Source organism: Terasakiella pusilla DSM 6293 (genome assembly GCF_000688235.1).
In the GTDB taxonomy this organism is placed as follows: domain Bacteria; phylum Pseudomonadota; class Alphaproteobacteria; order Rhodospirillales; family Terasakiellaceae; genus Terasakiella; species Terasakiella pusilla.
The window spans coordinates 1-45,627 of the sequence record NZ_JHYO01000031.1; the positions used below are offsets into that span (position 1 = coordinate 1).

Annotated in this window: 45 protein-coding genes; 29 read left to right on the forward strand and 16 right to left on the reverse strand. The window is 49.1% G+C overall.

The window, feature by feature from the left end:
* Nucleotides 1–190 precede the first annotated feature (190 nt).
* The 3 genes from Q397_RS0116795 to Q397_RS0116805 form a co-directional block, all read right to left on the reverse strand.
* Nucleotides 191–1,942: an SGNH/GDSL hydrolase family protein gene (locus Q397_RS0116795; protein ID WP_028880400.1), complete on the reverse strand. Its 1,752-nt coding sequence runs from the start codon at nucleotides 1,940–1,942 to the stop codon at nucleotides 191–193.
* 166 nt (nucleotides 1,943–2,108) lie between these two features.
* Nucleotides 2,109–3,464 carry an NADP-specific glutamate dehydrogenase gene (gene gdhA / locus Q397_RS0116800; protein WP_028880401.1) on the reverse strand — a complete coding sequence of 452 codons (1,356 nt, stop codon included), beginning with the start codon at nucleotides 3,462–3,464 and terminating at the stop codon, nucleotides 2,109–2,111.
* A gap of 297 nt (nucleotides 3,465–3,761) precedes the next feature.
* Nucleotides 3,762–4,667, reverse strand: coding sequence for a LysR family transcriptional regulator (locus Q397_RS0116805; RefSeq protein WP_028880402.1), 906 nt, complete (start codon nucleotides 4,665–4,667; stop codon nucleotides 3,762–3,764).
* Nucleotides 4,668–4,978: 311 nt separating this feature from the next.
* Between Q397_RS0116805 and Q397_RS0116810 the strand changes: the two genes are divergently transcribed.
* The 4 genes from Q397_RS0116810 to argE are packed head-to-tail and all read left to right on the forward strand — an operon-like array spanning nucleotide 4,979 to nucleotide 9,246.
* Nucleotides 4,979–5,971: a Bug family tripartite tricarboxylate transporter substrate binding protein gene (locus tag Q397_RS0116810; RefSeq protein ID WP_038014509.1), complete on the forward strand. Its 993-nt coding sequence runs from the start codon at nucleotides 4,979–4,981 to the stop codon at nucleotides 5,969–5,971.
* A gap of 21 nt (nucleotides 5,972–5,992) precedes the next feature.
* Nucleotides 5,993–6,496, forward strand: a complete 504-nt coding sequence (locus tag Q397_RS0116815; RefSeq protein WP_028880404.1) for a tripartite tricarboxylate transporter TctB family protein — start codon at nucleotides 5,993–5,995, stop codon at nucleotides 6,494–6,496.
* Between the two features lie 42 nt (nucleotides 6,497–6,538).
* Nucleotides 6,539–8,032, forward strand: coding sequence for a tripartite tricarboxylate transporter permease (locus tag Q397_RS0116820; RefSeq protein WP_028880405.1), 1,494 nt, complete (start codon nucleotides 6,539–6,541; stop codon nucleotides 8,030–8,032).
* Between the two features lie 14 nt (nucleotides 8,033–8,046).
* Nucleotides 8,047–9,246 carry an acetylornithine deacetylase gene (argE, locus tag Q397_RS0116825; RefSeq protein ID WP_051610236.1) on the forward strand — a complete coding sequence of 400 codons (1,200 nt, stop codon included), beginning with the start codon at nucleotides 8,047–8,049 and terminating at the stop codon, nucleotides 9,244–9,246.
* Nucleotides 9,247–9,319: 73 nt separating this feature from the next.
* Here the strand turns inward: argE and Q397_RS0116830 are convergent, their stop codons facing one another.
* Both Q397_RS0116830 and Q397_RS0116835 read right to left on the reverse strand, forming a co-directional pair.
* Entirely contained in the window at nucleotides 9,320–9,796 is a 477-nt protein-coding gene (locus Q397_RS0116830) for a GNAT family N-acetyltransferase (RefSeq protein ID WP_028880407.1), read from the reverse strand.
* 292 nt (nucleotides 9,797–10,088) lie between these two features.
* On the reverse strand, nucleotides 10,089–10,505 hold the full coding sequence (locus Q397_RS0116835; protein ID WP_028880408.1) for a MarR family winged helix-turn-helix transcriptional regulator: 417 nt from the start codon (nucleotides 10,503–10,505) through the stop codon (nucleotides 10,089–10,091).
* A 166-nt stretch (nucleotides 10,506–10,671) separates the two neighbouring features.
* Between Q397_RS0116835 and Q397_RS0116840 the strand changes: the two genes are divergently transcribed.
* The gene (locus Q397_RS0116840) at nucleotides 10,672–12,591 is read left to right on the forward strand and encodes an FAD-dependent monooxygenase (RefSeq protein ID WP_028880409.1); all 1,920 of its coding nucleotides are present in this window, start codon (nucleotides 10,672–10,674) and stop codon (nucleotides 12,589–12,591) included.
* An 80-nt stretch (nucleotides 12,592–12,671) separates the two neighbouring features.
* Here Q397_RS0116840 and Q397_RS0116845 read toward each other — a convergent pair whose 3' ends face one another.
* Nucleotides 12,672–13,493 (reverse strand): universal stress protein, encoded by an 822-nt coding sequence (locus Q397_RS0116845; protein WP_028880410.1) that lies wholly within the window; start codon nucleotides 13,491–13,493, stop codon nucleotides 12,672–12,674.
* 287 nt (nucleotides 13,494–13,780) lie between these two features.
* Between Q397_RS0116845 and Q397_RS0116855 the strand changes: the two genes are divergently transcribed.
* The 10 genes from Q397_RS0116855 to Q397_RS0116900 all read left to right on the forward strand — a co-directional run bounded on the left by Q397_RS0116855 (nucleotide 13,781) and on the right by Q397_RS0116900 (nucleotide 24,486).
* Entirely contained in the window at nucleotides 13,781–14,815 is a 1,035-nt protein-coding gene (locus Q397_RS0116855) for a TRAP transporter substrate-binding protein (protein ID WP_028880412.1), read from the forward strand.
* Nucleotides 14,816–14,899: 84 nt separating this feature from the next.
* Entirely contained in the window at nucleotides 14,900–15,484 is a 585-nt protein-coding gene (locus tag Q397_RS0116860) for a TRAP transporter small permease (RefSeq protein ID WP_028880413.1), read from the forward strand.
* Between the two features lie 2 nt (nucleotides 15,485–15,486).
* Nucleotides 15,487–16,800 carry a TRAP transporter large permease gene (locus Q397_RS0116865; RefSeq protein WP_205618854.1) on the forward strand — a complete coding sequence of 438 codons (1,314 nt, stop codon included), beginning with the start codon at nucleotides 15,487–15,489 and terminating at the stop codon, nucleotides 16,798–16,800.
* A 14-nt stretch (nucleotides 16,801–16,814) separates the two neighbouring features.
* Nucleotides 16,815–17,582, forward strand: a complete 768-nt coding sequence (locus tag Q397_RS0116870; protein ID WP_028880415.1) for an SDR family NAD(P)-dependent oxidoreductase — start codon at nucleotides 16,815–16,817, stop codon at nucleotides 17,580–17,582.
* Nucleotides 17,583–17,593: 11 nt separating this feature from the next.
* A complete protein-coding gene (locus Q397_RS0116875; RefSeq protein WP_028880416.1) occupies nucleotides 17,594–18,364 on the forward strand; it encodes a crotonase/enoyl-CoA hydratase family protein in 771 nt (256 codons plus the stop codon).
* A gap of 5 nt (nucleotides 18,365–18,369) precedes the next feature.
* On the forward strand, nucleotides 18,370–18,888 hold the full coding sequence (locus Q397_RS23130; RefSeq protein WP_051610237.1) for a MarR family winged helix-turn-helix transcriptional regulator: 519 nt from the start codon (nucleotides 18,370–18,372) through the stop codon (nucleotides 18,886–18,888).
* Nucleotides 18,857–20,674 (forward strand): feruloyl-CoA synthase, encoded by a 1,818-nt coding sequence (locus tag Q397_RS0116885; RefSeq protein ID WP_028880417.1) that lies wholly within the window; start codon nucleotides 18,857–18,859, stop codon nucleotides 20,672–20,674. The genes Q397_RS23130 and Q397_RS0116885 overlap by 32 nt, the downstream gene beginning before the upstream one ends.
* Nucleotides 20,675–20,684: 10 nt before the next feature.
* On the forward strand, nucleotides 20,685–21,560 hold the full coding sequence (locus tag Q397_RS0116890; protein WP_028880418.1) for an amidohydrolase family protein: 876 nt from the start codon (nucleotides 20,685–20,687) through the stop codon (nucleotides 21,558–21,560).
* A complete protein-coding gene (locus Q397_RS23135) occupies nucleotides 21,557–23,158 on the forward strand; it encodes an acyl-CoA dehydrogenase family protein (protein WP_051610239.1) in 1,602 nt (533 codons plus the stop codon). Before Q397_RS0116890 ends, Q397_RS23135 begins: the two co-directional genes overlap by 4 nt.
* Nucleotides 23,159–23,295: 137 nt before the next feature.
* On the forward strand, nucleotides 23,296–24,486 hold the full coding sequence (locus Q397_RS0116900; protein WP_028880419.1) for an MFS transporter: 1,191 nt from the start codon (nucleotides 23,296–23,298) through the stop codon (nucleotides 24,484–24,486).
* Between the two features lie 24 nt (nucleotides 24,487–24,510).
* Here Q397_RS0116900 and Q397_RS0116905 read toward each other — a convergent pair whose 3' ends face one another.
* From Q397_RS0116905 to Q397_RS0116940, 8 genes are all read right to left on the reverse strand, one after another.
* On the reverse strand, nucleotides 24,511–25,566 hold the full coding sequence (locus Q397_RS0116905; RefSeq protein ID WP_156950761.1) for an AbrB family transcriptional regulator: 1,056 nt from the start codon (nucleotides 25,564–25,566) through the stop codon (nucleotides 24,511–24,513).
* A gap of 5 nt (nucleotides 25,567–25,571) precedes the next feature.
* A complete protein-coding gene (locus tag Q397_RS0116910) occupies nucleotides 25,572–26,000 on the reverse strand; it encodes a GlcG/HbpS family heme-binding protein (protein ID WP_028880421.1) in 429 nt (142 codons plus the stop codon).
* 76 nt (nucleotides 26,001–26,076) lie between these two features.
* Nucleotides 26,077–26,919: a class III extradiol dioxygenase family protein gene (locus Q397_RS0116915; RefSeq protein WP_028880422.1), complete on the reverse strand. Its 843-nt coding sequence runs from the start codon at nucleotides 26,917–26,919 to the stop codon at nucleotides 26,077–26,079.
* A 2-nt stretch (nucleotides 26,920–26,921) separates the two neighbouring features.
* Nucleotides 26,922–27,269, reverse strand: coding sequence for a protocatechuate 4,5-dioxygenase subunit alpha (locus tag Q397_RS0116920; protein ID WP_028880423.1), 348 nt, complete (start codon nucleotides 27,267–27,269; stop codon nucleotides 26,922–26,924).
* Between the two features lie 70 nt (nucleotides 27,270–27,339).
* A complete protein-coding gene (locus tag Q397_RS0116925; protein WP_028880424.1) occupies nucleotides 27,340–28,209 on the reverse strand; it encodes an amidohydrolase family protein in 870 nt (289 codons plus the stop codon).
* Between the two features lie 11 nt (nucleotides 28,210–28,220).
* On the reverse strand, nucleotides 28,221–29,279 hold the full coding sequence (locus tag Q397_RS0116930; RefSeq protein WP_028880425.1) for a 4-oxalomesaconate tautomerase: 1,059 nt from the start codon (nucleotides 29,277–29,279) through the stop codon (nucleotides 28,221–28,223).
* Nucleotides 29,272–29,943 (reverse strand): 4-carboxy-4-hydroxy-2-oxoadipate aldolase/oxaloacetate decarboxylase, encoded by a 672-nt coding sequence (ligK, locus tag Q397_RS0116935; protein ID WP_028880426.1) that lies wholly within the window; start codon nucleotides 29,941–29,943, stop codon nucleotides 29,272–29,274. The genes Q397_RS0116930 and ligK overlap by 8 nt, the downstream gene beginning before the upstream one ends.
* 1 nt (nucleotide 29,944) lies before the next feature.
* Entirely contained in the window at nucleotides 29,945–30,685 is a 741-nt protein-coding gene (locus Q397_RS0116940; protein ID WP_028880427.1) for a PIG-L deacetylase family protein, read from the reverse strand.
* Nucleotides 30,686–30,852: 167 nt separating this feature from the next.
* Here Q397_RS0116940 and Q397_RS0116945 point away from each other — a divergent pair, with 167 nt between their 5' ends.
* The 10 genes from Q397_RS0116945 (at nucleotide 30,853) to Q397_RS0116990 (ending at nucleotide 39,669) form a co-directional block, all read left to right on the forward strand.
* Entirely contained in the window at nucleotides 30,853–32,073 is a 1,221-nt protein-coding gene (locus Q397_RS0116945) for a LysR family transcriptional regulator (protein ID WP_028880428.1), read from the forward strand.
* Nucleotides 32,074–32,210: 137 nt separating this feature from the next.
* Nucleotides 32,211–33,110: an NAD(P)-dependent oxidoreductase gene (locus Q397_RS0116950; protein ID WP_028880429.1), complete on the forward strand. Its 900-nt coding sequence runs from the start codon at nucleotides 32,211–32,213 to the stop codon at nucleotides 33,108–33,110.
* A gap of 2 nt (nucleotides 33,111–33,112) precedes the next feature.
* Nucleotides 33,113–33,502, forward strand: coding sequence for a protocatechuate 4,5-dioxygenase subunit alpha (gene ligA, locus Q397_RS0116955; protein WP_038014513.1), 390 nt, complete (start codon nucleotides 33,113–33,115; stop codon nucleotides 33,500–33,502).
* On the forward strand, nucleotides 33,502–34,344 hold the full coding sequence (locus tag Q397_RS0116960; protein ID WP_028880430.1) for a class III extradiol dioxygenase subunit beta: 843 nt from the start codon (nucleotides 33,502–33,504) through the stop codon (nucleotides 34,342–34,344). Before ligA ends, Q397_RS0116960 begins: the two co-directional genes overlap by 1 nt.
* A complete protein-coding gene (locus Q397_RS0116965) occupies nucleotides 34,341–35,294 on the forward strand; it encodes a Gfo/Idh/MocA family oxidoreductase (RefSeq protein WP_028880431.1) in 954 nt (317 codons plus the stop codon). Before Q397_RS0116960 ends, Q397_RS0116965 begins: the two co-directional genes overlap by 4 nt.
* A 31-nt stretch (nucleotides 35,295–35,325) precedes the next feature.
* The gene (locus Q397_RS0116970) at nucleotides 35,326–36,318 is read left to right on the forward strand and encodes an aldo/keto reductase (RefSeq protein ID WP_028880432.1); all 993 of its coding nucleotides are present in this window, start codon (nucleotides 35,326–35,328) and stop codon (nucleotides 36,316–36,318) included.
* Between the two features lie 74 nt (nucleotides 36,319–36,392).
* A complete protein-coding gene (locus tag Q397_RS0116975) occupies nucleotides 36,393–37,418 on the forward strand; it encodes a TRAP transporter substrate-binding protein (protein ID WP_028880433.1) in 1,026 nt (341 codons plus the stop codon).
* 26 nt (nucleotides 37,419–37,444) lie between these two features.
* Nucleotides 37,445–37,948 carry a TRAP transporter small permease gene (locus tag Q397_RS23140; RefSeq protein ID WP_038014517.1) on the forward strand — a complete coding sequence of 168 codons (504 nt, stop codon included), beginning with the start codon at nucleotides 37,445–37,447 and terminating at the stop codon, nucleotides 37,946–37,948.
* 2 nt (nucleotides 37,949–37,950) lie between these two features.
* Nucleotides 37,951–39,237, forward strand: a complete 1,287-nt coding sequence (locus tag Q397_RS0116985) for a TRAP transporter large permease (protein ID WP_028880434.1) — start codon at nucleotides 37,951–37,953, stop codon at nucleotides 39,235–39,237.
* 12 nt (nucleotides 39,238–39,249) lie between these two features.
* Nucleotides 39,250–39,669, forward strand: coding sequence for a bacteriohemerythrin (locus Q397_RS0116990; RefSeq protein WP_028880435.1), 420 nt, complete (start codon nucleotides 39,250–39,252; stop codon nucleotides 39,667–39,669).
* Here Q397_RS0116990 and Q397_RS0116995 read toward each other — a convergent pair.
* Entirely contained in the window at nucleotides 39,666–40,556 is an 891-nt protein-coding gene (locus tag Q397_RS0116995; RefSeq protein WP_051610241.1) for a helix-turn-helix domain-containing protein, read from the reverse strand. The genes Q397_RS0116990 and Q397_RS0116995 overlap by 4 nt on opposite strands.
* Nucleotides 40,557–40,709: 153 nt before the next feature.
* Between Q397_RS0116995 and Q397_RS0117000 the strand changes: the two genes are divergently transcribed.
* The 4 genes from Q397_RS0117000 to Q397_RS25070 all read left to right on the forward strand — a co-directional run bounded on the left by Q397_RS0117000 (nucleotide 40,710) and on the right by Q397_RS25070 (nucleotide 43,781).
* The gene (locus Q397_RS0117000; RefSeq protein WP_028880437.1) at nucleotides 40,710–41,885 is read left to right on the forward strand and encodes a cytochrome P450; all 1,176 of its coding nucleotides are present in this window, start codon (nucleotides 40,710–40,712) and stop codon (nucleotides 41,883–41,885) included.
* Nucleotides 41,886–41,922: 37 nt separating this feature from the next.
* The gene (locus tag Q397_RS0117005; protein ID WP_028880438.1) at nucleotides 41,923–42,246 is read left to right on the forward strand and encodes a 2Fe-2S iron-sulfur cluster-binding protein; all 324 of its coding nucleotides are present in this window, start codon (nucleotides 41,923–41,925) and stop codon (nucleotides 42,244–42,246) included.
* Nucleotides 42,246–43,466 (forward strand): NAD(P)/FAD-dependent oxidoreductase, encoded by a 1,221-nt coding sequence (locus tag Q397_RS0117010; protein ID WP_038014519.1) that lies wholly within the window; start codon nucleotides 42,246–42,248, stop codon nucleotides 43,464–43,466. Before Q397_RS0117005 ends, Q397_RS0117010 begins: the two co-directional genes overlap by 1 nt.
* Nucleotides 43,467–43,631: 165 nt before the next feature.
* On the forward strand, nucleotides 43,632–43,781 hold the full coding sequence (locus Q397_RS25070; RefSeq protein ID WP_156950762.1) for a hypothetical protein: 150 nt from the start codon (nucleotides 43,632–43,634) through the stop codon (nucleotides 43,779–43,781).
* 904 nt (nucleotides 43,782–44,685) lie between these two features.
* Here Q397_RS25070 and Q397_RS0117020 read toward each other — a convergent pair.
* Complete coding sequence (locus Q397_RS0117020; RefSeq protein WP_038014522.1) at nucleotides 44,686–45,282, reverse strand: tyrosine-type recombinase/integrase; 597 nt, start codon at nucleotides 45,280–45,282, stop codon at nucleotides 44,686–44,688.
* Nucleotides 45,283–45,627 lie beyond the last annotated feature (345 nt).

Here is a 45,627-nt window from a genome sequence, read left to right on the forward strand (position 1 = left end):
TTTCAGTTTTCCCATGTCTTTTCTCCTTATCCATGGATTTGAATAAGCCAGAAAAACTAACATTTCGTGTGGATCACTTTTTGGGGGCTACGCCAAGCGCGCGAATGATGCGCTGGTTGCTTATTGCGAAAGGATTGGCCAACGCATAGAGGTGAGCACCAATGATCACTTCTTTGTTTTACGTTGAGCTTTATTTGTCCTTTAGGGACCGCAGCATTTCGGGATGTTCGTCAACGAGGAAGGTTGAGACTGCCCTTGCGCCCCAGTTATGGCCTATCGCATTCCAATGCCCATCAAAGAGGAAACGTGGCTTTTGAGATGTCCCCCAAGTCTGGAAGATCGGGAAAAGGTCTAAAAAGGTCAGATCCAACGCCTGATTAATATGTTTGAGTCGTTCAATGCGTCTTTTCGGGTCGAGTTGGCGATGGTTCCAGTTGGAAATAGAAGTGCGTGTCCAATCGTCAATGGCGACAACGAGTAAATGGGCCTTGTCTTTTTGGGCCAACAGTTTGAATTGGCGCAAAGATTCTTTTGTGGAAGCGAGAGCATCTTCAAAGACGGGGGGCAGCTTTTCAGCAAAAAACATATTGTGCATATTGAGGTCGTTGGTGGGGTTCCAGTTCCCAAAGCTGTCAGCCAGATCGGGGTAAGCCTTGATCATTGCCAGCTGGTTAGCGCGCATTCTCTGTTTAAGCGTAAGTTCGGATGGAATGTCATAGACTTTATGATGCCAGTCAGGGTCTTGATTCAGGCGGCTGAATGTTCCGTCTGCGGTTGGTTCAAAAAATAAAATCGGGGGATGCTTGGGGTCCCAATTATAGTTGAGTGACGTCAAGCGTGTGGAGTTATTGGCAAAATCGTTGCCAACGGTCAGCAAAATGATCAGATCCGGTTCCAGACGCGGCGCAAATTTTTCGTAGAAAGCAAGTTGGTTGCTTTGCCCTGTCCCGTTGGATCCCAGCGCAACAATATCCATATCAAAGTCGGGCATTGCCTGTTGGAGATGGTCTTTCAGGCGAATGTGAAATTTCTCGTCGATTTCGATTTGTTGGCCTTCGACAAAAGAGTCGCCAACTACCAGAATGCGAAACCGCCCTTGTGGTTTGGGTATTACCGGTTCATGGTCCAGCATACCAAGGGAGTTGGAATGTTGCACCGTCCAATAATCTGTGTGATTGGTCGCGTAATAGGTCTGGTTGGGCAGGTAGGTAAAGCCAGTCTCCGGGTCATAAATTCGGGGGATATTTTTTTCTGTAAACGGGATGAGATGGCGTAAATAAGCTTCGCCGCCAGCCATACAGACAAGCAAGGTTAGAAGACTCATAGATGAACTGATCAGGACCGTTTGACGGATTTCCTTGTTTTTAAACAGGATAACCAGCAACAAAAGGCCGCTGACCCATAGAGCCGTGGTTATCATATTGGACACAAGGCTGTGGTGTGCCGATTGGATGATGAGGCTATAGCGATAGCCGCTGGCTCGCGGTGTAAGTCCATTTTGGGTGTTGAAGTAGAGCTGTCCATTTTCAAGGGCAAAGCTCTCTTGATCGGCAATGGCTACATCCTGTGCGCTGGAAAGTTGGCGCGCAGGGGGCAGGCATTGCCAGTTCAATAAATGCCAGTTACTGAGGACTTTAGATAAGCGGTGTTGTAGCCAATAGGAGATGCGCCAGCCCTCAAGCGCTGCAAGAATGTCGCGTGGAATGACTGTTGCGTTTTTTTCCACTTTGCAAAAGCGCATGTCACGATCAAGGTCTTTAAGGGGGAGTTGATTGGTGATCTCGACGTTAAAGGTCGGTTCGTTCTCAACTTTTCTCAACTGGATTTTGACTTCTTTGGTCATAAGGCCGAAATCGTGATCCCCTATATGGGTCAGGAGATACCCAATCAATGACAGGAGAAAAATAGGAAAGAGACTGTTTTTCAAGAGACGCAGTGCCATTTGGGAACAGATCCTTTGCGCGACCTAAGATTGCTATGGTGAATGTATTTCAAGTTTTATGCCCTATAATCTTATCAACAGGCAAGACATCAGTGCCTGAATAAAAGAGAACCCCGCAACTGTGAAGGTGCGAGGTTCTCGTTTTTCGAAAATGCGGGGGAGTGCGTTAAATGACGCCCTGCATGTCCATAGCTTCTGCGACTCTGACGAAGCCGGCGATATTGGCCCCTAGAACGTAGTCACCGGGCGCGCCATATTCGTCGGCAGTGGTGGCGCAGGTATCATGAATGTCGCGCATGATTTTGGCCAGACGCTCTTCAGTTTGCTCAAAGCTCCAGCTATCGCGGCTGGCGTTTTGTTGCATTTCCAGTGCGGAGGTGGCGACTCCACCGGCATTGGCGGCTTTACCGGGCGCAAACTTAACGCCAGCTTCCTGAAAGGCTTTGATCGCTTCCGGGGTGGACGGCATGTTTGCCCCTTCTCCCACCGCGATAACGCCGTTACGGATCAGGGTGGCGGCCCCTTTACCGGAAAGCTCGTTTTGTGTGGCTGATGGCATGGCAACATCGCACGGAACGTCCCAAATCTCCCCTTTGCTGGTGGGGATGAAGTGGGCGCCTTCCCCGCGGCGTTTGACATATTCGCCGATCCGTTCGCGGCGAACCTCTTTAATCTCTTTCAAGAGGTCAAGGTCGATCCCATTCTCGTCAACCACATAGCCGGAGCTGTCAGAGCAAGCGATGACCTTACCGCCGAACGCCTGAACTTTTTCAATGGTATAAATCGCAACGTTGCCGGAGCCGGAAACGACAACTTTTTTGCCATCAAAATCAGTACCCATGGTTTGCAGCATGGCGCGCACAAAGTAAGTGTTGCCATATCCTGTGGCTTCCGTGCGGGCACGCGAGCCACCAAAGGCGAGGGCTTTACCCGTTAAGACACCGGCTTCAAAACGGTTGTTGAGGCGTTTATATTGACCGAACATATAGCCGATTTCACGTCCGCTGACGCCAATGTCTCCCGCAGGGACGTCAGTTTGTTCGCCGAGGTGACGGTGCAGTTCCGTCATCAGGGATTGGCAGAAGCGCATAATCTCGCCATCCGAGCGACCTTTCGGGTCGAAGTCAGATCCGCCTTTGCCGCCGCCAATGGGGAGGCCAGTTAGGGCATTTTTAAAAGTTTGTTCAAACCCAAGGAACTTGATGATCCCGACATTTACGGACGGATGGAAGCGCATCCCCCCTTTATAGGGGCCTAAGGCAGAATTGAATTGAACGCGAAAGCCCCGGTTAATCTGAACCTGTCCTTTGTCGTCAACCCATGGAATACGGAAAATGATTTGACGCTCTGGTTCGCAAATGCGTTCGATCAGCGCTTTTTCCAGATAATGGGGATGTTTGGCAACCACCCGTCCGAGGCTTTCGAGCACTTCATGGACAGCTTGGAGAAATTCATCTTCACCGGCATTGCGGCGGTGAACTTCAGCCAGAATTGGACGTAGCTTTTCGTCAATTGAATTCATACATTTTATCTTTCTTGGAGTATTTGTGTTTGCAATGTAGGCAACTTCTCAGAACAGAAGAGCTTCTCTCTTTCCATTTTAGGCGCCTTTCATTGAGCCTTCAGTGGTGAGGGCTGAGGCGGATTTTAGAGCTTGTGAAGAGGCGCAAACAAGGTTTTTCTCGCGTAAAGGGATATGTTTTTGTCGGGAAACCGCAGGTTTATAACATATTGAAAACCTTTGGTTTTGCAAGGTGACTCGGTCTTCGCGTTTCAGGGAAGTGTGGGCCTTTTAAATCTTATAGTTGTGGTTGTGTGTCTATAAGAATCCCATCTTGCCTTTCTGAGTGGCAAGTTCGGTTTGGATGTGATGAATGAACTGATTTTCGATTTGGGTCAGGGGGCGTTTGGTGTGAAAAAGAGTCACATCCCATTCAATTTTCGGGGTGAGGGGCAGGGCAATGGCTTTTTGTGGATCGATCATAAACTGTGCGAAAGGATCAAGGACGGCAATGCCGACGTTTTGTTCGACGAGTTTTGTGACCACGCGCACGGTGCGTGCCTCTGCGGAAGTTTTGCGCGACCAGCCCGCGACCTGAAAAATATAGTCAATGCGTGTGCGTAGCGGACTGCCGAGCGCAAGATCGATGAAGCTTTCATCGTGCAGGAGGTCAATATCAATGGTTTCAAAGCCTGCCAACTTGTGTTCACGGGGGAGCACGCAAATGGCCTGACAGGTGGCAAGCTTGGTCATTTCCAGCATGGGGTGTTTAAGGTTGAGGGTAATGCCGATCCCCAGATCACTATTGCCGGAACTGACCGTTTCCAAAACCCCTTCAAGGCCCAAGTCGTTGATGGTGATCAGCACGTTGGGGTGGCTGCGTTTAAAAGCGGCGACGGCATTTAAGAGGTAGGTATCGGCATGACTGGGCTGGGCGGTAATGCGAATGGCACCGGTTTGCTGGTTGGCAATGGCGCGTGCTTGGGTTTTTAGCTCGTTAAGACTGATCAGGGAGCGCGCGATGGTGGCTTGAAACTGTTCCGCCTCCCGCGTGGGAGTGAGCTGGTTGCCGGTGCGTTGAAAAAGGGCAAAGCCCACAGACTGTTCAAATTTGGACAATAAACGGCTGACCATGGGCTGACTGATGTTCATGGCTTCGGCCGCGCGGGTCACAGAACCATATGTCATGAAGGCGTCAAAACTTTCAATTTCTCGTATTTTCATTGTTTGTCCTTTAAGCGCTATTCGTATTTCGCATGCTTCTGGAAATGCGTTTTCCACATAGAAGCCATGCAGAAATCTAATTGCTTACTCAAAAAAATGAGTATTTCTAGCCCGATGCCGCGAGTGAGTAAAAAGATGTCGGTCAGTTAAAATGTTCATACCTTGGGTGGAAGTGGTGAAATTTAGTATGTTAAAAAGTTATACTGAAAAGCATTTGCTTGCAAGTTCGTTAAGCCTTACGTAACCATATTGTCATTCAAAGTTCATTAGATTCTTGATGAGAGACAAATCATCACAAGGAGGAGACACAGGTGAAGTTTTTAAAAGTCTGGAAACCTGGTAAGTTTGTTTTGTCAGCCCTGTCTGCACTGCTCGTATCTGTGAGTGTGCAAGCTGCGGATTACCCGACAAAAGCAATTACACTGGTTGCACCTTATGGCGCTGGTGGCGCTTCTGATTTGGCAGCGCGTGCGTTGGCAAACAGTGCAGGCAACCACACAGATGGTCAGCCGATCGTTGTTGTAAACAAAACCGGTAACGGTGGCATGAACGGTGCGCGTTTCGTATCACGTGCAAAAGCAGATGGTTACACATTGTTGCTGTCACGCGTCGGTATGGCCTTGTACCCGGCTGTCAACACAGAAAGCCCAGTTGGCTGGGATGACTACACATTCCTGGGTATGCTGGAAGCAACACCGATGATCTTGGCTGTGAACGCCGAGTCTGACATCAAATCCATGGATGATCTGGTTGCGAAAATCAAAGAAACAAACGGCAAGATGACTTATGCGTCTTCCGGCCCGACTGCGATTGACGGTTTCACCGTTCAGGCTTTGCTGTCTGATCTGGGTCTGAACCCGCAAGCCGCAGCCACTTTGGTTCCTTACAAAGGCGGTAGCGCATTGGCAGCAGCCCTGTTGGGTGGTCACGTTGACTTCCTCGCGATTGCTGCGGGCTCTTTGATGCCGCATATCCAAGCGGGTAAAATGCGTGCTCTGATGGTTTATGCGCCTAAGCGTATGGAAGCCCTGCCGGACGTCCCGACAGCCAAAGAACTGAACTACGCGCAAGCGGGTAAAGTTGGCGGCTGGAGTGGTCTGTATGGCCCGAAAAATCTGCCGGCTGAGGTTGTTGCAAAATGGAAATCCATTTTGGATCAAGTTGCAACGGACGAGTCTTGGTTGGACCTGACGAAAAAACGCGGTTCTATCTCCATCATCAATGATGAAGATCCGGTTGAGTTCGTTAAAGGCCAGTTTGAGCTTTACAACGGCATGGCCAAAACATTTGGCTACGTTAAGTAAGTGAATTGAGGAGGATGGGACATGCGTATTAATCGTGATTTAAGTTCCGGGATTTTGGCTCTTAGCTTTTTTGCTTTGGTGTTCTTTGTTCTGATACCGCTTTATGTGCCGGTTCCATCCTTCATTCCGGGCTTTGCCCCGCCCCCGGATATGTGGCCTAAAACCACAGCCGTTCTGGGGATGGCGATGGGCGTGCTCGCTTTAGCGCTCGCGATTGCTAAATCTAAAAAGCCTGCGCTGGAACAGGCACCTGATGCGGATGTGGAAGACCTTGTAGTGACCAAGCCGCACATGCTGCGCTTGGCAGTCCTTGTGGTTTCTTTCCTCGCGTTTATTTACGGGATGCCGTTTATCGGGTTTGTACCTGCTAGTATTTTATTGCTCGGCGTGTTGTTCGCCATGACGGGGACCTATCGCCACAAATGGTTGATGGTTGCCTTGTCGGTGATTTTCCCGTTGGCCCTTTATTTTATTTTTTCGCAATTTATCCATACGCTTTTCCCGATGGGTAGCCTTTTTTCTTAAGCGATTGATCGTTAATTTTATTTCGGATTGTTAGAGCCTGTTATGTGGAACGAATTAGCATATGCTTTTGATTTGGTCGCGACTTGGCAAAATGCCTTGGCGATCGGGGCCGGTATTTGGGCTGGTGTGATTATCGGTGCCATTCCGGGGATGACCGGGACAATGGCGGTGACGCTGGCGCTGCCGTTTACGTTTTACCTGTCACCGGTCACAAGTCTTTTATTGTTGGTCGCCCTTTATAAAGGCTCCACCTATGGTGGCTCGATTTCTGCCATTTTGATCAAAACACCGGGAACGGCCTCGGCTGCCTGTACCGTGTTGGATGGCTACCCGTTGGCTAAAAACGGCAAAGGCGGCAAGGCCTTGAACATGGCATTGGCTTCAAGCTGTATCGGGGATTTTATCTCCAACATGTCTTTGTTCTTCCTTGCAATTCCACTCGCAGCCTTTGCTTTGCAGATCGGCCCGCCTGAATATTTCATGCTCATGACCTTCTCTCTGGTGATTGTGGCGAGTATTTCCGGCCCGTCTTTGGTGCTGGGTGTTGTCTCTGCCTGTCTTGGCTTGCTGTTGGCGACTGTGGGCGAAGATATCTATGGCTCCTACCGTTTTGCCATGAGCGAGAATATGGAAGGTGGTCTGGGCGTGGTGCCTGTCCTTATCGGTCTGTTTGCCTTGCCGGAACTGATTAAGATGATTGTCTTTCGCCAGCCGGAAAACACTCAGGCCATGAAGCTGGGGGACAATCGGTTGTCCTTTGAGGAATTCAGAGGTTCCATCAAATCCATCGTCCGCGGCAGCTTTATCGGTGTCTTCATGGGGGCAATCCCTGGTGTTGGTCCGTCCACAGCGGCCTTCTTTTCCTACAGTGAAGCGCGTCGTACGTCTAAAAATGGCGATAACTTTGGGAAAGGGGAACTGGAAGGCATCGCGGCTTCAGAATCCGCAAACAACGGCTGTTGTGGCGCAACCATGATCCCGCTCTTGGCCCTTGGTGTGCCGGGTGATGTGATTACCGGCGTGATGCTGGGCGCGTTTATGATCCACGGTTTGACGCCGGGACCATTGCTCTTCCAAAATAATATCGGCGATGTCTATGCGTTGTTTATGGGCATGTTGTTCAGCTCCGCGCTGTTGTTTGTCGCAGGTCGTTTGACCGCTGGCGGCTTTGCCAAGATTTCAAAAATTCCGCGGGAAGTGTTGCTTCCCTGCGTGTTGGCGCTGTGTCTCTTTGGTATTTTCTCCATCGCGACCAACCCGTTTGACATTACCGTCCTGTTGATTATGGGGCTGGTCGGGTTTGTCATGATGGTCCTGGGGATCCCTGCAGCACCATTCCTCATCGCCTTTATTATCGGGCCGATGTTTGAAGATAATATGCGTCGTTCCCTTGCAATTTCCCGTGGGGAGTTATCCATCTTCTTTGACTCATGGATTTCCCTCGGCTTCCTTGCAATGACGATCTTTTTCACAATTTTAACAATTCGCCGCGAGTTACTGAAACGTAAAGCGCGCAAGCGAATTCAAACAAACTGAGCAGTAGATCAGACATGAAAACTCAAGAAGAAAACTTTTCAGAACTCTATAAAACGATAGAGTTGTTGGAAAAACTCGTCTCTTTCGACACCACAAGCTTTAAGTCCAACATGGCGCTTATTGAATATGTTCAAGGCTATTTGGCTGATTTGGGCGTAGAAAGTAAGCTGTTCTTTGATGACAGCAAGCAAAAGGCAAACCTATGGGCGACAATTGGCCCAGCCGACCGTCCGGGGATCGTCCTGTCTGGTCACACCGATGTGGTGCCTGCCCTTGAAGAAACATGGAAGAGTGAGCCGTTTGATCTGGTGGAGCGTGATCACAAGCTCTACGGTCGCGGCGCAACCGACATGAAGGGCTTTATCGCCTGCGCCTTGGCCTTGGCGCCAGAACTGAAAAAGCGTAACCTGCCGATCCCGTTCCACATTTGTCTATCTTATGATGAAGAAGTGGGCTGTTTAGGCGTCGGTCGTATGGTGGAAGGGATTGCAAACTCCGGTGCTGTACCGATGTTCGCTCTCATTGGCGAGCCGACACAGATGTTTGTGGTCAATGGTCAGAAGGGAAAGCATTCCATGCGGGCGAAAGTCTATGGGACAGCGGGCCATTCGTCCTATGCGCCGCACCACGTGAATGCGATTGAATATGCGGGTCGGATCATTCAGATGATCTCCCAGTATGCCGATAAAATTGCTGAAGAAGGCCCGTTTGACCATAGCTTCACTGTACCGCACAGCACAATGCTGGTCACAACCATCAATGGCGGTGCAGCCACCAACGTGACACCGGAATATTGCGAGTTTACTTTCGAAATTCGTCATATCCCCGAACATGATGGTCAGGCCGTTTTGGATGACCTGATGAAGAATGTGGAAGCCGAGTTGTTGCCGCAGATGAAAGCGATTTCAGAAGATGCGGGCATCAAGTGGGAGAAAGTCTTCTCTTATCCGGGCATGGGGGATTGTCTTGATGATGAAGCGTTCGACCTGATCCGTGATGTTTTGCCGGAAGTTAGCGGCAAGGTCTCTTACGGGTCTGAAGGCGGTATCTTCGAGAAAGTCGGCGGAATCCCGGCGATCATTTGTGGCCCGGGCAACATTGAACAAGCTCACCAGCCGAACGAATATGTTGAGATCGACCAGCTGGATAAATGTCTGGCTTTCTTGCGCAACGTTGTTGACGCTGTCGAGAAAAAGCACGCAAACGAAGACTAAGACTTTTTAGTCCTAACACAAAAAGCCCTGTACCTTTTGCAGGGCTTTTTTCTTGAGCTTATGACGGGGCAGGTTAAAGAGCGCGTTCCATATAGGTCGCATCATCGCCATAGCTGTCGGACACGTCATGAGGGACTTCGATGAAGCCGTGTCTTTCCCAAAAAGCTTTGGAGCTTTGGATGGACACAAGACTGATCTTGTCAAAGCTACCCTGTTGCGCCTTCTTCAAAAGGTGCTCAACCATTCTTGTGCCGACGCCTTTGCCCTTCGCAGCCGTGGAGACGGCTAGATCATGAAGAAACAGGATCGGCCCCGCATAGTCCTTTGGCAGAAGTTCTGACAGGCTGGGCGTGGTGTCGCTATTCCAGGCGTGGGAGAGCAGGTAAGACAGTAAAAGACCATCCTCACGATAGTAAAAGCACAGGTCAGGGGACTTGATCCATTTGTCCTGCAAAACCTCTAAAGGTTCCGGTTCGATCTGGTGATAGACGTCGTTTTGTAAAACGTTGATGTCGGCCCAAGTCTCTTGGGTAATTGGCAGGATTGGCATGGTCGTTTTGGTCGTGTTAGTTGGGGGGAAATAAAACAGCCGTGACACAAGGGATACGGCTTAGGCTGATACTGGTTGTCTGAGAGTGGGTGGTAGGCCAGGAGGGGCTTTCGAGGGGAAGACTGTATTCATCCGGTAACGATTTAGGATGGATTCTCCCCTTGGCAATATCGATGTTGATATCAGTTTGGTCATTCTTTAGGTCACGTAATTAGCGTCAAATATCAGGAATGGTCAGCATTGGCAAGGCTCTGGCATAATAGACAGGCGTATTGGATGGCGCTTCTCTGGGTTAAGAGATTGCTTTTTGTAGAAGCTTTAAAAGATCTTTTTGTTCAGTTTCATCTAGGTTTTGTAGAATGTCATGCTGTAGATCCGCCACGATTGGTGCTACTTTTTTATAGCTTTTCAACCCGTCCTGACTGAGACGGACCTCGCGGGCGCGGCGATCCTTTTTGCTGACTTCGCGTTGTATAAACCCTTTTTGTTCGAGCCGATCAATCACCCCGCCGATGGTTGCCCGGTCATAAGCAATGATGCTGGCGACCTGGGCTTGTTCAATGTTGGGATGATTATGTAACACCTCAAGTGTTGCGAATTGCACGGGGGTTAAATCAAAACCGACGTCATGGAGACGCTGCTGAAAAATTTGTGTCGAAATTTGATGTAGCCGTCTGATCAGATGGCCCGGCATATTGTTTAATGACATCCGATATCCCACATTTTTGTCAAACAATTATTCATAAACAATAGCTTAGTTGAAATGGTAAGTACACTTATTTTTTTGTTGACGGAAAATAATATGTATAGATATGATAAGTATACATATTAAAAATCCAAATCAGGATTGAGGCTTTGCAACAGGAGAATAATTTATGCAATATTATGTGGATGGTTTTCGCGGCGGGAACCCGGATCAGAAAAATGCTGCCCCGACACGCCGAGATTTTAGCCCCCATACCCCCTTACCCGAAGAAGTGGATGTCTTAATCGTCGGCACGGGGCCTGCCGGATTGTGTCTGGCTGCGCAACTGTCGCAATTCCCCGATATCAGCACTATGATTGTGGAAGCTCAGCCGACCAATATTGAAAAAGGTAAAGCAGACGGCATCAATACACGCACGATGGAAATGTTTCAGGCGTTTGGCTTTGCCGATACGATTAAGCGCGAAAGCTATTGGGTGAACCAAACAAGCTTCTGGATGCCGAATCCTGAAAACCCGAAGGAGATTAAACGCATTGGGCGGGTGCAGGATGTGGCGGATGACTCGTCCGAAATGCCCCATATTCTGATCAATCAGGCACGTATCCATGAACTCTTTATCAATGTGATGAAAAACGCGCCGACCCGTATGCAGCCGGACTATAACTGGTCGGTTTGTGATCTGAAGATCGATACAACAACGGAAGATCATCCCGTCACGGTTACGTTGAAAGATACCGGTGTAAACTGGGGAGAAACAAAGAGTGTCCGGGCAAATTATGTGGTTGGTTGTGATGGGGCGCGTTCTTATGTGCGCGAAGCAATCGGCGGTAAGCTGGAAGGGGATGCGGCCCATCAAGCTTGGGGGGTGATGGATATTCTCGCGAATACGGATTTTCCAGATGTACGGCAAAAATGTCTCATCACATCTGCCCACGAAGGGAACGTTTTGATTTTGCCGCGGGAAGGGGGCTATCTTTTCCGCATGTATGTGGAATTAGATAAACTGAAAGAAGATGAACGTGTCTCAAACCGCAAATTCACCCAAGAAGATATGATCGCGGCGGCGAACCGAATCATGCAACCTTATAGTATTGATGTGAAAGAGGTTGTGTGGTGGTCTATCTATGAAATTGGTCACCGTATGACAGACCGTTTTGATGATGTGCCAGCAGGCGAAACTGAAAGCCGCATGCCACGTGTCTTTACCGCAGGGGACGCTTGCCACACTCATAGCCCGAAAGCAGGGCAAGGTATGAATGTTTCTATGCAGGATACGTTTAACCTGGGTTGGAAATTGGCCCATGTGCTGCAAGGGCGATCCCCTGCAAGTTTGCTCCATAGCTATTCTGCAGAACGTTGGGCAGAGGCCAAGCGTCTTGTGGACACCGATCATGAGTGGGCGCGTATTATGTCGGCTCCGCCGGGTGAGTCTGAACTGGATCAAGGTGATGAACCCCGCTTCGTGCGCCAGTTTAAGGAAAACCTCGAATTCACGGGGGGGCTGGCGGTTAAATACGGCCCTTCTGTTTTAACAGGTCCTGATACCTATCAAGGCTTGGCAACAGGTCAAGAAGTGGGGCGCCGTTTCCATTCAGCCCCAGTTGTGCGTTTGGCAGATGCAAAGCAACTACAGCTTGGCCACGTGGCGCAAGCGGATGGCCGCTGGCGTATTTATGCCTTTGCGGGGAAAAATGATAGTTCCGATAAAGGGTCCGCGATTCACAAGTTGGCGGACTGGCTTGAAAAAGATGCGAATTCTCCCATCGTCAAATATACCAAAGAGGGGGAGAATATTGATGGGTTGATCGATTTTCGGGCCGTTTTCCAGCAAACCTTTGACTTGCTGGCCTATGAAGATATGCCCTCACTTCTGCGTCCCAAAACCGGCAAGCTTGGTTTGATGGATCATGAAAAAGTCTTCTGTGTAGATCATAAAGGCGTTGGTGATATCTATGATATGCGCGGGATTGATCGTGAGCAGGGCTGTATGATCGTGGTGCGTCCGGATCAGTATATTGCCCATATCCTGCCTTTGGACGGGTATGACGATTTGGCAGCTTTTTTTGATGGCTTTTTAGTTAAAACATAAAGAAGACGATAGGTGACAGAAAAAAGAGGCTTTGGTGTGTACCGAGGCCTCTCTTTTTGTACGTGATGATGTTTGAAAAATTAGTGGGACAAAAATAACGGGACCGGACAATGTTGCATGACATCATGGGTCACACCGCCAAACAGATCTTGTGAAAACTTGCTATGCTCATAAGCGCCCATGACCAACAACTTTGCCCCAACTTCATCCAGTGTTGTCAGGATTGTCTGTCCGATGGATCGTTCGGGTGATTTGATGAGCAGGTTGGTTTCAACACCATGACGATCCAAAGATTTTAACAATTGGTCTATCCCCGGCGTGGCTTTTTTACCAACGCACAGAATGGTGACTTTGGGTTTTGTTTCCAGGTAATGCATCGCATCCCCCAGGGCGCGTGCAGCGGCACGTTTCCCGTCCCAGGCGATCAGGGCGTGATCTGCAAGGCCTGTGGCTTCATACCCATTGGGAACGATCAAAACGGGGCGACCACCTTCCAGGGCAACACGGTCAGGGTGGGCTGAAATATGAGACTCACCGGGTTCGCTGGAATGGGGGCTCATGACGACGAGATCGAAAGCACGCGCGAAAGAAGAGAGGTTGCTGACTTCATGTTGGTCAAGGTCCATAAATTCACCCCGCTCACTTAAATCATTTTCAGCCATCATTCGTTCGAATTCGACCTTTACTTCGCCAAGATGTTTTTTATCAAGCTCTTGCAATTCTTCTAAAATGCTGGGGGGGAGACGTCCGCCAAAACGACCTTCTGCCAAGGATTGACCTTGATGGCTGATAACACCTGTTAACCAGGCACCGTGTAATTTAGCGATTTTAATGGCATGTTTTAACGCGCTTTGTTTACCAGCCAGACCGGGATAAACCGAAAGAATGTTTTTAACGCTCATGTGTCGTTTCCTCTGTTTTTCAAAGTGTTTTGCCCTGTCATTTGGGACGGAACCGACGCGGGTATTGTTTGCGGCATTTCATTCAAAAAGTTATTTTCTGTTTTCGAATGTGAAAAAAAATAAATTTGCGCCCCTTCCGATCCCTTGTTTCCGCCAAAAACTGGAAAAAGTCAATAAAATAGTTATGAATTATAATAGTTATTGATTATAACAATTATAGGTGATATCAAAATGCCAGAGCGATTCTAAATCGCCGAATTTAAAACAGGATTTTCTGGGAGAAAGACATGAAGACCACACGAAGAAATCTATTGGGCATGTTTGCAGCCGCAGCAGTGTCTGTTGCAACCTTTGCACACGCATCTGCAGCAGAAGTGACTTTACGTTTTCATCACTTCTTGCCACCGCAAGCCAATATGCCTAAGACGGTGTTTTCTGAATGGAAGTCCAGAATCGAAAAAGATTCGGGGGGGCGTTTAAAAATTCAGGAATTTCCAGCCATGCAATTGGGGGGTAAGCCGCCGGAATTGATCGACCAAGCTGTGGATGGGGTTGCTGATATTATTTGGACGCTATCTGGTTATACGCCCGGTCGTTTCCCCATTGCAGAAGTTTTTGAGCTGCCTTTCCTTTTAAAAGATGCTGAATCTGCCTCACGTGCCTACTGGCAGTTTGCTCAGGAGAATATGCAAGAGGAGTTGAAGGATATTCATCCGCTGGCTTTGTGGGTTCATGGCCCCGGTGTGATCCATTCCAACAAGCCGGTCAACACGATTGAAGACCTGAAAGGTCTGAAGTTGCGCGCCCCGACCCGCATCACAAATGCGATGTTTAAATCTTTGGGGGCAACGCCTGTGGGGATGCCTGTCCCAGCCGTTCCTGAAGCTTTGTCTAAAGGTGTTGTGGACGGTACGGTTCTGCCGTGGGAGTTGACGGGTGCTTTTAAAATCCCGGAATTGGTGAAGAACCATACGATGTTTGATGGTGAATTTATTTACACATCTACATTCATCATGGGCATGAATAAAGACGCCTACAACAACTTGCCAGCCGACTTGAAAGCGGTCCTTGATAAAAACTCAGGTTTGGAACTTAGTGGCTGGTTTGGCAAGATGATCCAGTCTTTTGACGAGCCGACGTACAACAAGACCAAAGAAGCGGGCAACACGATTATTAACGTAACCGGTGCCGATTTGGATGAGTGGAAAGCGAAAGCACAGCCCACCATTGACCAGTGGGTTGCGGATATGAACGCCAAAGGTAAAGACGGCGCGACTTTACTGAAACGTGCAAAAGAAATTCTGGCTGAAAATACCAAGTAATACAGACCCTTTAAAGAGGTGAAGAAACACCTCTTTAAAGGAAGTTCCCTCTTGGTCGCGGGTCATATTTTCAGGAGCTAACGTGTGACTGTTTTTGTTGAAAAAATCGCAAAATGGACGGCCGTTTTAGGCGGGCTGGTTCTGGTTGGTTTGATTGTTCTGGCTGTCATCAGCATTGTCGGTCGGTCCATCAATACGGTGGCTTTTCTGCCCGAGGTGGTCGAGTTTGCGCCCTTCCTTGGTGGAGTGGTGGAAGGGATTGGCATTCGCGGTGTAACCGGTGATTTTGAGATGATCGAAGTCGGTGTGGCCTTTGCTATTTTTTCTTTCTTGCCTTACTGCCAATTGCGGGGTGGACATGCCAGTGTGGATATCTTCACTTCATTTTTACCGCGTAAAGCAAATCATTTCCTCATCGCATTTTGGGACATCGTCCTGGCTGGCGTGATTATGCTCATCTGTTGGCGTTTGTACGAAGGAATGATGGGGAAAATGAGTGCGCACGAAACCAGTATGTTGCTGCAAATACCCGTCTGGTGGGCCTATTGCTTAAGCTTTTTGGCGAGCCTCGTATCCGTTTTTGTTGGGGTTTATATCATGATTGTACGTTTTTTGGAAATTCTTACAGGTCATAAATATATGCCTGAATCCGAAGGAGCAAGCCATTGAGTATGCTGGAATTGGGATATTTATCCTTTCCGATCCTGCTGGTGCTGATTTTCCTGCGTGCACCCATTGGATTGGCGATGCTTCTGTGCGGGATCGGTGGTTTGTATTTTGCCATGGGCGGTAATTCAGCCATGTTTATGTCCAAGCTGAAGACAGAAACCTATTCCACTTTTTCAAGTTATTCGCTGACCATCATTCCGATGTTTTTACTGATGGGACAGTTTGCGACGTTGTCCGGCATGTCGTCGAGTTTGTTTAAGGCGGCAGAAAGCTGGCTTGGGCATCGAAAAGGCGGTGTTGCCATGGCAGCGGTGGGGGCGTGTGCCGGTTTCGGTTCCATTTGCGGGTCCTCCCTTGCGACGGCGGCAACCATGAGCCGGGTCGCTTTGCCGGAACTGCGTAAATATGGGTATTCCGGCGGGTTTTCAACGGCGACATTGGCGGCAGGGGGCACACTCGGCATTTTGATCCCGCCGTCTGTTATCCTGGTGATTTATGCCATTTTAAGTGAGCAAAATATTGCCAAACTGTTTTTGGCCGCATTTGTTCCCGGTGTGTTAGCCGCCCTTGGGTACATCATCACGATTTCGATTTATGTGCGACGCAATCCCAATTCTGCCGGCACACGCGAAGCGGTTCCTTACAAAGAACGGTTTCAAGCCTTATTCGATGTTTGGCCTGTCCTTTTGGTCTTTGGCTCGGTTGTGGGCGGAATTTATTTTGGTTGGTTTACGCCAACTGAAGGGGCCGCTGTCGGGGCAGCAGGCACAGGATTTGTGGCCTTTATCTCGGGGAATCTGACATGGCAGGTCTTTAAGGAAAGTATCATCACTACGGCCATGAGTACGGCTATGATCTTCTTTATCGTGTTGGGGGCGGGGTTTTACAACAGTTTTCTGGCCCTTTCACAGGTGCCGCAAGAATTATCGCAGCTCGTCCTCTCACAGGGCTTTAGCCCATGGACTGTGTTGACGATTATCCTGGTTTTTTATCTGGTGTTTGGCTGTTTGATGGACAGTCTATCCATGATCCTGCTGACGGTGCCGATCTTCTTTCCGATGATTGTGGGCATGGACTTTGGAATGTCAGTCGAACATGTGGCCATCTGGTTTGGCATCTTGGTGCTGATCGTGGTCGAAGTCGGCCTCATCACTCCGCCGGTTGGAATGAACCTTTTTATTATTAATGCAATGGAACGGACCACGCCCATTAGCGAAACCTATAAAGCGGTTTTGTATTTTGTCGGCTCTGACATCGTACGTGTCATCATTTTGGTGCTGTTCCCTGCGATTACCCTGTTTTTGCTTCCGGGCTAAGGAGAAGAAAGAAAATGGAAATTAACAATCAAATCGCGCTCGTGACTGGTGCGGGCTCCGGCCTTGGGGCCGCAACAGCCAGAATGCTGGCAGCTCAAGGCGCCAAGGTCGCGGTTCTTGACTATAATTTGCCTGCGGCCAAAGCTGTTGCTGAGGAAATTGGCGGCGTGAGTGTGGGGGCCGATGTTTCGCGCGCAGATGAAGTTGAAACAGCCTTTCAAACAGCAACAGAAGCTTTAGGCGGTACGCCGCGTATTGTCGTGAATTGTGCCGGGATTGGCCTTGCGGCACGTATCGTGGGGCGTGAAGGTAAGTTGTCTTTTGACATGTTTGATAAAACCATCAAGGTCAACCTTTACGGAACCTTTAATGTCATGAGTTATGCCGCGCGTGCGATGTATGATTTGCCGAGGTTGAATGACAGTGGGGAGACGGGTGTCATTATAAATACCGCCTCTGTCGCGATCGAAGATGGGCAAATCGGTCAGGCTGCGTATGCTGCGTCCAAAGGGGCAATATCCTCACTGATCTTACCTGCGGCCCGCGAATTTGCCCGTGCCGGTATCCGGGTGATGGCGATTGCGCCGGGCTTGTTTGAAACAGCGATGACAGAAGGCTTACCTGCCGAGGTTCGTGACGAAATTACTGGGAATATTCCATTCCCTAGCCGATTGGGTAGCCCGTCGGAATATGCACAGCTTGCCTGTGACATTGTCAAAAATAGTTATCTAAACGGAACAACCATCCGTTTGGATGCGGCTGTTCGTCTGCCGCAACGATAAGGAATAAAACGATGTCTGAACAAAAATATCTGAATATTGAACTGGACGGTGATATTGCGATCCTGTCCATGAACCGACCGGGCAAACGCAATGCCATGTGCGATCAGTTGTTAAACGAGATTGATGCTTTCTTTTCTGCGCCACCTGAGCAGGTCAAAGTTGTCATTCTGACGGGTACAGAAGGGCATTATTGTTCCGGTCTGGATTTGTCAGAACATGTCGCGCGCGATGCTGAAGGCACAATGAGACATTCGCGTGGCTGGCATGGCGTCATGAACAAGATCAAGTTTGGCGGCTTGCCTGTGGTCTCTGCCATGATGGGGGCTGTCATTGGTGGCGGGCTGGAACTTGCAGCCAGCACCCATGTCCGTATTGCAGAACCGTCTACGATCTTCCAGCTGCCGGAAGGCATGCGCGGTATCTTTGTGGGTGGGGGGGCATCGGTCAATGTGGGACGTATTTTAGGTGCGGATCGCATGACGGAAATGATGTTAACAGGTCGCAAATTTAACGCAGCCGAAGGCCTGTCTTTGGGGCTGACGCATTATGCAGTGGCAGAAGGCGAAGCGATGACTTTGGCCCGTAAATTGGCCAGAAAAGTTGCGGACAATGCGCCCTTGTCCAACTATATCATGATACAGGCACTTGCTCGTGTTGAAGATATGTCTAAAGCTGATGGCCTCTTTACCGAAAGCTTGTGTGCAGCCCTGACCCAAACCAGTCCGCATGCCATTGAAGGTTTGGCCGCCTTTTTGGAAAAGCGAGACCCCAATTTTAAGTGATTGATATGAAACAATTGAAAAAAACGACCAAACAGGATCATCAGACAAAGGTCAAGGTTACAGATAAAACACTGCGTGAGTTTATGGGATACAATATGAAGCGGACGTTTAACGTGTTTCATTCGGATCTTGCGAAAGTGTTGGAGCCTTTTGATCTGCGTATGGTGACCTATTCGGCCCTTGTTTTGATTGTGGATAATCCGGGGATGCGCCAGTCCCAGCTTGCCGACGCGCTTGCCATCGAACGCCCCAATCTAGTGGTGATCGTGGATGAGCTGGAGCGGCGTGAGTTGATCTTGCGCGAACCCTCAAAAACAGACAGACGTGCATATTCCCTAAGCGCCACGCTAAAAGGCAAACGTCTTTGTGAAAAAGCATCCCAAGCCAATAGGGAAAGCGAAGCACGTTTACTGAGCTGCCTGGACGAAGAAACCAAAAAAACTGTGCAGGCAGCACTTCATTTAATCAGAATATCCTCAGGGAGGGGAGAAGATGAAACGGACAAAAAGGTTCAAGTCACATGATGTTGTCTTTGAAAAGCGCAGCGATGGGGCGATTTTATTAACCGCACGTGAAGAGTTGGGACCTGTCGTTGAAAAAACAGGCCAATGGTTACATGACTGGGCAAAAAAGACACCAGATCAGGTTTTCCTCGCTGAACGTTATGGCCCAGGTTGGCGGGAAGAAACATATCAATCAACGTTACAAAAAGTCCAAGCCTTGGGGGCTTCGCTTTTGGGGCGGGGATTTACTGAGAAGACACCCATCTTAATTATGTCAGGCAACGGTGTAGACCATGGTTTACTGTCGTTGGCTGCACAATATGTAGGGGTGCCAACGGTCCCGGTTGCGGAACAATATTCCCTGATCCATGGAGCGCATGAACGTTTGCGCCATGCGATCGAGTTGATTAGACCTAAAATGGCATATGTGGTGGATGCGATCCAGTACGATGAAGCCTTAAAGTTAGAGGCGCTAAACGGTATTGAAATTGTCGCGTCACGTACAGGGGGTAAACCGGGTGTTACAGCCTTTGATGATTTGCTGAAAGGCGATGGGTCTGTGGACTTGAAAAGTGCCTACGCGGAGGTGGGGGCCGATAGCATTGCTAAGATTTTGATGACCTCAGGCTCAACCTCTAATCCAAAAGGTGTTTTAACAACACAACTCATGATGTGTACAAATCAAACACAGATCCAACAGGCGCTTCCTTTCCTGTGTGACCGCCCGCCGGTCATCGTGGACTGGCTCCCTTGGAACCATGTGTTTGGGGGCAGTCACAACTTCAATATGATGCTCGCCAATGGGGGGAGTTTTTATATTGATGACGGCAAGCCTGTTAAAGGCCTGTTTGATCGCACGATTGAAAATCTGAAACTTCAAACCGGCAGCTTGCTGTTTAACGTCCCTGTTGGGTTTGACATGTTGGTTGCTGCCCTGGGCAAGGATGATGATTTGCGTCAGCGGTTTTTCAGTGATCTGGATTTGATCTTTTATGCAGGGGCATCTTTGCCTCAAAATGTCTGGTCCAGTCTTGAAAATATGGCGCTGGAAGTCAAAGGTGAGATCCCCTTGATGACCTCGTCATGGGGGCTGACTGAAACGGCACCGGCGTGTTTAATGCAGCAAGAGCCGACGCCGCAATCCGGTATTGTCGGCGTGCCCCTCAGTGGCTTGTCTGTAAAGTTGATCCCGGACGATGAAATGCGTTGTGAAATTCGGGTAAAGGGCGACAATATCATGTCCGGTTACTTCGAAAACCCGGAAAAGACGGCTGAAAGCTTTGATGAGGAAGGCTACTTCATCACGGGTGACGCGATGAAGTTCGTTGATGAGAATGATCCGAACCGGGGCTTGAAATTTGACGGTCGGATTTCAGATGATTTTAAACTTTCGACGGGGACTTGGGTGCGTGCAACGGCGTTGCGTGCGGATTTATTATCCTGCATGGCACCGTTGGCTCAGGATGTGGTGGTTACTGGCCATGATCTCAATGAAATCGGCATCATGATTGTCCCCAACCGTGAAGAAATCGAACGCGAAGGTTACAAGCTGACGCAAGAAGATGGTTTGATTATCTGTGATCTGTTGAAAGGCGAGATTGAACACCGCTTACGCGAACGTTCCACCCACGTCAGCGGATCCTCCGTTCAGGTGAAACGTGCCATTGTCTTGGCTGAACCCCCGTCTTTAGCTGACGGTGAGATCACCGCCAAAGGGAACTTGAATTTCCGTAAAATTCTGACGCGACGCAAAAACCTGTTAGAGCGATTGTATGACAATCAGGATCAAAACATCGCACTGGTATGAGGAGATTAAAATGGTAGATTTTTCAAAAGTACGCGCAATCGATTTTCACACCCATGCTGAAGAAGCATGCGGCTGTCATGATGATGATGGATATGATGAATTGCAATCCACAATGGCAAAATATTTTGGCGCGCCCTGGTCACACCCGCCCACCATCCCGGAAACGGCAGAGCATTACCGCAAACAAAATATTGCGGCTGTTATTTTCAATGTGGATAGCGAGACCGAAACGGGATATCGCCGCTATGACAATGAAAAGATTGCTGAACTTTGTGCCGAAAACGATGATGTGCTGATCCCGTTTGCCTCCATCGACCCACATAAAGGGCGTATGGGGGCGCGTGAAGCGCGTCGTTTGATCCGTGATTTTGGTATCAAAGGGTTTAAGTTCCATCCAACCATGCAGGGGTTTTATCCTAATGATCGTATGGCTTATGAGCTTTATGAAGCCATTGCGGAAAGCGGCTGTATTTCGTTGTTTCATACCGGGCAAACCGGGGTTGGCTCTGGCATGCGTGGCGGCAACGGGATGCGCCTGAAATATTCCAATCCCATGTTTATGGATGATGTGGCAGTGGACTTTCCGGATATGAAGATCATTTTGGCCCATCCCTCTTTTCCGTGGCAGGAAGAGGCTTTGTCGGTCGCAACACACAAGCCGAATGTCTACATTGATCTGTCTGGCTGGTCGCCAAAATATTTTCCGCCGATTTTGGTGCGCTATTGTAATACGATTTTGAAAAAGAAAGTGCTGTTCGGGTCTGATTGGCCGATGATTTCGCCGGAAAAATGGCTAGCGGCTTTCGAAGAGATCGATATCAAGGATCATTTACGCGAAGATATTATCAAAAACAACGCCGTGCGTTTGCTGGAGAGTGTGGGATGAAGCCATTTAGCGCCCCAATAGAAGACATATTGTTTTCCCTGTCCCATATCGCAAAAGCAGATGATGTCGAAGGTTGGGATCGTGATCTTACCAGCGAGATTGCCCATCATTTTGCAGCCTTTGCTGAAGGGGAAATCGCGCCCATCGATGAACCGGGTGACCGGGAAGGCTGCAAGCTGGTTGACGGACGTGTGGTCATGCCGAAAGGGTATAAAGAGGTTTATACCGGTCTGGCGGAACAAGGCTGGCAAGGTTTGACCGCCCCTGAAGAACAGGGCGGTCAGGCCATGGGCGCCCTTGTTCACGGGGTCATCAGCGAGGTCTTTTCCGGTGCGTGTCATGCCCTGCAAATGGTCACAGGTCTTGTGCCCGGTGCGATCCGCACGATTATGAAGTTTGGCACAGAAGATCAGCAGGCACGTTTGATTCCCCCTCTGGTGGAGGGCCGATGGCTGGCGACAATGTGTTTGACGGAACCGGGTGCTGGCTCCGATCTTTCCCAAGTGCGTTGCAAGGCGACAGAAGGTCAAGACGGTTGGCGTATCAATGGGGAAAAAATCTTTATTTCCGGCGGGGATCAGGATTTAAGCACAGGGATTTTACACCTCGTGCTGGCCCGCACCAGTGAGGAGGGTGTGAAAGGGTTAAGCCTGTTCTTATGCCAATCAAGTAAACCAGATGGCAGCCGAAATGATATTACGGTAACCCGCATTGAAGAAAAAATGGGGCTTCATGCCTCCCCCACCTGTCAGCTCGCCTTCGATGATGCACACGCCGAATTGATCGGTAACCTCGGTGATGGTTTAAAAGCGATGTTTACCATGATGAACCATGCGCGTATCGATGTCGCTTTACAAGGGGTTGCCCATGCGGCACGTGCGTATGATGTTGCAGGTGCGTATGCGGCGGAACGGGTGCAGGGGCGTAATTTATTGGGGGAAAAGGTTACGCTGGATCAACATAGCGATGTTCGTCGTATGTTAGATGAATGTGATGCTCTGGCACTGGGGAGCCGTGCGATCACTCATCTGGCCTTGGTTGCGATGGAAAAGGATGCGCGTGATCCGCTTGTGGATTTCCTCACCCCCCTTGCAAAAGTCTGTGGGACCGAAGCGGGGATGCGTGCGGCTGAATTGGGCGTGCAGGTTTTGGGCGGGTATGGCTATTTGTCCGAATATCGTCTGGAACAAACCTATCGGGATGCCCGCATCACAGCGATTTATGAAGGGGCAAACGGTATTCATGCGTTGACCCTTGCCACGCGTTTATTAACCGGTGCGCAACTAAAATCCGCACAAGCGTTTGAAAATCTGATGCTGGATGAATGTGATGTTGCGGGATCGAGTGAATTACAGGAAGCCCTGATCCTGTGGCAATCCATGAAAGATAAAGTTGCGGGGATGGCTGATCCTAGCGCAACAGCCCATGATTTTATGGCCTTGACCATCCAGTTGACTTTGGTGTTGGTCTGGACACGCTATGTAAAGGGCGCTGATGAACATCACGATCCTGAAAGGATTAAACGGGTCGGTAAAATGGGGCTGGTTGATGCGTCCTTGAAAGCGAAACTCCATGCCGGAAAAATCGCAAGGCTTTGATATTTTGCGATAAGGTCCTTTTGTCTAAGGTTTGCCTAATTGTCTACCTTGCGCCCGCTCTCTTCTGCTTATATAAAGTGCCTCCCGTAACTTGAAGCATCGAAAGAAGAGAGCGGGCATTTTTTTAGGAATCTCGTATGGACTCCCCTCTTAAAACAAATTGGTCTGTTGTTGGGATTGCTGTGTTAAGCGGCATTGTCGCAGCGCTTTATGTAGGGAAAGTCCCGCCTGCCTTACCCTTTATCCGATCCGATCTGAACCTGACGATGGTTGACGGCGGCTATGTGATATCGACTTTTAATATGTTAGGCATGGCCATGGCGATGTTGATCGGGACCATGGTCGATCAGCTTAATCGCAAGCTGTTGATATTTTTCAGCTTTTTTTGCCTGTCCGTAGGGGGCTTAATCGGGTCTTTATCCGAGAGTCTGACTTTTTTATTGTTCAGCCGGATGATTGAAGGGGGCGGCTTTATCTGCCTTGCGGTTGCCATGCCGGCGATTGTCATCGCGGCCTCTTCGGAAAAAGATCGTTCCATAGCGATCTCGCTCTGGAGCATTTTTACCCCCGCGGGTATGGCGCTTGCCTTGATCTGTTTTCCCTATTTGGAAGACATTTTTCGCTGGCAAGGAGTCTGGCAATTGCTCTCCGTCCTGCCGCTTATCATGTGTGGGGCGGTGGCGGCGGTTTTTCGTCAATTGCCATCGCCGCCGCCCGTGGGCGGCAACCCGTTACAATTGATAGGTCAGACTTTATCACAAAAAGGATTATGGCTGATCGCTTTGACCTTTGGGGGATATACCTTGCAATGGGTTTCCTTGATGGTCTGGTTGCCGACCTTTCTGACGGGGGATTTAGGATATGGTCAGGGGACGGCTGCGCTCATTACCGCGGGTGTCATTGCCATGAATATTCCGTCTAACATTATTGGCGGCTGGTGTTTGAAAAAAGGTATTGATGCGCGCTATATGATCTTGGTTGGGTGTGGGGTCATGGGTGTGTGCGTGCTCGGTATTTTGCTGGTGCCTATGGATAACCTTTATCGGGTGATTGCCTGTTTTTGCTTTTCCTTACTGGGCGGGCTGGTGCCGGCAACCATGTTTGCCTATACGCCCAGATATGCACCGAGCCCGGGGCATATGAGTGCCTCCAGCGGGATGTTAATGCAAGGTTCCGCCCTCGGTCAGTTTATCGGTCCTCCCTTGTTAGCCGGGGCGGTTTCTTTGTCGGGTGGGGATTGGGTGAATGCACTCTACCCCATGCTGGGCGGATGTTTGCTGAGTCTGGTTTGCGGCTATTATGTCATTCAGGGCAAGCGCAAAGGGTAACCCTTCTTTGAGGTCAGACAGAAGTTAGGCGTGATCGGTTGTGGCCGCGCGCCAGGTCCAACGGGCAAAAAGAGGGATAAGCCCGACGATAATGAACAGGCGCACCAGATGGTGTAGGGCGACATAACCCGTGTTTTCCCCTAAAGCAATCGCAACGATGCTGGTTTCAGCCTGTCCACCCGGCGCATAAGCGAGCAAGGCCGAAAGTAAACTAAAGCCGCTGACTTCAGAGACAGCCCACGCACATCCCGCCGTCAAAGAAAAGAGCAGAATTAAAAAGCCTGTACTTTTGAGCGTGGTGCCCAGCATGTCTTTCATGGAATATTTCATAAAAACGCAGCCAATGGAGGTCCCGAGCAGGAGCTGAGCGCCCTTAAACAATTCATCGGGTGGTTCTTGCGGCAAGAGACCGTTTAAAGATAAACAAGCAGAAAATACCATGGGACCAATGATAGGGCTTCCCGGCAACTTTAATCGGGCAAGCAGCCACCAGCCAGAAAATCCGATCAGCCCGAGAAGCAAGAGATGAAATGGATCACTTTGGCTCAGGCTTGGCATGAATTGTTTAACCGCCCCTATATTCTGACCTTTCAGGTTGCCGGCGAGAAAGGGAAGGCAATAGACGACGACCAGAATGCGGATCCCTTGGATCAGGGCAAGTTGGGCCACATTCGCCTTGATATCTTCACCGACCAGCACCAGCTCCGCAATGCCGCCGGGTGTTGAACATAAAAAGGCCGTGCGTTTGTCCAGCTTCATCCCATAATGAAAATAGAGCCAGCCTGCGGCAGTCACAACGGCGATATAAAAAGGGATAAAGCTTAAACTTACCCCATAGGCCGCAAGATCGTTCAACATGTCAGGTGAAAATTGGCTACCGATGGCAAGGCCGATGATGACGCGTGCGATGTTGACATATTTGCGTGGAAGTTTGGCAAAGGGCAGGTTGGTGCGGGTCAGTAAGATGACGCCAAAAATTGACCCCAAAACCCAAGGTAAAGGTGCGGAAATCAAGCTAAAGAACAATCCACCGCTAAACCCGGCCATCAGGGTCCAAAGGGTCGGGGAGAGTCTGTTCACGTGTTTTATCCTTGGTTCAGGACCGTTTCAACAGCCCTGTTTGCAATCATGATGTCTTGTTCTTCCGATGCTCCGGCAATACCGATTGCCCCCACCACTTGATCGTCAAGATGTACAGGTACACCGCCACCGATCAGCACGATTTGGGGGTGATGGGCAAGGCCGGCTGCAACATTGGGTTTTTTACTGACTTTTGCAGACCAGATGTCCGTTGCCGTTTTATAATGGGCAGAGGTGGCCGCTTTTTTAAGGGCAATATCACCCGCGGGCAAAGGGGCGCCGATCATGCGCTGGTAGCTGAGCGTCTGACCATAATGGTCTACAATATGGACATGAATGGCAAGCCCCATTTCACGTGCACAGTTAATGGCAGCATCGGCAAGCTTATTGGCACACTCCAATGACAAGCTGGTTATCTGGCAAGTGTGTATCATGGTAAACCTCGTTTGATAGAAAGAGGGCGACTTTGTGACAAGCCGCCCTCAGGTTGGGAACTTTTTTAAATATAGCCTAAGAGACTGTATCGAGGCAAAGAAGTCCGGCACCTGTATTTGAAATCGGAATGTGATAGTTCTGATGGATGACTTGCGGTGTTTTCCCCATCGCGGCCCGCATAATCAGCCACAAGATAAACTCAGACCCTTGGGCACCTGCCAGTTTCACCAGTTCATGAATTGACATATTCTGATAGTGATAAGGGTCGCTAACAATTTTTTCCATGCACTCCAGATCGAATTCTTTGTTGATGAAGCCGGCGCGTTCCCCATCCAATTGGTGAGAAAGACCCCCTGTGCCAAGGATCACGACCTTGCAATCTTCGGGATAACTTTCGATGGCACGTCCTAGCGCTTCACCAATTGCAAGACAACGTCGGGGGGAGGCAACCGGATGCTGTACGGTGTTGACGCAGAAAGGGACGGTCTTGATTTGGTCTTCACCACGTTCCGGCCACAAAAGGGACATGGGCACCGTAAAGCCATGATCGACCAGCATTTCTTGGCAGGAACATAAATCAAATTCTTCATCATGAAGGGAATTGATTAAATGCCATGACAGTTCTGGATCGCCCTTAAAGGGGTCAATGGTCGGGATCCCCCAGCCTTCATCATCGTTTTTATATTCTTTTGCGGCACCAATTGCGAACGTCGGCATTTTATCCAGGAAGAAGTTTAGCCCGTGGTCGTTATAGACAACGATTGCGACATCGGGTTTAACCTTATCCAACCATGCGCGCACAGGTGGGTAGCCATCAAAGAAAGGTTTCCAATATGGATCTTCGAAAAGGTCATTGGCAATGGCGTTACCGATTGCCGGAATATGTGAGGTACAGATACCACCTACGATTTTTGCCATGATTATTTCCCCGCATCCACAAGCATTTGTTTGAAATCTTCAACCGTTTTTCCGGTCATTTGCGCGCCGACATCCTGCACACTGAGGCCAAGGAGACCAGCGAGTTTTGCGAGATAATAAATATTGCCGCCTTCAGCGATCATGTCTAAAACCACACGCTTACGAACGGCTTCTTTCTGCGCGTCCGTCAGGCCGAATTTATCATAATAGGCTTCTTCGTCTTTTAAGAATTCTTCGCGATTTTCAGCCTTGTTGAAGGAATAACACATTTTATTTAAGCCATAGCCTTTGATCGCCATCTGGCCATCAAAGAAGGTCGTGCCGAAAATCGGCGCTTGGGTATTGGTCATAACTGCCCCCATGTTCCATAAGATAGTAAATTAATACGAGGCTCTTCTTATTCGAGAGCTTTGATACCTCTTAATCCCAGTAAAGCTTCATTGGATTATCAATAAGCAATGCTTTTTGCGCCGCGGCGCTGGTCGCAATTTTCGGGATGACATCCACCAGAACACCTTCATCCGGTGTATGGGATTTCATGTTCGGGTGGGGCCAGTCGGTTCCCCATAAGACCCGATCTTGAAACTTTTCAACCAAGGTACGTGCAAAGGGCACGACATCGTCGTAAGTCGGCCCCTGAACGGTTAGACGTTCTGGGCAAGACACCTTGACCCAGATATTCGGATTATCTTCCATCAACTGGATGAAGCGCTGGAAGTCTTCATGGTCAACCCCTTTGGTTACATCCGGACGTCCCATGTGATCGACGACGATGATGCCCGGTAATTGATTTAAAAAAGGGATTAACTCTTCGAGATCTTGCGCTTCAAAATAGACCACGATGTGCCAGCCCAGTTTCTTGATTTTTTCGGCAACGCCTAAAAAGACGTCTTTCGGTGTGGCATCGACCAGACGTTTGACAAAGTTAAAACGTACGGCGCGCACGCCTGCTTTATCCATATCCTTAAGCTCGGCCTCGCTGATATCGGGGTTTACGATTGCCACACCGCGGGCCATGTCGTTGGAAGATAAAAGCGCATCGACGAGAGCGCGGTTGTCTTTGCCATGACAAGAAGCTTGCACAATCACATTGCGGGAAAAGCCTAAATGATCGCGCAAAGCAAACAGCTTTTCTTTTGGGGCATCACACGGGGTGTATTTGCGTTCCGGCGCATAAGGAAACCGATCTGCCGGGCCAAAAACATGACAGTGGGCATCCACAGCCCCCGCGGGCACCTTGAAGGTCGGCTTGCTGGGATTGGGGTGAAAAGGAAGGTAATCCGGGTCCATAACCATGTTTCTTACTCTGCAAAAATAGTTCCGTCGAACAGCTTTCTGGCTGTGCGTATAATCGCCGCTGTTTCGATCTCGTTATCATCGTTTAAGTCCAATAAGACAGTTGCCTGCCCGATCGGGTGTTCAATTTTTAATGTTTTGCGCTTGCCTGTTGGGATTTGGGCAAAGTCATGTGCGGGGGAGCCGTCCAACATACAGGCGGTTGCAACACTGACCGCGCCCAACACGCCAATGGAGGCATGGCAGCGGTGCGGGATAAAGGTCCGTGTGGAGATCGCCCCGCCTTTTTGCGCCGGGGAAACCATACTCATTTTCGGAACAGATTTTTCCGTAACATCGCCTAAGTTCATCAGCGGACCGCATTGCAAGCGGATGCTTTCCAGTTTTTGGCGCAAAGCATCGTTTGCTTCCAATTCAGCACGGCTTTCGCTGCCGCGAATGCCTAAATCTGTCGCCCGCATGACCACCGTGGGCATGCCGTTATCAATCATTGTGACGTCTATGCCATCGATGACATCTTTGGGGTTGCCGCTGGGCAACAAAGCCCCGCAGCTAGACCCGGCGGTCTCTTGAAAAGTGATCGCGATGGGCGCAGCTGTACCCGGTACACCATCAATTGCCGCCTTTCCCTTGTAGGTGACTTTACCCTTTGGTGTTTGTATTAGAACGGTTGCGATTTGGCCTGTGTTTTCCATATAGATGGTGACTTTTGTTTCGCCATCTTCGGGGTCAACAAGGCCGCGTTCAATGGCAAAGGGGCCAACACCTGCAAGGATGTTCCCGCAGTTTTGCAGGTCGGTGACAGTGGCTTGATCCACGCCGACCTGTAAGAATAGATAGTCCACATCCACGCCGTCTCGCACAGAAGGTTTGACCACTGCGACCTTAGAGGTCAGCGGGTCGGCACCCCCCATCCCGTCGATCTGACGTTCATCGGGTGAGCCCATGATGCGTAATAAAAAAGCATCCCGTTCTTTTGTGTCGCTCGGAAGATCCCCGGCGAGGAAATATCCCCCTTTGGAGGTACCACCGCGCATCCACATGCAAGGAACGGGCTTAGACATACTTCAGACCTTTTTCAGCAAGGCGTGGGCGCATGTTATACATATCAATGCCCAAGGTACCGGACGCCAGTGTCGTACGTTTTTCTTCTTCCAGAGCCATGCGGGCACGGGCTTTATCTAGCACATCTGCAGCTTCTTCACGGGCAACGACACAGACGCCGTCATCATCCGCAACGACCACATCGCCCGGATGGACCAGTTGGTCGGCACAGACAACCGGGATATTGACGCTGCCCAATGTTTCTTTGATGCAGCCCTGGGCGTGAATGGCTTTAGACCAGACGGGGAAATTCATTTGCGTCAAATCTTTCACATCCCGTACGCCGGCGTCAATCACAAGACCAACACAGCCACGGGCTTGCGCCGATGTTGCCAGCAGGTCACCAAAATATCCGGCATCTGAGGGCGAGGTGGTGCCAAGGATCAGAATGTCGCCTTCCTGTAATTGTTCAATCGCCACATGGACCATCCAGTTATCGCAAGGGGGCGCAAGGATTGTCACGGCAGATCCCGCCACTTGTGCGCCCTTGTAAATCGGATTCATATAAGAGGCGAGCAAGCCTTTGCGCCCTTGAGCTTCGTGGACGGTGGCGACACCGCAGTCACGCAGGCCATCAATGATGGCTTGATCTACACGATCAATGTTTTGGACAACCACACCCATTTTAATCCAGCTCCTCTACAGTGCGAGGATAGACGGCTTGGAAACCTTCTGCATACTGGCAGTTTTTACCACCTGCCTGACCGCCGGAATTTCGACGGAAATGGTTGCCACGGTTTTCACCAACATTTTCGTAGAAATGCCAGAGATGTTCTTGGCCCTGCATGGCTTGAATAGCCGCCCATTTATTTTCCCAAACTTCGGAAATATCTAAAAAGACATTGGGCTTCCATTCCATCTGTTCGGTCTGGTGGGGTTCGAATAAATAAAGTTGAGGGGCACCCAACACTTTTTCACCCGGATTATGACCCCATGCTTGCGCAATCATTCGGCATTCAATTGCCAACTGGGTGGCATACATATGATCTGTGTTGTACGGATCATATTTAGAATGACTGAACATAAAGTTCGGTTGCACTTTGCGGATGAGATCGACGATTTTGTATTTGCCATCGGTGTCGACTTCTAAGGGGTAATCGCCAAAATCGAAGAACTGAATATCGTGAGCGTTTAAGGCTTGGGCAGCGGCTTCCGCTTCTTTGCGACGTGCGGCTTTCACTTTTTCCAAGGTCATGTCCGGGCCCTGTTTCCACAATTTGGCGGACTCGCCTCTTTCTCCATACGACAGACAGGCGATAGTCACATCATACCCTTTTTTCTGATGAAGGGCGATGGCACCACCGCAACGCCAGACAAAGTCTGCGGAATGGGCACTGATAACGAGAGCTGTTTTCTTGTCGCTCATGTGAAGAAGCTCCTTAAGCCTATTGGTGTGTAACACGCTGACCCAGCGGTTGGAATGAGTTGGTCTTAGCGTGGCTCAAAAAAAGAAGGGAGGCTATTTCAAACCCTCCCCAAGCCTATAAGATTTTGCTATAGTGAGGTGTCTTTATCATCGTAGGAATAGGGAAAATGAACCGCGCTGTCCCCAATTTACGCCATTTGCGCGCCTTTAGTTCTGTCGCAGAATTTAAAAGTATTTCAAAGGCTTCAAAGGAAATTTATCTTTCGCAGCCCGCGATTACACAGGCTATTGCAAAGCTTGAGAAGCAATTGGATGTGCAATTGTTTGACCGTCAAACTGATGGCATGTATTTGACCGAAGCGGGCAGTTTATTTGTTGACCGGGTTAATCGCATGTTGCGTTATTTCAAGACCGGGGCCGACGAGGCTGCCGCCCAAGGGGGGAAACGTAAGACCAAAGGGTTCCAGAATTTGGAACACCTGATTACCGGGGTACAGGTTCGGGCTCTGATCGCGTTATCAGAAGCCGGAAATTTTAGTCTAGCGGCACGCATGGTGGGTATTTCACAGCCGTCTTTGCATCGTGCAGCACGGGATCTGGAACATATGGCCGGAGTGCCTTTGTTTGAAAAATCAAGACGAGGCGTTGAGTTGAGTAAAGCGGCAGAGTGTCTGGCTTTCCATAGTCGTTTGGCAGCCGCAGAATTGGAACAGGGCTATGACGAGTTGGAGGAATGGAAAGGTCAGGATAGTGGGGCCATTGTCGTGGGGACCATGCCCTTGGCCCGTACCTTTATGTTGCCAACAGCGATTAATGCGTTAACGCGTGATAAGCCTGAAATAAAAATGAATGTGGTTGATGGGCCGTATGATGATTTACTGAACGGACTTCGTCACGGCAGTATTGATCTTTTAATCGGTGCTTTGCGTGATCCGATACCCGTTGATGATATTGTGCAGGAAGCGGTGTTTGATGATCCATTGGCAATTGTCGGGCGAAATGGTCATCCTTTAAGTTTGACGATCAATGCTTCAGTTGAAGAGTTGGCGCAATTCGCCTGGGTGGTGCCACGACAGGGCACGCCAACGCGTCGTTTTTTCGAAAAAATGTTTGAAGGAAGCGGGTGTTACCCCAAAAGTGTGATTGAAAGCAGCTCGTTGATCCTGATCCGCAGTTTATTGAGTGCAAGTGATCGATTGACGATCATTTCTTTGCACCAAATTCGTCATGAAAAGCAGATGGGAGTGCTGGCCCCTTTGCCGTTAGAGATGTCGCAAACAAAAAGATCAATCGGTTTGACAATGCGAAAAGACTGGCGCCCGACAGCCACGCAAGCAAGATTCATCCAGCTGTTACGCGATGCTGGGCGGGTGATCCATAGTTCTTAAATGTCACTACCTATAGGAAAAATGAATAGGGTGTAGAAGCAATTAATTTCCACTGATATGCCTCGGGTGGTACCACAATAGCAAGCAGACCGCGATTGTTTGGTCACTATTCGTTTTAATCTATCTGTAGGAAAGTTATGTCCGCTTTTGAGACATATAAGGTCGCCTTTATCGGTTTTGGAGAAGCAGCTTCTGCTTTTGCCAAAGGGTTTGGGGCAGGCAATGCATCAAAGACGACAGCCTTTGATATCAAAACAGAAGATGTTGACCAATCGATTCAAGACTCAAAATTGGCCGATTATGAAACGGCGTCTGTTCAAGGGGTTTTCAGCTCAAAGCTGGCTGTGACTGGTGCCGATGTGGTCTTTTCGCTGGTAACGGCAGATCAGGCGAATTTGGCAGCAGATCAGGCTGTGCCTCACCTGAAAAAAGGGGCCTTCTTTTTTGATTGCAACTCCTGTGCACCGGATACCAAGCGCTTAAATGCACGAAAGGTGGAAGCCTGTGGAGCGCGCTATGTGGATGTGGCAATCATGGCGCCTGTCTATCCTAAAATGCACCAAACCCCGATTGGAATTAGCGGTGTTCATGCCCAAGACGCCAAAGTCATTTTTGACGCTTTGGGTATGAAGGCGTCCATCGTCGAGGGTGATGTGGGGGCGGCTTCGTCGATCAAAATGGTGCGGAGCATTATGATGAAAGGCCTGGAAGCCTTATTTGCCGAATGTGTCCTTGCCGGGCGAAAAGCCGGTGTGGAAGTTGCTGTTCTGGATAGTCTGGATAAGACCTATCCCGGTTTCGACTTCAAGGAAAAAGCCGCCTATATGTTGGAGCGATCCATGACCCACGGCATCCGCCGCGCTGCTGAATTGCGCGAGGTTGCTAAAACGGTTGAAGGATTGGGGTTATCCGGGGATATGGCCCATGCCACTGTCGTGTGGCAGCAGCGACTGGGGGAATTAAAGTTAAAGGCCCAGACCGGGCAGAACTATCAGGAACGTGCCGATCAAATACTTTTAGCACTTCAAAAGGAATAAGTATGTCCAAGAAAGACTATGATGACATCCCTGGCACTTATGTGTTTGACGGGACGCAAAACAGAAAGGGATATCATCTCAATATGTTTTGCATGTCCTTAAATAAGGCGGAAAATCGCGAACAATTTGCGGCTGATCCGGAAGGGTATTTAATGACTTTCCCTATGACGGATGAGCAACGAAAAGCGGTTTTGGATCGCGATTGGCTCGGTATGCTGCGGTTGGGCGGTAATATCTATTACACCTTTAAAATTGCCATTTTCGATGGCATGACCATGCAGGATGCAGGGGCGGCCATGTCTCAGGTTACGGTCGAAGATTTTAAGAAAATGCTGCTGGATGGTGGACGTCCGGTTGAAGGTAATCGCTATAAGTCGGAGTGGGAAAAATAATGGCTAAGATTATTGCAGGTGTGGGTACGTCACACATCCCATCCGTCGGCGCTGCCATTGATAACGGGAATACGCAACAAGAGTATTGGAAGCCTTTGTTTGATGGGTATGGTCCTGCGCGCAAATGGATGGAAGAGACCAAGCCCGACGTGGCGATCATTGTTTTTAATGATCATGCATCGGCTTTTTCGCTGGAGCTGATCCCTACCTTTGCCATCGGTGTGGCAGAGAAGTTCCAACCCGCTGATGAAGGCTATGGTCCGCGTCAGGTGCCGGTTGTGAACGGTCATCCGGAACTTGCATGGCATTTGGCTGAAAGTCTTATTCTGGATGAGTTTGACATGACCATCGTCAACGAAATGCCGGTGGATCATGGCTTGACCGTCCCTTTATCCGTGATGTGCGATCAACCCCGTGAATGGCCTTGTAAGGTGATCCCGCTGGCGGTCAATGTGGTGCAGTACCCTCAACCGACAGGTAAGCGTTGCTATAACCTGGGTCAAGCCATCGCCAAAGCGGTTGAAAGTTTTGATGAAGATTTAAATGTGGTCATCTTTGGCACAGGCGGTATGTCGCACCAATTGCAGGGGGAACGTGCCGGCTTGATTAATGCCGATTTTGATACTGCATTTTTGGATGATTTGACAGCCGATGTGGATCGTCTTGTTAAAATTCCGCACACGGAATATCTGCGCGAAGCAGGGTCAGAAGGCATTGAACTGATTATGTGGCTGCTCATGCGCGGCGCGCTTGGCGAGGAGGCCAAGGAAATTTATCGCCATTATCACGTCCCTGCGTCGAACACAGGTGCAGGTTTGATTATTCTGGAGAATGAAAAATGAGAATTTGCGTAGCCGGTGCTGCCGGTGCCTTTGGTATGAAACATCTGGATGCCTTAAGCAATATCGAGGGTGTGGAAGTCACATCCGTTGTCGGCGGTGGCCCCGATGATATCGAAGCCTTTGCCCAGAAACGTGGGATCGGACATGCAACAAAAGATCTGGCAGAAAGTCTTGAACGCGATGATGTTGATGCGGTGATCTTGGCAACACCGACCCCGGTTCATGCGGAACAAGCGATCCAGTGTCTGGAAGCTGGTAAGCATGTGCTGGTCGAAATTCCGATGGCAGATAATCTCGCGGATTCCACACGTTTGTTGGAAACGGTTAAGCGCTCCGGTTTGACGGCAATGGCCGGTCATGTGCGTCGCTTTAACCCGTCACACCAATGGATCCATAACAAGATCACGGCGGGTGAGATCAAGGTTCAGCAAATGGATGTGCAGACCTATTTCTTCCGACGCAAAAACATCAATGCCAAGGGCGAGCCGCGCACATGGACAGATCATCTTTTGTGGCACCATGCTTGTCACACTGTTGACTTGTTTCAATATCAAACGGGCGAAAAAGCGTCTGAAGCCTTTGCGCTGCAAGGGCCAATACATCCTGAACTCGGGATTGCAATGGATATGTCCATTGGCTTGAAAGTGCCGAGCGGGGCGATTTGTACCTTGTCTTTATCCTTTAATAACGATGGGCCGTTGGGTACGTATTTCCGCTATATCTGTGATAACGGTACCTATATCGCACGGTATGATGACCTTTTTGACGGGGCTGAAAATCAGATTGATTTGTCTGATGTTGCAGTTTCGAATAACGGGATCGAATTGATCGATCGTGAATTTATCTCCGCCATCAAGGAAGGCCGTGAACCCAACGGGTCGATCCAACAATGTTATGCGGCCATGGAAACACTGGATCGCTTGGAACAGTGTTTCGGCAACGATAAGTAAAATTTACAAAAGTTGAAAAGAGGAAACGTCCATGTCATCCCGTCTTTTTGGTTCTTATAAAGTCTCCCCTGTTTCGTTAGGGTGTATGAATTTGTCCCATGCTTACGCGACACCGCCGGCAAAGGAAGATGCATCACGCTTGTTGAACGAGGCTTTGGACCTTGGGTATACGATGATGGACACCGCTGCCCTTTATGGGTTTGGCAACAATGAGGAACTGTTGCGTGAGGCGATTATGCATCGTCGTTCTGAATTCGTGTTGGCGAGTAAGTGCGGCATGTTTAAAAATGACCAAGGGGTGCGCGAAATTGATGGTCGTCCAGAGGTCTTAAAAAAGACATGTGAAGATTCCCTAAGACGTTTGGGGACGGACGTGATCGACATGTATTACCTTCACCGTTGGGACAAAAAAGTACCGATTGAAGACAGTGTCGGCGCGTTGGCTGATCTGGTTGCCGACGGTAAAATTAAGGCGATTGGTTTGTCTGAGGTGTCGTCCGAGACGTTGAAAAAAGCCCATGCGGTTCATCCTATTTCTGCGTTACAGACAGAATATTCGCTCTGGACGCGTAATGCGGAAATCAGTGTTTTGAGAACCTGCATTGAAATGGGGGTCACCTTTGTGGCCTTTAGTCCGGTGACCCGTGGTTTCCTGTGCGGTTTGTTGAACGATCCGTCCGAGTTGGAAGCCAAGGATTTGCGCAACCATATGCCGCGGTTCCAAGGGGAACATTGGGAGAAAAACAAAGCCTTGCTGGGGCCATATCGTGAGATAGCGAAAGAAGTCGGCTGTAGCATGGCACAATTGGCATTGGCCTGGGTCTTAGCTCAAGATGAAAGCATCATTGCGATCCCCGGTACAACCAATATCCAGCATATGAAAGAGAACTTCGCTGCAGCAGACATTGTGCTTGGCGAAGACATTTTGAAGCGCCTAAACGCGTTGATTAACCACAAGACGGTTTCTGGCCCGCGATATAACGCGGCCACTCAGGCAGAGGTCGATACAGAAGAATTTGCCTGAGAGATGAAAAGAAGCGGTTTAACGCTCAAATTCAAAAAATACTCAACTTAAGATTTCTTACGGGAGGCATTAATATGCTTAAAAAGATTAAAATGATGGCCATGGCGGGTGTGATGGCCGTTGGTGTCGCCACACAAACACAAGCGGCTGACGTTACGTTACGTTTTGCTCATTTCTGGCCGTCTGTGGCGGGTATACATAAAGAATTGTTTCAGGTCTGGGCTGATAACGTGAAAGAACAGTCCGGTGGTGATATTGAAGTGCAGATCTTCCCTTCTGCGACATTGGCGAAACCACCGGCACAATATGAAGCGGTTAAAAACCGTATCGCAGATGTCACTGCAACGGTGCAAGGCTATACCGCAAACCGTTTCCCGCTGACGCAAATCGTTGAACTGCCCGGGTTGGTTCAGACAGCTAAACAAGGCTCCTGTATGATCCAGGGTCTCTACGATGAGGGGCTGATTAGCGATGAATATAAAGACACCAAGCCCTTGATGTTCTTTACGCATGGTCCGGGCCATATCCATACGGGTGAAAAAATTGTAAAAACACCTGAAGATCTCGCCGGTCTACGTATTCGCCGTCCGACGGCAGTAGTTGCGAAAATGCTGGAAGAACTAAAGGCAAAACCTGTTGGTATGCCGGCGCCAGAGTCTTATCAGTCCATGCAACGCGGGGTGATTGATGGGGTTGCTTTGCCTTACGAAGGGATGGCTGCGTTCCGTTTGAACGAATTGGCGAAAAACCACACCGAAGTCGGCGGGTTATATGTGTTGTCGTTCGTGATTACCATGAACAAAGACGTCTATAACGCATTGTCGGCGGATCAGAAAAAAGTCATTGATGATAATTCCGGTAAGGCCTGGTCCGAAATCGCTGCCAAAGTCTTTGATAAAATGGACGTGATTGGTCGTAAAGCAGCCGTTGATGGTGGTCACAATATCTTCACTGTTGAAGGGGGGGCTGAAAACCCTGCATGGAAGCCGATCCTTGCCAAAGCGACAGAAAGCTATCTGGCAGAATTGGAAGAAAAAGGTTTGCCTGCGCGCAAAGTCTATGCGCGTGCACAAGAATTATCTCAAAGCTGTCGCAAGTAAGCTTAGCCTGAAAAAAGGAGGTCCAGATGAGAATGATTATGGACGCGGCACGAAAGCTGGCTTTCTATATGCATTGGATCAGTGGTGTGCTTCTCATTATCATGATGGTGACCATATTACTTGATGTCATGACACGCGCCGTGTTTGGGGCAACAGCAGGAAATTTGGACCTCACCTTTAATGGAGGGGTGGAGATTGTCAGCTACAGCTTACTGTTCTGTATCATGTTCTCCCTTCCCTATTCGGTTCGTCGTGGACAAGTCATTGTTGATTTGTTCACGGGGGCACTGAGCGAACGGTTAAAGGGGGCTTTAGCGGGGGTTTACACATTAGGTTTCGGCCTTTTAGGCTTTGGCATGTGTGTCAAACTTGCTGAGGCGGTTGAACGTTTGTCTTTAAGCGGTGAAACCACCCAAGACCTTTTAATTCCTATGAATTACATCTATGCGGTGGCGGCATTTGCGGCTGGTGTTCTTGCACTTCGCGGACTTTTGGTTGCCATTCAACAATTTATTGATAGTGGGAGATAACCATGAGTGCAGCGCTTATTGGATATATCTGTGTTGCAGGTATGCTGGTTCTTATCGCACTACGTTGCCCGGTTGCCTTGGCGATGGCGGCAACCGGGTTCGTGGGGTTCGGTTTGATCGTGGCGTTTGATCCGGCTGTTTCCTTGCTGGAATCCGGCCCGATTGAAACCATGTCTAATTATAGCTTTAGCCCTATCCCCATGTTTATTCTAATGGGGGTCTTTGCGTCTAAGGCAAGGATGTCGGCGGAACTGTTTAATGGCGCCAAGTCCCTTTTTGGGGCCTGGCGCGGCGGCATGGCGCTGGCGGCAGTGAGTTCTTGTGGTGTGTTTTCTGCAATTTCCGGTTCCAGCCTTGCGACCGCAGCCTCCATGGCGCGCGTCGCTTTGCCGGAAATGAAAAAGAATGGCTATGCTCCTTCTTTGGCTGCAGGCACATTGGCCGCAGGGGGAACCTTGGGGATCATGATCCCACCGTCTATTGCTTTGTTGCTTTATGCGTTGATTACCGAACAATCCGTTGGGCAAATGTTTATTGCGGGGGTTATTCCCGGTCTTTTGGGGTTGGTTTTATATTGTGGCGCGATTGCGGTGACGGTCTGGTTAAAACCTGATTTGGCTCAACCGGGGGACCCCACAACCATCAAAGAAAAAATCTTTGGCCTTAAAGGGTTGGTCCCATTTGGTGGGATTTTTGCCTTAATCATTGGCGGGATTTATGGCGGGTTCTTTACCCCGACAGAAGCCGCTGCGGTGGGGGCTTTTGGGGCACTTGTTATCGCTTTGGTACGAGGCATGACCTTTAAACAGTTCAAGGAGTCTATCGAAGAAACTTTATTTTTGTCGGCCATGATCTTCTTTATGATTATTGGTGCTGAAATCTTTGGGTATTTCTTGTCCGTCTCACGGATCTCGTTTGATCTGGTTGAATTGGTCGCAAGCTGGAACCTGTCGCCTTATGCGATCCTGTTGTGTGTCCTTTTGCTGTACATGCTGTTGGGCTGTGTGATGGACAGTATCGCCATGTTGCTTTTGACTGTGCCTGTTGTCTTTCCAGTTATTCAAGCGGCTGGTTTTGACCCGATTTGGTTTGGTATTGTCTCGGTCATTACGGTGGAACTCGGCTTGATTACGCCGCCTGTTGGGATGAACGTGTTTGTTCTGAAATCGGTAGCGTCTGATATTCCGATTTCGCAAATTTTTAAAGGTGTCTTCCCGTTTGTGTTATCCGACCTTTTGCGTCTTGCCTTGTTGATCCTGTTCCCTTGGTTGGCCTTGGGTCTGCTGTAAAGGAGTATAAAGATGTCTGATTTTAAATGGACCACGGCCCTCAGTGTTGGGGATAACGAGATCGACCATGACCATCAGGAACTGTTTGCCTTAGTGGACGAATTAGCGGATGCAGACCTGTCGGATAGTTTTCTGTTGGGTCTGATCGCTCGCTTGGAAAAATACACCGAATATCACTTTGCCCGTGAAGAAGAATATATGAAGCAACATGCTTTTCCCGATTTAGAAGATCATTTGGAAAAGCATCACTTGTTCGTTGAATGGTTAAAGACGGTTGAAAAGACCTATCGACGGTCTGCGGAAAGTCCGTTTCAGATCGGTGATTTGGTCAACGATTATCTTGGCAATTGGCTGACGGAACATATCCTGGTTGAAGATATGAAATACCGTAATTTCATCCTTGAAAAGATACGCCAGGATAAAGCGACTTAATCCGCCTTATCCTGGCGAAATTTTTTAGGTGTTTGACCTGAGAGTTTTTTGAAAAAACGACAAAAATAGGCAGGGTCGTGAAAACCAAGGTCATAGGCAATTTCGTTGATCGGTGCTTTGGTGTAGATCAGGAACCGCTGAGCTTCTAACATGATCCTGTCTTGAACTATTTCAAAGGCACTTTTGCCAGTAAAGGTCTGACAGATGCGGTTTAGTCGATTTTCCGTTAGGCCCATATGGTCGGCATAATCCGGGACAGTCCATTTATCTTTATAATGGTCATCGACCAGAGTGCGGTATCTGACAAAGACGGTCCGGCGGTAGTTCTTCTTTGTATCGCGTTCATGGGGAAGGACCATTTTACGGCGGACCTGTAAAAGTAAGATCCTTATATAGGCGTCAAACATCATACTGCGTCCGCTTTGCGGCCAGCGAAATTCATTAAAAATTGCCTGTGCAATTTCTTGTGCGGTCTTAAAGCGTCCGGGTGAATTTGCAAAATCTACAATGGCGGGAAAATGCATCACCTCATGTAAGGTTTGCGCATCTGCCGGATTGGGTCGCATGTTGAGAAAGTCATGTGCCGCACTAATGACGACCCCTTTGGTTTGAGGGGAAAAACGAAAACCATGAACCACACCTGCCGGTATAGAAATAATACAAGGCCCATTTTGCTCGGCAGATTGGTCGTCGATTTCGACATGTACATGGCCTTCGCTGATTAATAAAATTTGTAACAGATTGGCATGGCTATGGGGGTCAATCTCCCAATCGTAAAGGCTACTGCGGCTTTCAATCTCTTCAATATGGACGAATTCAGTATCTTCTACCGGTGTTTTTTCGCCATAAAGCGAATAAAGCGGGATGGCACGCTGGGGACTATTCATTGCTGCATCGCATATAAGTTTTTTTAAATAATGTAAAAATAGTACAATTTTTATAAAAGATCGTCCATTCATTTTTCCCGATGAGATGCCTTAAGATAGCGACAACGAACGCAAAAAAAGAAACATATTTTACAAAACAGGAAGGACAAAAACGTGACCCGTTTTAACCTATATTCGGCTGAATTTGATGCAAACCCGTTTGATACTTATAAGGAATTGCGCGACAATCATCCCTGTTTCTGGAGCGAGGATGCAGAGAAATGGGTGTTGACCCGCTATGACGACGTCGTAAATGCCTTAAGTGACTGGCAGACCTATTCTTCTGCGAAAGGGAATTTGGTTGACGAATTCCCCGGACGCGCGGGCAATACTTTGGGCACCATGGACCCTCCTAAACATGACGAAGTCCGATCCATCGTTCAGTCCGTTTTCATGAAACGTAACCTCAAACATTTGGTCGGCCCCATTCAGCAGATCGCACGAGATGCCATAAAAAATAATATTGGTGATCGTAAGGTCTTTGATTTTGCCGAAGATTTCGCAGGTGAAGTGACTTACAAGGTGTTGGTTGCACTATTGGGCTTGCCGGAAAGTGAAGACTCGACCGAAGTGAAAAGAAATGCGCTGTTGATGGTGCAAACCGACCCGGAAACCCGTCAAAAAGGCCCAGAACATCTAAAAGCCTTTAACTGGATGCAGGATTTCTCAACCGAAGTGATTGAACTGCGCGCTGAAAACCCAGGTGAAGATTTGGTTTCTCAGTTGATTACGGCAGAGGTCGACGGTCGCAAACTGGACCTGATCCAAGTACAAACCACAGTGACCACCTTAATCATGGCCGGGATTGAATCGTTGGCGGGAATGTTGAAAGTCTTTGGCTATAACATGGCGAAATATCCCGATCAGCGCCAAAAGGTACTCGATGACATCAGCCTTTTGCCGGGTGCCATCGAAGAATCTATGCGTTTTAACAGCTCAGCCCAACGTTTTCGCCGTTGTCTGACTAAAGATGTCACCTTGCATGGTCAAACCATGAAGGCGGGTGATTTCGTGATCTTGGCCTATGGGGCGGCAAACCGGGATGAGCGCAAATTCCCTAATCCGGATGTCTATGATGTGACTCGCCCGTCTAAAGGACATGTGGGCATGGGCGGTGGTACCCATACTTGCCTTGGGAATTCGGTTGCACGCCTTGCTATGAAAACGGCAATGGAAGTTTTCTTTGAAGAGATCCCGCACTTCTCATTGGCAGAACCAGATGATCGTTTGCAGTGGGTGGCATCTTCCAACTTCCGTAGTCCAGTGAAGCTGTTGCTGGTACGTGACTGAATAAAAGCCCTTCAATTCAGAAATTAAGGAAAAGAACATGGCTAAAATTAACTTTATCGAAGCCGATGGCACAGAAAACGAACTTGACGTGCAAGAAGGCTGGAGCCTGATGCAGGCCGCTGTTTCTAACGGGATTGACGGGATCGAGGCGGAATGCGGTGGCTCTTGCTGCTGTGCCACGTGTCACTGTTATGTGGATGAAGCTTATATGGATAAGATTGAGGCGCCCAGCGATAATGAACTTGGCATGCTGGAAGAAACGGTTGCCGAACGCAAAGACAACAGCCGTCTCGCCTGTCAGATTAAAGCAACAGAGGCTTTGGATGGCATGAAAGTTTATCTGCCGGAGGTCCAAAGCTGATGGGGCGCCCGATTGTTATTATCGGGGCAGGGCAAGGCGGTTTACAGGCGGCGGAAAGTCTGAGAAGTGCCAAATATGAAGGTGAGATCTTGTTGTTGGGGGAGGAAAAATTCTCCCCCTACAACCGCCCGCCCTTAAGTAAGGCCTTTTTGTTGGGCGAGATGGCGCAAGATCAATTGACCATTCGCCAAGCTGGTGTCTTTGATAAAAAACGCATCACCCTTAAAACCGGTGTACGCGTTGAAAAAATCGACCCCGTAACCCAGCACATACAGTGTGCAGATGGGGAGGACATACCGTATGAAAAGTTGATACTTGCAACCGGATCGCGCGCGCGCATTCCGGCCATCGAAAATATATCTTCAAGGGGTGTTCATACGCTGCGCACCCTTGAAGATACCTTGGCCATCGCTGCTGAAATGCCGGCTGTGGAAAAGCTGGTTGTTATCGGGGGCGGGTTTATCGGGCTTGAAATGGCAGCGGTTGCGCGCAAGCTGGGCAAGCAGGTCACGGTTGTTGAATTTGCCGATCGTTTGATGGCCCGTGTGGTGAGTCCCGCTGTCTCAAGCTATTATAAAAAACTGCATGAAGAAAACGGCGTCGACATTATCCTCAACGCTGCGGCAGAAAAAATCACCCAAAGGGAGGGTTCTGTTATAGGTGTCGTCTTAAACAACGGTGTCAGCCTTGATGCGGATATGGTCGTCTTGGGTGTGGGCGTGTTACCCAATGTTGAACTGGCGCAAAATGCGGGTCTTGAATGCACCGGCGGGATTATCATCGATCATAAAGGCAAAACAAGTCAGGATGGCATTTATGCCTTAGGCGATTGTACCGCCCAACGGATGGGAGATGGCAGCTTAAGGTGCCTTGAATCGGTGCAAAATGCGGTCGAAATGGCGAAGGCGGTCGCAAGTGATATTATGGGGGGGGATAAACCCTTTATTGCAGCCCCCTGGTTTTGGTCGGATCAGTATGATGTCAAATTACAAATGGTCGGCTTGTCAAAAGGCTACGACGAAATGGTCGTACGCGGGGAGGAAGCTTCAGGCAGTTTTTCCTACTTCTACTTCAAGAACGGGACCTTAATCGCTATCGATAGTTTTAACCAGTCGACAGATCATATGGCAGGACGAAAGCTGTTGGGGAGTGAAAATACCCTGAACGTAAACCAGGCTAGGGATATGACTTTTAATTTACGTGAAGCTCTAAGGGGCTAATGAATTTGAATGTGTAGGTCGTTTTTATCTTGGCCCGTTTGCGGTGGACCTGAACTGAAAAAGTGGAGAGTGTCATCTGAGCTAATTGTGCGGACTACAGGACTGGACCCGTTCCCTAAAACTGGAGAGCACCTTCTGTTAAATTGAGATTTACAGGAGGAACCAGTGAGCCTCAAAAAATCTGATGAATGTAAACGCGAAGCCGCCCGACTTGCTTTGACAAGTGATTTGTTTCCCAAACAAGTTGCTGCGGGTCTTGGTATTGGCATGTCTATACTTAACAAATGGGGGTTCAGCATAAACACGATGACTTGATGTCTGGCCCGCACGATGACCTGCATAAAGAGCTTGCCCGTCTTCGCAAAGAAAACCGCATTCTCAAGGAGGTACGGGAGATATAAAAAAAGGCGAAGGCCTACATCGTCCCGACAAGCAGGCGATTGAAACAAAAGGGGAAGGTACTCTCCAGTTTTCGGGAATGGGTTCAAACGGCTTTTTAGCAATGGACTCGATATTGGCGTAATTCTGAACCGGATGTGAAAGATTCATGCCCGAATCCAATATCAGTTTTGGGAGGGGTTAAGAGCATTGGGACCATTTTTGGGACCAGTGGTGTTTTGGTCCATGACGCAGACGAGCGGAAACAGCCTTCAACGCATTGAAGCGTAAGGCTTTGGTTCCTGCGGTATTGTTCACGAATGAGGTGGGTGGTAGGGCAGGAGGGAACATCGAAAACACCAATTAAAACAACGCACTAGCGTTTCATACGCATGGTTCAATGGCAAGCCCGGTGTTGGAATGCGGCTGGTATTTCTTTGGATCATGAATTTACCAATGAACACCAGCAATGGTCGGCGTTAAAGGTAACACGATGTTACTTCCTGATAGCGAAGGCACGTCGGCTGGTCGCCGAGTGCCGCCACATCGGGTTTGTCGGCGATGTAAGCATCACCGGCCAAGCCCCTTGTGTCAGTTCACTTCGTTCCGTTTTTTTGAGAGGAATTGTCGCTTCGCTATCATGTATACGTTGGTTTGTTAAAAGCCCCTCTAAATGAACCAACTACTTATATTATATTAGGAGGTCCACTTAGAGGGGCTTTTTGCCAAATAGAGGTATACCGCAGGCAATAGCCGGTGTGAGCAACGCGAACAACGGGATTGCCGAGGTATCGGTCTCTGCGACAGCAGATGACCGTTAATCATTAAACCAATTCCTCTCTCACAGCACCTGAGCGGCGACCAGCTGTAGCATTACCGGATTGGTCTCTGCATACGACGCCGTTTGGCTGATATTCGAATGCCCCATGAGCACGGACACGGACTTAATATCAACACCTGACGAGATCAACTTCGTCGCAAAACCACGACGCCCTGAATGCGACGATACCTGCTCTGGCAATCCGGCTTTACGAAACAACCGCTTCATCACCTGTTGGAGTGAATTCCCTGTAAAAACCATTCCTTTTTGGGTTTTAAAGAGCGGAGCATTCATGTTAAAGGCCGCACCATCACAATTCCGACGATGATCCAAATAAACCATCAACGACTTCCGCACTTTCATATTCGACAGGAACACTTCCCGGTTCTGACGTGTTTTGGAATTACGCTTCTTAATCTGGAAATGATCCCGCAAATGACCGTCATCGGCCATGACGTCGATAACTCGAAGTGATGCGATCTCACTGACCCTCAAGCCCAAACCGAATGACAACATCATCACAGCGGCATTCCGTTCAGGATACATCTCGACGGCCACCACACGCATCAGCCGGGCAAATTCCTCAGACGATAACACCTTTGCTTTACCTTCACGCATGGCGACCCTCCATCTCATTTACAAATATGACCATGACGATGGTTTGTAATGAACCTGAAAACTTGATCATGACGGCACCCCGCTGAACACGTTGATATGGCTCACGTCATCCTCTTTCATAAGAAAGTAAATGTCCGTCGGAAGGACATCACGATTACCGATTAAGTAACACAGTGTCACCTCTACACCCTTCATCACGATTTGCTCCACTGTGTTTTACGACGGGCGTTATGGATCGCTTCTGTCAACGTGGCGTCACGGTCAGTGAGAGCTTGCTTTAATTGTTCAAGGACTGTCGCGACGGAGGGAAGGTCGGGGCCGCAAAGGATACTGCGGTGGTTGTTT

What these genes read in the sequence shown, in the direction of transcription:
- Q397_RS0116795 (WP_028880400.1), bottom strand. Translation starts at nt 1,942, where the DNA reads ATGGCACTGCGTCTCTTGAAAAACAGTCTCTTTCCTATTTTTCTCCTG.
- gdhA (WP_028880401.1), bottom strand. Translation starts at nt 3,464, where the DNA reads ATGAATTCAATTGACGAAAAGCTACGTCCAATTCTGGCTGAAGTTCAC.
- Q397_RS0116805 (WP_028880402.1), bottom strand. Translation starts at nt 4,667, where the DNA reads ATGAAAATACGAGAAATTGAAAGTTTTGACGCCTTCATGACATATGGT.
- Q397_RS0116815 (WP_028880404.1), top strand. Translation starts at nt 5,993, where the DNA reads ATGCGTATTAATCGTGATTTAAGTTCCGGGATTTTGGCTCTTAGCTTT.
- Q397_RS0116820 (WP_028880405.1), top strand. Translation starts at nt 6,539, where the DNA reads ATGTGGAACGAATTAGCATATGCTTTTGATTTGGTCGCGACTTGGCAA.
- argE (WP_051610236.1), top strand. Translation starts at nt 8,047, where the DNA reads ATGAAAACTCAAGAAGAAAACTTTTCAGAACTCTATAAAACGATAGAG.
- Q397_RS0116830 (WP_028880407.1), bottom strand. Translation starts at nt 9,796, where the DNA reads ATGCCAATCCTGCCAATTACCCAAGAGACTTGGGCCGACATCAACGTT.
- Q397_RS0116835 (WP_028880408.1), bottom strand. Translation starts at nt 10,505, where the DNA reads ATGTCATTAAACAATATGCCGGGCCATCTGATCAGACGGCTACATCAA.
- Q397_RS0116840 (WP_028880409.1), top strand. Translation starts at nt 10,672, where the DNA reads ATGCAATATTATGTGGATGGTTTTCGCGGCGGGAACCCGGATCAGAAA.
- Q397_RS0116845 (WP_028880410.1), bottom strand. Translation starts at nt 13,493, where the DNA reads ATGAGCGTTAAAAACATTCTTTCGGTTTATCCCGGTCTGGCTGGTAAA.
- Q397_RS0116855 (WP_028880412.1), top strand. Translation starts at nt 13,781, where the DNA reads ATGAAGACCACACGAAGAAATCTATTGGGCATGTTTGCAGCCGCAGCA.
- Q397_RS0116865 (WP_205618854.1), top strand. Translation starts at nt 15,487, where the DNA reads ATGCTGGAATTGGGATATTTATCCTTTCCGATCCTGCTGGTGCTGATT.
- Q397_RS0116870 (WP_028880415.1), top strand. Translation starts at nt 16,815, where the DNA reads ATGGAAATTAACAATCAAATCGCGCTCGTGACTGGTGCGGGCTCCGGC.
- Q397_RS0116875 (WP_028880416.1), top strand. Translation starts at nt 17,594, where the DNA reads ATGTCTGAACAAAAATATCTGAATATTGAACTGGACGGTGATATTGCG.
- Q397_RS23130 (WP_051610237.1), top strand. Translation starts at nt 18,370, where the DNA reads ATGAAACAATTGAAAAAAACGACCAAACAGGATCATCAGACAAAGGTC.
- Q397_RS0116885 (WP_028880417.1), top strand. Translation starts at nt 18,857, where the DNA reads ATGAAACGGACAAAAAGGTTCAAGTCACATGATGTTGTCTTTGAAAAG.
- Q397_RS0116890 (WP_028880418.1), top strand. Translation starts at nt 20,685, where the DNA reads ATGGTAGATTTTTCAAAAGTACGCGCAATCGATTTTCACACCCATGCT.
- Q397_RS23135 (WP_051610239.1), top strand. Translation starts at nt 21,557, where the DNA reads ATGAAGCCATTTAGCGCCCCAATAGAAGACATATTGTTTTCCCTGTCC.
- Q397_RS0116900 (WP_028880419.1), top strand. Translation starts at nt 23,296, where the DNA reads ATGGACTCCCCTCTTAAAACAAATTGGTCTGTTGTTGGGATTGCTGTG.
- Q397_RS0116910 (WP_028880421.1), bottom strand. Translation starts at nt 26,000, where the DNA reads ATGATACACACTTGCCAGATAACCAGCTTGTCATTGGAGTGTGCCAAT.
- Q397_RS0116915 (WP_028880422.1), bottom strand. Translation starts at nt 26,919, where the DNA reads ATGGCAAAAATCGTAGGTGGTATCTGTACCTCACATATTCCGGCAATC.
- Q397_RS0116920 (WP_028880423.1), bottom strand. Translation starts at nt 27,269, where the DNA reads ATGACCAATACCCAAGCGCCGATTTTCGGCACGACCTTCTTTGATGGC.
- Q397_RS0116925 (WP_028880424.1), bottom strand. Translation starts at nt 28,209, where the DNA reads ATGGACCCGGATTACCTTCCTTTTCACCCCAATCCCAGCAAGCCGACC.
- Q397_RS0116930 (WP_028880425.1), bottom strand. Translation starts at nt 29,279, where the DNA reads ATGTCTAAGCCCGTTCCTTGCATGTGGATGCGCGGTGGTACCTCCAAA.
- ligK (WP_028880426.1), bottom strand. Translation starts at nt 29,943, where the DNA reads ATGGGTGTGGTTGTCCAAAACATTGATCGTGTAGATCAAGCCATCATT.
- Q397_RS0116940 (WP_028880427.1), bottom strand. Translation starts at nt 30,685, where the DNA reads ATGAGCGACAAGAAAACAGCTCTCGTTATCAGTGCCCATTCCGCAGAC.
- Q397_RS0116945 (WP_028880428.1), top strand. Translation starts at nt 30,853, where the DNA reads ATGAACCGCGCTGTCCCCAATTTACGCCATTTGCGCGCCTTTAGTTCT.
- Q397_RS0116950 (WP_028880429.1), top strand. Translation starts at nt 32,211, where the DNA reads ATGTCCGCTTTTGAGACATATAAGGTCGCCTTTATCGGTTTTGGAGAA.
- ligA (WP_038014513.1), top strand. Translation starts at nt 33,113, where the DNA reads ATGTCCAAGAAAGACTATGATGACATCCCTGGCACTTATGTGTTTGAC.
- Q397_RS0116960 (WP_028880430.1), top strand. Translation starts at nt 33,502, where the DNA reads ATGGCTAAGATTATTGCAGGTGTGGGTACGTCACACATCCCATCCGTC.
- Q397_RS0116965 (WP_028880431.1), top strand. Translation starts at nt 34,341, where the DNA reads ATGAGAATTTGCGTAGCCGGTGCTGCCGGTGCCTTTGGTATGAAACAT.
- Q397_RS0116970 (WP_028880432.1), top strand. Translation starts at nt 35,326, where the DNA reads ATGTCATCCCGTCTTTTTGGTTCTTATAAAGTCTCCCCTGTTTCGTTA.
- Q397_RS0116975 (WP_028880433.1), top strand. Translation starts at nt 36,393, where the DNA reads ATGCTTAAAAAGATTAAAATGATGGCCATGGCGGGTGTGATGGCCGTT.
- Q397_RS23140 (WP_038014517.1), top strand. Translation starts at nt 37,445, where the DNA reads ATGAGAATGATTATGGACGCGGCACGAAAGCTGGCTTTCTATATGCAT.
- Q397_RS0116985 (WP_028880434.1), top strand. Translation starts at nt 37,951, where the DNA reads ATGAGTGCAGCGCTTATTGGATATATCTGTGTTGCAGGTATGCTGGTT.
- Q397_RS0116990 (WP_028880435.1), top strand. Translation starts at nt 39,250, where the DNA reads ATGTCTGATTTTAAATGGACCACGGCCCTCAGTGTTGGGGATAACGAG.
- Q397_RS0116995 (WP_051610241.1), bottom strand. Translation starts at nt 40,556, where the DNA reads ATGAATAGTCCCCAGCGTGCCATCCCGCTTTATTCGCTTTATGGCGAA.
- Q397_RS0117005 (WP_028880438.1), top strand. Translation starts at nt 41,923, where the DNA reads ATGGCTAAAATTAACTTTATCGAAGCCGATGGCACAGAAAACGAACTT.
- Q397_RS0117010 (WP_038014519.1), top strand. Translation starts at nt 42,246, where the DNA reads ATGGGGCGCCCGATTGTTATTATCGGGGCAGGGCAAGGCGGTTTACAG.
- Q397_RS0117020 (WP_038014522.1), bottom strand. Translation starts at nt 45,282, where the DNA reads ATGCGTGAAGGTAAAGCAAAGGTGTTATCGTCTGAGGAATTTGCCCGG.